General features: G+C 71.8%; 41 protein-coding genes and 2 pseudogenes (1 of these 43 cut by a window edge). 29 read left to right on the top strand and 14 right to left on the bottom strand.

The features are described 5' to 3' along the window. The first annotated feature begins 225 nt into the window (after nt 1-225). Together ACWCQ6_RS10020 and ACWCQ6_RS10015 are read left to right on the top strand one after the other, a co-directional pair. Entirely contained in the window at nt 226-771 is a 546-nt protein-coding gene (locus ACWCQ6_RS10020) for a helix-turn-helix domain-containing protein (RefSeq protein WP_451087326.1), read from the top strand. Between the two features lie 12 nt (nt 772-783). Continuing rightward, a complete protein-coding gene (locus tag ACWCQ6_RS10015) occupies nt 784-1,488 on the top strand; it encodes a helical backbone metal receptor (RefSeq protein ID WP_451087324.1) in 705 nt (234 codons plus the stop codon). On the opposite strand, the gene ACWCQ6_RS10010 is transcribed toward ACWCQ6_RS10015, so the two are convergent. Beyond that, a complete protein-coding gene (locus ACWCQ6_RS10010) occupies nt 1,427-2,578 on the bottom strand; it encodes a TDT family transporter (protein ID WP_451087322.1) in 1,152 nt (383 codons plus the stop codon). The genes ACWCQ6_RS10015 and ACWCQ6_RS10010 overlap by 62 nt on opposite strands. 70 nt (nt 2,579-2,648) lie before the next feature. Between ACWCQ6_RS10010 and ACWCQ6_RS10005 the strand changes: the two genes are divergently transcribed. Together ACWCQ6_RS10005 and ACWCQ6_RS10000 are read left to right on the top strand one after the other, a co-directional pair. Then, nucleotides 2,649-3,584 carry a LysR family transcriptional regulator gene (locus ACWCQ6_RS10005; RefSeq protein WP_451087320.1) on the top strand — a complete coding sequence of 312 codons (936 nt, stop codon included), beginning with the start codon at nt 2,649-2,651 and terminating at the stop codon, nt 3,582-3,584. A 62-nt stretch (nt 3,585-3,646) separates the two neighbouring features. After that, entirely contained in the window at nt 3,647-4,603 is a 957-nt protein-coding gene (locus ACWCQ6_RS10000) for an aminoglycoside phosphotransferase family protein (RefSeq protein WP_451087318.1), read from the top strand. Nucleotides 4,604-4,683: 80 nt separating this feature from the next. Here the strand turns inward: ACWCQ6_RS10000 and ACWCQ6_RS09995 are convergent, their stop codons facing one another. Continuing rightward, nucleotides 4,684-5,379, bottom strand: a complete 696-nt coding sequence (locus ACWCQ6_RS09995) for a FadR/GntR family transcriptional regulator (RefSeq protein ID WP_451087336.1) — start codon at nt 5,377-5,379, stop codon at nt 4,684-4,686. A 222-nt stretch (nt 5,380-5,601) separates the two neighbouring features. On the opposite strand from ACWCQ6_RS09995, the gene ACWCQ6_RS09990 reads away from it, so the two are divergent. After that, nucleotides 5,602-6,537 carry a DUF2510 domain-containing protein gene (locus ACWCQ6_RS09990; protein ID WP_451087316.1) on the top strand — a complete coding sequence of 312 codons (936 nt, stop codon included), beginning with the start codon at nt 5,602-5,604 and terminating at the stop codon, nt 6,535-6,537. Between the two features lie 15 nt (nt 6,538-6,552). On the opposite strand, the gene ACWCQ6_RS09985 is transcribed toward ACWCQ6_RS09990, so the two are convergent. Next, nucleotides 6,553-7,755, bottom strand: coding sequence for an amino acid deaminase/aldolase (locus ACWCQ6_RS09985; protein WP_451087314.1), 1,203 nt, complete (start codon nt 7,753-7,755; stop codon nt 6,553-6,555). Between the two features lie 470 nt (nt 7,756-8,225). Here ACWCQ6_RS09985 and ACWCQ6_RS09980 point away from each other — a divergent pair, with 470 nt between their 5' ends. From ACWCQ6_RS09980 to ACWCQ6_RS09970, 3 genes are all read left to right on the top strand, one after another. Further along, nucleotides 8,226-9,110 (top strand): hypothetical protein, encoded by an 885-nt coding sequence (locus ACWCQ6_RS09980; RefSeq protein WP_451087334.1) that lies wholly within the window; start codon nt 8,226-8,228, stop codon nt 9,108-9,110. Continuing rightward, nucleotides 9,107-10,303, top strand: a complete 1,197-nt coding sequence (gene mycP, locus ACWCQ6_RS09975; RefSeq protein ID WP_451087312.1) for a type VII secretion-associated serine protease mycosin — start codon at nt 9,107-9,109, stop codon at nt 10,301-10,303. Before ACWCQ6_RS09980 ends, mycP begins: the two co-directional genes overlap by 4 nt. A gap of 497 nt (nt 10,304-10,800) precedes the next feature. Continuing rightward, a complete protein-coding gene (locus ACWCQ6_RS09970) occupies nt 10,801-11,529 on the top strand; it encodes an SseB family protein (RefSeq protein WP_451087310.1) in 729 nt (242 codons plus the stop codon). Nucleotides 11,530-11,768: 239 nt separating this feature from the next. Here the strand turns inward: ACWCQ6_RS09970 and ACWCQ6_RS09965 are convergent, their stop codons facing one another. Then, the gene (locus ACWCQ6_RS09965; RefSeq protein WP_451087308.1) at nt 11,769-12,131 is read right to left on the bottom strand and encodes a DUF1844 domain-containing protein; all 363 of its coding nucleotides are present in this window, start codon (nt 12,129-12,131) and stop codon (nt 11,769-11,771) included. Nucleotides 12,132-12,471: 340 nt separating this feature from the next. Between ACWCQ6_RS09965 and infC the strand changes: the two genes are divergently transcribed. The 9 genes and pseudogenes from infC to ACWCQ6_RS09920 all read left to right on the top strand — a co-directional run bounded on the left by infC (nt 12,472) and on the right by ACWCQ6_RS09920 (nt 22,403). After that, a complete protein-coding gene (gene infC, locus ACWCQ6_RS09960) occupies nt 12,472-13,170 on the top strand; it encodes a translation initiation factor IF-3 (RefSeq protein WP_451087306.1) in 699 nt (232 codons plus the stop codon). Between the two features lie 121 nt (nt 13,171-13,291). Beyond that, entirely contained in the window at nt 13,292-13,486 is a 195-nt protein-coding gene (rpmI, locus tag ACWCQ6_RS09955) for a 50S ribosomal protein L35 (RefSeq protein WP_451087304.1), read from the top strand. A gap of 109 nt (nt 13,487-13,595) precedes the next feature. Further along, nucleotides 13,596-13,979: a 50S ribosomal protein L20 gene (gene rplT / locus ACWCQ6_RS09950; protein WP_189543645.1), complete on the top strand. Its 384-nt coding sequence runs from the start codon at nt 13,596-13,598 to the stop codon at nt 13,977-13,979. A 125-nt stretch (nt 13,980-14,104) separates the two neighbouring features. Next, nucleotides 14,105-14,935, top strand: coding sequence for a TrmH family RNA methyltransferase (locus ACWCQ6_RS09945; RefSeq protein ID WP_451087301.1), 831 nt, complete (start codon nt 14,105-14,107; stop codon nt 14,933-14,935). Nucleotides 14,936-15,038: 103 nt separating this feature from the next. After that, nucleotides 15,039-16,202, top strand: a complete 1,164-nt coding sequence (locus ACWCQ6_RS09940) for an ATP-binding protein (protein ID WP_451087299.1) — start codon at nt 15,039-15,041, stop codon at nt 16,200-16,202. Between the two features lie 147 nt (nt 16,203-16,349). Next, entirely contained in the window at nt 16,350-17,477 is a 1,128-nt protein-coding gene (gene pheS / locus ACWCQ6_RS09935; protein ID WP_451087297.1) for a phenylalanine--tRNA ligase subunit alpha, read from the top strand. Then, the gene (gene pheT, locus ACWCQ6_RS09930) at nt 17,477-19,990 is read left to right on the top strand and encodes a phenylalanine--tRNA ligase subunit beta (protein WP_451087295.1); all 2,514 of its coding nucleotides are present in this window, start codon (nt 17,477-17,479) and stop codon (nt 19,988-19,990) included. Before pheS ends, pheT begins: the two co-directional genes overlap by 1 nt. Before the next feature lie 422 nt (nt 19,991-20,412). Then, the gene (locus ACWCQ6_RS09925) at nt 20,413-21,762 is read left to right on the top strand and encodes a transcriptional regulator (RefSeq protein WP_451087293.1); all 1,350 of its coding nucleotides are present in this window, start codon (nt 20,413-20,415) and stop codon (nt 21,760-21,762) included. Nucleotides 21,763-21,901: 139 nt separating this feature from the next. Beyond that, nucleotides 21,902-22,403 (top strand): annotated as a pseudogene (locus ACWCQ6_RS09920) (NUDIX domain-containing protein). Nucleotides 22,404-22,475: 72 nt separating this feature from the next. On the opposite strand, the gene ACWCQ6_RS09915 reads toward ACWCQ6_RS09920, so the two are convergent. Then, nucleotides 22,476-23,336 (bottom strand): 3-hydroxybutyryl-CoA dehydrogenase, encoded by an 861-nt coding sequence (locus ACWCQ6_RS09915; protein ID WP_451087291.1) that lies wholly within the window; start codon nt 23,334-23,336, stop codon nt 22,476-22,478. Between the two features lie 189 nt (nt 23,337-23,525). Between ACWCQ6_RS09915 and ACWCQ6_RS09910 the strand changes: the two genes are divergently transcribed. Then, on the top strand, nt 23,526-24,818 hold the full coding sequence (locus ACWCQ6_RS09910) for a glycoside hydrolase family 10 protein (RefSeq protein ID WP_451087289.1): 1,293 nt from the start codon (nt 23,526-23,528) through the stop codon (nt 24,816-24,818). A 98-nt stretch (nt 24,819-24,916) separates the two neighbouring features. Here the strand turns inward: ACWCQ6_RS09910 and ACWCQ6_RS09905 are convergent, their stop codons facing one another. Then, entirely contained in the window at nt 24,917-25,129 is a 213-nt protein-coding gene (locus tag ACWCQ6_RS09905) for a DUF1918 domain-containing protein (protein WP_451087287.1), read from the bottom strand. Between the two features lie 42 nt (nt 25,130-25,171). Beyond that, nucleotides 25,172-25,400: pseudogene (locus ACWCQ6_RS09900) on the bottom strand (EamA family transporter); the annotation flags it as partial. Between the two features lie 300 nt (nt 25,401-25,700). On the opposite strand from ACWCQ6_RS09900, the gene ACWCQ6_RS09895 reads away from it, so the two are divergent. Further along, nucleotides 25,701-26,276, top strand: a complete 576-nt coding sequence (locus ACWCQ6_RS09895) for a histidine phosphatase family protein (protein ID WP_451087285.1) — start codon at nt 25,701-25,703, stop codon at nt 26,274-26,276. 347 nt (nt 26,277-26,623) lie between these two features. On the opposite strand, the gene ACWCQ6_RS09890 is transcribed toward ACWCQ6_RS09895, so the two are convergent. The 3 genes from ACWCQ6_RS09890 to ACWCQ6_RS09880 form a co-directional block, all read right to left on the bottom strand. Continuing rightward, nucleotides 26,624-27,367 (bottom strand): Clp protease N-terminal domain-containing protein, encoded by a 744-nt coding sequence (locus ACWCQ6_RS09890; RefSeq protein ID WP_451087283.1) that lies wholly within the window; start codon nt 27,365-27,367, stop codon nt 26,624-26,626. Nucleotides 27,368-27,454: 87 nt separating this feature from the next. Then, a complete protein-coding gene (locus ACWCQ6_RS09885) occupies nt 27,455-27,949 on the bottom strand; it encodes a hypothetical protein (protein ID WP_451087281.1) in 495 nt (164 codons plus the stop codon). A gap of 110 nt (nt 27,950-28,059) precedes the next feature. Next, complete coding sequence (locus ACWCQ6_RS09880) at nt 28,060-28,557, bottom strand: peptidylprolyl isomerase (RefSeq protein ID WP_451087279.1); 498 nt, start codon at nt 28,555-28,557, stop codon at nt 28,060-28,062. A gap of 473 nt (nt 28,558-29,030) precedes the next feature. Between ACWCQ6_RS09880 and argC the strand changes: the two genes are divergently transcribed. From argC to ACWCQ6_RS09855, 5 genes are read left to right on the top strand one after another with little or no spacing between them, the layout of a single operon-like run. Next, the gene (gene argC, locus ACWCQ6_RS09875; RefSeq protein ID WP_451087277.1) at nt 29,031-30,059 is read left to right on the top strand and encodes an N-acetyl-gamma-glutamyl-phosphate reductase; all 1,029 of its coding nucleotides are present in this window, start codon (nt 29,031-29,033) and stop codon (nt 30,057-30,059) included. After that, nucleotides 30,056-31,210: a bifunctional glutamate N-acetyltransferase/amino-acid acetyltransferase ArgJ gene (gene argJ / locus ACWCQ6_RS09870; protein ID WP_451087275.1), complete on the top strand. Its 1,155-nt coding sequence runs from the start codon at nt 30,056-30,058 to the stop codon at nt 31,208-31,210. Before argC ends, argJ begins: the two co-directional genes overlap by 4 nt. Further along, nucleotides 31,207-32,109: an acetylglutamate kinase gene (gene argB, locus ACWCQ6_RS09865; protein WP_451087273.1), complete on the top strand. Its 903-nt coding sequence runs from the start codon at nt 31,207-31,209 to the stop codon at nt 32,107-32,109. The genes argJ and argB overlap by 4 nt, the downstream gene beginning before the upstream one ends. Then, nucleotides 32,106-33,302: an acetylornithine transaminase gene (locus ACWCQ6_RS09860; protein ID WP_451087271.1), complete on the top strand. Its 1,197-nt coding sequence runs from the start codon at nt 32,106-32,108 to the stop codon at nt 33,300-33,302. The genes argB and ACWCQ6_RS09860 overlap by 4 nt, the downstream gene beginning before the upstream one ends. A gap of 10 nt (nt 33,303-33,312) precedes the next feature. Beyond that, complete coding sequence (locus ACWCQ6_RS09855; RefSeq protein WP_072484461.1) at nt 33,313-33,849, top strand: arginine repressor; 537 nt, start codon at nt 33,313-33,315, stop codon at nt 33,847-33,849. A gap of 103 nt (nt 33,850-33,952) precedes the next feature. Here ACWCQ6_RS09855 and ACWCQ6_RS09850 read toward each other — a convergent pair whose 3' ends face one another. Beyond that, nucleotides 33,953-34,654, bottom strand: a complete 702-nt coding sequence (locus ACWCQ6_RS09850) for a L,D-transpeptidase family protein (protein ID WP_451087269.1) — start codon at nt 34,652-34,654, stop codon at nt 33,953-33,955. A gap of 55 nt (nt 34,655-34,709) precedes the next feature. Further along, nucleotides 34,710-35,324, bottom strand: coding sequence for a pyridoxamine 5'-phosphate oxidase family protein (locus ACWCQ6_RS09845; protein WP_451087267.1), 615 nt, complete (start codon nt 35,322-35,324; stop codon nt 34,710-34,712). Between the two features lie 283 nt (nt 35,325-35,607). Between ACWCQ6_RS09845 and argH the strand changes: the two genes are divergently transcribed. Next, a complete protein-coding gene (gene argH / locus ACWCQ6_RS09840) occupies nt 35,608-37,041 on the top strand; it encodes an argininosuccinate lyase (protein WP_451087265.1) in 1,434 nt (477 codons plus the stop codon). Nucleotides 37,042-37,155: 114 nt separating this feature from the next. After that, on the top strand, nt 37,156-38,127 hold the full coding sequence (locus ACWCQ6_RS09835) for an aldo/keto reductase (RefSeq protein WP_451087263.1): 972 nt from the start codon (nt 37,156-37,158) through the stop codon (nt 38,125-38,127). Between the two features lie 190 nt (nt 38,128-38,317). Here ACWCQ6_RS09835 and ACWCQ6_RS09830 read toward each other — a convergent pair whose 3' ends face one another. Then, nucleotides 38,318-38,893, bottom strand: a complete 576-nt coding sequence (locus tag ACWCQ6_RS09830) for a hypothetical protein (RefSeq protein WP_451087261.1) — start codon at nt 38,891-38,893, stop codon at nt 38,318-38,320. Nucleotides 38,894-38,974: 81 nt separating this feature from the next. Here ACWCQ6_RS09830 and ACWCQ6_RS09825 point away from each other — a divergent pair, with 81 nt between their 5' ends. Both ACWCQ6_RS09825 and ACWCQ6_RS09820 read left to right on the top strand, forming a co-directional pair. Further along, nucleotides 38,975-39,526: a TetR/AcrR family transcriptional regulator gene (locus ACWCQ6_RS09825; RefSeq protein ID WP_451087259.1), complete on the top strand. Its 552-nt coding sequence runs from the start codon at nt 38,975-38,977 to the stop codon at nt 39,524-39,526. Then, on the top strand, nt 39,523-41,067 hold the full coding sequence (locus tag ACWCQ6_RS09820) for an MFS transporter (protein ID WP_451087257.1): 1,545 nt from the start codon (nt 39,523-39,525) through the stop codon (nt 41,065-41,067). Before ACWCQ6_RS09825 ends, ACWCQ6_RS09820 begins: the two co-directional genes overlap by 4 nt. A gap of 88 nt (nt 41,068-41,155) precedes the next feature. On the opposite strand, the gene ACWCQ6_RS09815 is transcribed toward ACWCQ6_RS09820, so the two are convergent. Next, entirely contained in the window at nt 41,156-41,827 is a 672-nt protein-coding gene (locus ACWCQ6_RS09815; protein ID WP_451087255.1) for a lysophospholipid acyltransferase family protein, read from the bottom strand. Nucleotides 41,828-42,061: 234 nt separating this feature from the next. Between ACWCQ6_RS09815 and ACWCQ6_RS09810 the strand changes: the two genes are divergently transcribed. Beyond that, nucleotides 42,062-42,809, top strand: partial view of a glycerophosphodiester phosphodiesterase gene (locus tag ACWCQ6_RS09810; RefSeq protein ID WP_451087253.1) — the 5' portion only. 425 nt of this gene lie beyond the right edge of the window; the window shows 748 of its 1,173 coding nt (coding positions 1-748); it begins with the start codon at nt 42,062-42,064; the stop codon falls past the right edge of the window.

Genomic DNA, 42,809 nt, shown 5'->3' with positions numbered 1-42,809 from the left:
GCGATGTTGTCGAAGAGCGACATCGACCCGAAGAGGGCGCCGTCCTGGAACATGAGCCCGAAGAGCTTGCGGGTCTCCATGATCTCGCGTTCCGGCTCCCACCGGGATCGCCCTCCTCGCCCACCCCTTCCGGGTTCCGGACGTTCACCATCCGGCCGACCTTGCGCAACCGTATGCGTAATGTGCTGGCAGCCGGAAGGATGACGAGTCGGGAGGGAGCCGGACATGGACGAGAAGGAAGCACTCCGCGTGGGCGCCGCGGTCCGCCGAAGGCGCAGAACCCTGGGACTCACACTGGCCGCGGTCGCCGACCGCAGCGGTCTGTCCGTACCGTTCCTCAGCCAGATCGAGAACGAGCGGGCCAGACCCAGCGCCCGGTCCCTGGACCGGGTCGCCGAAGCCCTGGAGACCACCACGGCACGGCTGCGCGCCGCCGCGGACTCGGCGCGTGCCGTCGACGTGGTGCGCGCGGGCGAGAGCGACGGGGTACGCAGGGTCGTACGCGGACGCCATCAGCTCAGCGCCCTGGAGTTCACCGGGGAACTCGACCTCGGGCGCGAGTTCCAGCACCGCAACGACGAGGTGATGTACGTGGCGCAGGGCGCCGCCGAAGTGGAGGCCGAGGGGCAGGCGTACCGGCTGGAGCAGGGCGACACCCTCTTCCTGTCCGGCGGGGTGCGGCACCGCTGGCGGGCCACGATGCCCGGCACGCGGTTGCTGGTCGTCGCGGTCGCCGAGCACATCGACGCCACCTACGACCCGCGCCGCTGAAAGGGGGCCGCCGTGCGAGTCGTCTCCCTGGTCCCCTCGCTCACCGAGGCCGTCGCGGTGACCGCGCCCGGACTGCTGGCCGGGGTCACCGACTGGTGCACCCACCCGGCCGGCCTGACCGCCGCGCGGATCGGCGGGACCAAGAATCCCGACGTGGCCGCGGTGCTCGCGCTCCGGCCGGATCTCGTCGTGGCCAACGAGGAGGAGAACCGCGAGGCCGACCTCGCGGAGCTCCGGACCGCCGGTGTCGAGGTGCTGGTCACCGAGGTCCGTACCCTCGGCCAGGCCTTCGCGGAGCTCGAACGCGTCCTGGCCGCCTGCGGCCGGTCCCGGCCGGGCTGGCTGGACGAGGCCCAGGCCGCCTGGTCCGCACTCCCGCCGCCCCGTGCCCCGCGCCGCGCGGTGGTGCCCGTCTGGCGCAGGCCCTGGATGGTCCTGGGCCGCAACACCTTCGCCGGGGATCTGCTGGCCAGGCTCGGCGTCGAGAACGTCTACGGGGATCACGCCGAGCGCTATCCCCGTATCCCGCTCGACGCACTCAACGAGGCGGGCGCCGACCTGGTGGTGCTGCCCGACGAGCCGTACCGCTTCACCGCCGACGACGGGCCCGAGGCCTTCCCCGCACTGCCCGCCGTGCTCGTCGACGGGCGGTACCTCACTTGGTACGGGCCGTCACTGGTGCGGGCGCCTGCGGTGCTGCGAGCAGCGCTCCGCTGAACAGCCCGCGCAGCGTCCGCACCCCGGCCACCGCCCAGGCCGCCACCAGCAGCACGTACAGTGCGACGGCCAGCCAGGTGAAGGCCGTGAGACCGGTGTGCCGGGCCAGACCAGTGGCGCCCGTGACACACGTACCGACCGGGAAGGTGAAGCCCCACCACGTCATGGCGAACGTCATGCCGTTCCGCGCGGCCCGCACCACCAGCGCGACGGCCAGCGCCAGCCACATCAGCGCGAAACCCATCACCGGCACCCCGTAGAGCACGGCGAAGGCCCCGAACCCCGAGGCGTACGGTTCCCCGATCGCGCCCGGCGCCACGTCGGCGAGCTGATTGACCGCGGTCGTCGACTGTCCCAGCGGGCCGAGGACCAGGAACAGCGTGGGAGTCAGTGCGAGCGGCAGCGGCCCCTGGTGGACGAGCCGGGCGAAGATCAACGGCAGCATCACCAGTGTGGCCAGCAGACTCAGGCCGAACATCGCGTAGCAGGCCAGCAGCATCGCTTCCTGCCACTGACCGGCAGGCAGCTCCGGCACCAGCAGCGGGCCGAGAGCCGCGGAGACCATCGGGGCCACCACCGGCAGCAGCCACACCGGCGAGGCGGTGCCGGCATCGATCCGGTGGCGTACGACCATCAGGTACGGGATCGCGACGGCGGCGGCCAGCCCGATCAGCGTGCCCGCCGTGTACAGCACCACGTCCACGGCGAGAGCGGCCGTGTGCCCGATGACGTCCTGACCGACCACCATCGTCGCGCCGCCGACGGCCAGCAGGGCCATCGCCAGACAGCCGTAGAACGGGGCCACGGCCGGGTCGAGCAGATGGCTGCGGGCCTGGTCGCGATGGGCGATCCAGTGCCCGGTGCGGGCCACCAGCACCGCTACGAGGGCCACCGCCGCCAGCGCCCACACCACCGTGCAGGCGCCCCGCAGCCCCGGGATGTGCACGGGCAGCGTGGCACCCGCGCTCGCGACGATCGAGGTGCCCATGACGGCGGCGTACCAGTTGGGGCCGAGGTACCGCAGGGAAGGCAGCCGTTCGGCGGCAGGGAGAGGAACCTGGGATTGCTGGGTTTGGGGAAAGATGGCCATGCCACGATTTTCTCGGCGGGGGCCGGGCCCCACCAGGGAGTCCTCATCTATGAGGTCATAAGGTGGCTTTATGGCCGGCGAAGCGCATGTCCCTCTCTCCCACCGGGTCCCCGATCTCGGGGCTCTGGAGCTTCTGCTCGCCGTCGCCCGGCACGGCAGCCTGGGACGCGCGGCCCGGGAGACCGGCGTCACCCAGCCCGCCGCCAGCAGCCGCATCCGCTCGATGGAACGGCAGCTCGGCGTGGCCCTGCTGGACCGCACACCGCGCGGCTCCCGGCTCACCGACGCGGGTGCGCTGGTCACCGACTGGGCGCGCAGGATCGTCGAGGCCGCCGAGGCGTTCGACGCGGGCACGCAGGCGCTGCGCGACCGGCGCGACTCCAGGCTGCGGGTCGCCGCATCCATGACGATTGCCGAGTACCTGCTGCCCGGCTGGCTGATTGCGCTGCGCGCCGAACGGCCGGACACGGCGGTCTCGCTTCTCGCCGGGAACTCGGCGGCGGTCGCGGGACGGCTGCTGGCCGGCGAGGCCGACCTCGGATTCGTGGAGGGCCTGTCCGCGCCGGAGGGGCTCGACGGCACGGTCATCGCACATGACCGCCTCGTCGTCGTGGTCGCCCCGTCCCACGCCTGGGCCCGCCGCCGCACCCCCCTCACCCCGCAGGAACTGGCCGCGGCCCCGCTGATCCTGCGCGAGCGCGGCTCCGGCACCCGCCAGGTCCTGGACGCCGCCCTCGCCGCGCACGGCGGCCTCGCCCAGCCGCTGCTCGAACTCTCCTCCACGACCGCGGTGAAGGGAGCGGCGGAGAGCGGCGCCGGACCGTGCGTCCTGAGCGAATTGGCGCTCGGCGAGGAGCTGTCCTCGCGGCGCCTGGTCAAGGTCCCGGTCGCCGGAGCAAGCCTGCGACGCCAGCTGCGTGCGGTCTGGCCCTCCGGCCACCGCCCGACGGGACCGGCCCGCGACCTGCTGTCACTGACCGCGCGGGACGGCCAGGCGCGTCCCTGAAATTCCGTACGCCCCGGCAAAACCGCTGGCGGGTGCCCGGCTCCGTGGCGAAGGATGCGCGGATGGATGTGATCGCTCCACCCGCCACCGGCGTCCGCCACCACTGGGCCGACCTCCCCGCTTCCGTCCACAGTGCCGTCGAGGACATCCTCGGCGCCCGCGTCGTCGAGGCGCGCAGCCAGAGCGGCGGGTTCTCGCCGGGGGTTGCCGCCCGCGTCCGGCTCACGGACGGGCGACGCGCCTTCGTCAAGGCGGTGAGCGCCGAGACGAACCCCAGCAGCCCGGACCTGCACCGCGCCGAGGCCCGGCACACCGCAGCGCTCCCGCCCGGTGCCCCCGCGCCCAGGCTGCTCGGTTCGTACGACGACGGCACCCTGGTCGCGCTCGTGCTCCAGGACATCGACGGCCGCCAGCCCCGCATCCCCTGGGAATCCGCCGAGCTGGACCGGGTCCTCGCGGCGGTCGCTGAGCTGGGCACCACCCTGACCCCGGCGCCGTTCGACGCGCCCGCCGCAGCTGTCCGCAAGGTCAGGATGTTCACCGGCTGGCGGAGCCTGTCGGCCGAGGGGGACACGAGCCGGCTCGACCCGTGGGCGGCCCGCAACCTCGGCCTGCTCGCGGAGCTGGAGTCGGGCTGGGAGGAGCCCGCCACCGGGGACGGCCTCGCCCACAGCGACCTGCGGGCCGACAACATCCTGCTCACAAAGGAGCGGGTGGTCTTCGTCGACTGGCCCCACGCGCTGCGCGCCGCCCCCTGGTTCGACCTGCTGACGATGCTGCCGTGCGTGGCGGCGCAGGGCGGCCCCGACCCGGAGACCGTCTTCACCACCCATCCGCTGGGCCGGGACGCCGACCCGGCGGGAGTCACGGCCGTACTCACCGCGCTGACCGGCTACTTCGTAGCGAGTTCGCTGAAGCCGGCCCCGCCCGGCCTGCCGACGCTCCGGGCTTTCCAAGGCGCCCAGGGCGCGGCGGCGCTCCGCTGGCTGCGGGGGAGACTCGGCCGCAGCGCTCCCTGAGGCAACCGCCGCGGACACAAGGCGCCAATGGTGGCGGAGCGGACCTTTGTGCTCGCCGGGGCCGGCCGAGCGCTTCCGGCTCAGGTCAGGAAACCGCGCAGCAGCGCGGCCGTACCGGCGCAGTGCTCGCGCATCACCGCGCGCGCGGCCTCCCCGTCACCGTCGAGGACCGCCTCGACGAGGCTGGTGTGCTGGTGCTGCGAATGCTCCAGGTTCCGTACGAGCAGGGGTATGCAGTCCAGCAGGTCGTTCAGGCCGGCTCGGACGGCCGCGTACTGCGTGGTGAGCGAGGCGGACCCGGAGAGTTCGGCCAGGGTCAGATGGAACAGGGTGTCGCGTCTGCGGTAGTCCTGCAGCGGCGCCTCGTGAGTCGCCGTCAGGGCCGCGCGCAGCCGGTCCGCGCCCTCGCCGTCGAGCCCCTGCACGGCGCACAGCTCGGCAGCCCCGGCCTCCAGCACCTCGCGGAAGCGCAGCACGTCCTCGATGTCGACGGATGCCACCCTCCGGCGCAGTTCGTCCTCGCCTGGGCTGTCGGTGCGCAGCAGCACGAACGTGCCGCCGTACCGGCCGCGCCTGCTCTCCACCAGGCCCTGGTCCTGCAGGACTTTCAGTACCTCGCGCAGGGTGACCCGGCTGATCCCCAGCAGTTCGGCAAGGTCGCGCTCGGCCGGCAGCCGCCCGCCGCCCGGCACCAGCCCGAGCCTGATCACCTGAAGGATCTGCTCCAGTGCCTCCTCGAAGCCGTTCCCCGCCCGGACCGGCCGCAGCACGGGCATCAGGCGGTCGATGAACTCGCTCTCCCCGGCCACGCCCCGTTCCCCTTCCCGGTCACTGGTCGGCCAACAACGGTTGACGTCCACACCTGATGGGACGACCTTAAGTCTTGCGGCCGGCCCGGTGCGGAGCCTCCCCCGGCGGACCGGGCACCCTCCGCGGACGATCCGGGCAGACCGTCAATTGCCGGGTCCGGGCCGGTGAACGAACCCTAGAGTGAGGCAATGAGCAACGCGACACCGCCCGGCTGGTACCCGGACGCCGCGGCACCGGGCACGGAGCGCTGGTGGGACGGCACGGCGTGGACCGCGCACACCCGCCCGGCCGCCCCGGCACCCCAGGGCTTCGGCCCGCCCGAGCCGGCCGCCGCCGCAACCGGTGACGGCACCACCGCCGGCGGGGGCGGCACCAGGATCGTCGCGCTCGCCGTGGCCGGCCTGATCGTCGTCGGCGCCGCCGTCACCGGAGCCGTCCTGCTGGGCAGGAACGACGGCGGTACGCGGCCCGAGGCTGTCCCGAGCAGCTCCGCACCCCCGGCCACCGCCACCGCGACGGCCACCCCGTCGCCCGGCGACCCACCGGCCGAGGGCGACCCGAAGGTCCTCGTCGACCAGCTCAACGGCATCACACTGCCGATCCCCGACGGCTGGGAGAAACCCGACAGGACCGTCGACAAGGTCCTCACCATGCGCACCGTCGACTCCTACGACTGCCCCGGCAGCTCCTCCGGCTTCTGCTACCACGCCACGGTCACCAGCCGCATCGCGAGCGCCACGGACGTCACCTCCCCCGAGGAGCTCGCCAAGCGGGACATCACCGCCGCCGCCGACAGCGCCTACGAGAAGAACATCGTCGGCGACCGGATCCACGGCGGCATCACCTCCCACGAGCAGCTCGACTCCGGGTCCGTGAGTGTCGCCGGACGCGTCGGCCACCAGGTGCGCTGGCGCGTCAACACGGCCAAGGGGCCCGGTGGTTACGTGCAGTCCCTCGTCTTCCCGTCCACGATCGGCAGCGAAGCGCTGATCATCGTGCGCTACGCCTTCGACGCGGGCCCCGACGGGCCGCCGCTCTCGCTCATGGACACCATCACCAAGGGCATCCGGCCGATCGGCGACAGCGCGACGAGCGGTGGCGCCGGCAGCTCGATCGCGCCCTGACCCGGGCCGCCCCGCTCAGAGGAACGTACGGCCCTCGCCCCGGTACGTCGGCACGGTCGCTGTCACCCGGTCGCCCTCGATCAGCTGCAACTCGTCGAAGCGCTCGCACAGTTCACCGGCCTTCGCGTGCCGGAACCACACTTTGTCGCCGATCAGCAGATCGTCGGCCGGGGCGCCGAGCAGCGGGGTCTGCACCTCGCCCGGCCCCTCCTGCGGGTCGTAGCGCAGCCCCTGAGGCAGATACGGGACGGGCAGCCGGTCCGCACCCGCGGGGCCCGACGCCGGATAGCCGCCACCGAGGACCGTCACCACTCCCACACCCGGCCGGCGCACCACGGGATGGGCGAACAACGCCGCCGGACGGGCCGTGAACGACGTGTAGTTGTCGAACAGCCTCGGTACGTAGAGCCCCGACCCGGCCGCGACCTCGGTCACCGCGCGCTCTGCGGCCGTGTGCTGCACACTGCCCGTGCCGCCGCCGTTCACGAACTCCAGGTCCGGTGCCACCGCCCGTACCGCGCGCACCACCTCGGCCCGTCGCACGGCCAGTTCCCGACGGGCCGCGGACTGCATCAGCCGGACCGCCCGGGAGCGCAGCGGCCGGCCCGCGACCGCGTCCCCGACTCCGGCGACATGACCCTCGTACGCCATCAGGCCCACCAGCCGGAAACCCGGCCGCCGGGCCACCGAGCGTGCCAGCTCCGCCAGTTGGGCGGGGGAGCGCAGCGGGGAACGCAGGGCGCCGACCCGGACCCGGCCGCCGAGCAGCTGGAACGAGGTGTCCAGCTCCAGGCAGACCCGGATCTCCTCGCGGCCACCCGCCCGCGCCGCGTCGATCAGCTCCAGCTGGGCGTGGTCGTCGACCATCACCGTCACCGCGGCGGCCAGCTCCGGATCGGCTGCCAGCTCCGCGAGGGCGGCCCGGTCGGCCGTCGGATAGGCCAGCAGCACGTCCTCGAACCCGGCCCGCGCCAGCCACAGCGACTCCGCCAGCGTGAACGACATGATCCCGGCGAAGCCGGGCCGCGCGAGCACCCGCTCCAACAGTGCCCGGCAGCGCACCGACTTGCTCGCCACCCGGACCGGCTTCCCGGCCGCGCGGCGGACGAGATCGTCGGCATTGGCGTCGAAGGCGTCGAGATCGACTATGGCGATCGGGGCGTCCAGATGGGCGGTGGCACGGTTGTAACGGGTCCGGTCAGCGGCACGGGCAGTCATGGCCGCAGCTTGCCAGACGTCCGTACCGCTGGGTAGGGGGATGATCTGCGCAGATCGTCCAGGGCGGGACGGCTGGCTCCCGCCGGGGGCGTCCCACCCCGTAGAGTGACGGGACGCGGCAACCAACGGGCCTGCCTGTGAAGTCGATCCGCGCACGGTACGGAATGGGACCAGGGGGGCGGATGAGTACCGAGGCGCAGCGCGCTCCCGTCCCGCCCCGCCCCACGACCCCGCCACCACCGCCCCCGGCGCAGGACCCGGCGGCGGTCTCCGCGGGCGCACCCGCTCCGACACGCCCGGACACACCGCCGCCCCCGGCAGCCGCTCCGCCCGTGGAGACCACGGCCCGGCTCCGCCCCGTGCCCCCGGCCCCCGCGCCCGCCGCCACTGTGCCTCCCACCACTCAGCTTCCCGCCCCGTCGCGCCCCGAGCAGCCACCCGCGGCGACCCGCCGGCGGCCCGTCGGCGCCGTGGACCTCACCCCGCGCCCGGGAGCCGCCCCGCCACCGGCCGGGCAGGCCCAGGTCCCGCACCCGTACCAGGGCCCCCGCCCCGAGACACCCGCCGAGACCACCACCCGGCTGCGCCCGATCCGTACCCGCCACCCCGCCAGAACCGCGACGGCGGCGGTCTGTGTCGTGCTAGGGCTCGGACTGATCGGCGGCGCGGCCACCGGCGCGTGGCTCACCAGCGACTCCTCGGCCGACGCTGCCGCCCGCAGCGCCTACACCGTGGGCCGCTCCGCCTGGCACAGCGTCCCCGTGGACACCCTCTTCCCCCGCACGCTGAAGGGCGACGGAGCGGGGCCCGGCGGCGCCGACCGGATCTGGACCCGGATCGCCGTCGCCCCGGACGGCGGCTGCCGGGCGGCCCTGGACCCGCTGCTGGCCAGGACGCTCGGCCCGGTCGGCTGCGAGCGCCTGCTCCGCGCCACCTACGCGGACGCCACCAGCAGCAGCGTCACCACGGTCGGGGTGATCTTCACCGAGGGCGACGCCGCGGCGATGAAGGCACTGAGCAGTCGCTTCACCGGCCAGCACCTCGGCCGGCGCACCGACCTGATGCCCCGCACCTACCCGGTCAAGGGCACGGCCGCCGCCGGATTCGGCGACCGGCAGCGCGCCAGCTGGACGGTCCATGTACTGACCGAGGTGCCCGTCGTCGTGTTCGCCGTGTCCGGCTTCGCCGACGGGCGCGCCGTCACCGACCCGCAGCCCGCCGACCGGGCCATGGCCGTGAACGCCACGACGGCCGCCGCCCAGGCCGGGCTCGGCCACGAGGCCAAGGGCATCGCCGACCGGATCGAGCGCGGTCTGCGCCGCACCGTCACCGACCTCATGGAGAAGCCGGAATGAGCCGCCGCAGCCGCCGCCACCGCGCCCTGGGCGCGGTCTGCGCCGCCACCGCGTTCGCGCTCCTGCCCGCGCCGTCGGCCACGGCCGACGCCATCCGGGACCAGCAGTGGGGCCTTCAGGCACTCCACACCGCCAAGGCGTGGCAGACCACCAAGGGCCGTGGAATCACCGTCGCGGTCGTCGACACCGGGGTCGACGGCAGCCTTCCCGACCTGGCCGGTCAGGTGCTGCCCGGCAAGGACATGATCGGCTTCGGCGCCCGTCGCGGCGACCGCTCCTGGGCCCGGCACGGCACCGCCATGGCAGGAATCATCGCAGGTCACGGCCACGGAGTGGGGCGCAGCGACGGAGTGCTCGGCATCGCGCCCGAAGCGAAGATCCTCCCGGTCCGAGTCATCCTCGAAGCCTCCGACCCGGCCCGCGCCAAGGCCCGGGAGTCCCGCGGCACGGCCCTCGCCGACGGCATCCGCTGGGCCGCCGACCACGGCGCCGACGTCATCAACCTCTCCCTCGGCGACGACAGCAAGTCCGCGCATCCCGAACCGGGCGAGGACGCCGCCATCCAGTACGCGCTCAAGAAGGGCGCCGTCGTCGTCGCCTCCGCCGGCAACGGGGGCGAGAAGGGTGACCACATCTCGTACCCTGCCGCCTACCCCGGCGTGATCGCGGTCGCCGCCGTCGACCGGTACGGCACCCACGCCGCGTTCTCCACCCGCCGCTGGTACGCCACCGTCAGTGCCCCCGGGGTCGACATCGTCGTCGCCGCGCCCGACCACCAGTACTACGTGGAGTGGGGAACCTCCGCCGCCGCCGCGTTCGTCTCGGGCGCGGTCGCGCTGGTCCGCGCCGCGCACCCGGAACTGACCCCCGCCCAGATCAAGAAGCTCCTCACGGACACCGCCAGCAGCGCCCCGGCGTCCGGCCGCGACGACGCCCGGGGCCACGGCATCGTCGACCCCGCGGCGGCGATCGAGGCCGCAGCCGCGCTCCGCCCCGCCGGCCTGCGCGCCGAATCCGCCGAGACCGGCTACCGGAAGCAGTACTTCGGCACCGGCCCCACCCCCGAGCGCCACGAAAGCAGCCCCGCGGGCTGGCTGGCCGTCGGCGCGGGCGGCCTCGGAGCGGTGCTGCTGGCCCTGGCCGTGGTGCTCTGGCGCGGCAGGGGCCGCGGCCCGGCCGCCGTACGGGGCTGAACGCCGCACCCGCTCGCCGCGGTGCTGTCCCGTCATCCCCGGCGGGCGCACGTCGACGGCCACGGCACCCCGCCGCGTTGTCGGAACGTCCGCACGCATCCGGTCCGCGGACGTCCCTCCGCCGTGCGATGCACCGCATCCGACGCCGCGCGCCGATCCCCCGGGGGTTACGGGGCAGCCCTCAGCACCCCCACCGCGGCCCTCGCCGCCGCCTCGGCCAGCGCGATTCCCGACTCCTTCGTCCGGTGCCCGTCGGATACGAGCCGCCACCGCAGACCGCCCGTGCCCCGTTCCCGGTGTCCAGCACGGCGGCCGACACCCTCGCCCCACCCGCGTCGGCCGGCAGCGGCTCCACCGCCGCGGCCAGTGCCGCGTCGAGATCCACCGGCCGCTCCTCACCCCTCGTCGCGGGGACCGACGCCACGGACCCGGCCCCGGGGACCGGCAGATGCCGACCTGTCGGCAGGGCGGTAAGGGCCAGGCACTACGCTCGCCCTGTGGCGCTGAAGAACATTCCGGACCCCGGATACTCCGACGACGACGGCACGGCCGACCCCGCACTGACCGAGGCCCTGGCCGCCTGGGCAGAGGACCGCAAGGCAGTCGGCCCGGTACTCGAAGCACTCAAGGGCACCCGGCTCCTGGTGCCGGTCGTCGCCGTGCTCGGCGAGGTGGAGGTGGACGAGAAGGGGCTGCGTCGCGAGAAGACCAGCGACATGGCCGTCCCCACCCTCCAGGCGGGGGACCGCCGTGCCCTGCCCGCCTTCACCTCGACCGCCTCACTGGCCCTCTGGGACCCGCAGGCACGCCCCGTCGCCGTACCCCTGCACCAGGCGCTGCAGGCCGCCGCGCACGAGAAGGCGGACACGGTCGTCCTCGATCTCGCCGGCCCGGTCGCCTTCGAGCTGACCGGCCCCGCACTGCTCGCCCTCGCCGAGGGCCGCACCAGCGCCGACCCGCTGGACGACCCGGCCGTCACCTCGGCGGTGCGGAACGCGGTCGCCGCCGAGCCCGCCGTGCTCCGGGCTCACCTCGGCCCCGGCCGGGCCGACGGCACCCTCGCCCTCGTCCTCGCCCCTGGCGCGGACCCCGCCGAAGCGGCCCGCCGGGTCGCGGAGCTGCTGGCGGCCGACGAGGTCCTGCGCGCCCGCCTGGTGCGCGGACTGGACCTGGCTCTGCTGCCGGCCGACGCCGCCGCGCCGGGCGAGCCCCTGTTCACCCGCTGAACGCGAGAGCCCCTGCCCGGAAGGGCGGGGGCTCTCATGCTCACGGAGACGGACGGGAACGGCAGGGCGGGACCCAGAGGCTGTCGGGTGACCTCCGGCCGGGCTGCCACGCCCTGGTGCGCACGCTTCCCGCGTCGTCGTCGGTCGACGACGCTCCTTCCCCGAGCTCTCGGCTCCGCCTTGGAATCGCACGCGCCGGACCGCGTCCGCTCTCCGGTCCGAGGAGACCCGAAAGCCTCTCAGCCGAAGACCGGGCCGGTGTACTTCTCGCCGGGCCCCTGGCCGGGCTCGTCCGGAACCAGCGACGCCTCGCGGAACGCGAGCTGCAGCGACTTCAGGCCGTCCCGCAGCGGGGCCGCGTGGAAGGAGCTGATCTCGGTGGTGCCGGCGTCCAGCAGGCCGGCCAGCGCGTGCACCAGCTTGCGGGCCTCGTCGAGGTCCTTGTGGTCGTCGCCGTCCTCGGTCAGCCCGAGCTTCACGGCGGCGGCGCTCATCAGATTGACCGCGACCGTCACGATCACCTCGACCGCGGGCACCTCCGCGATGTCGCGGGCCATGTCGTCGAAGCCGGGGGATTCAGTGGTGGGGGTCGCGTCACTCATGCGCCATACGATAGGCGCACGCCGCTGCCGTCCTGCTCGCGGGAGCAGGACGGCAGCCGGTTAGCGCACGCCCGGGGGAGCTGCTAGCCTGGTGTAACGACCGGCTGGGCAGCTATGTGCCCGGCCCACAAGTGGAGGCTCCGATCTCCCACCTGGCCGTCCTTCGGGGCGGCGGGTCATCCGGTCAGGTGGTGACCATCGTTCCGTACGGACGATGGGACCGCCCGATGCGCCCCGCGGTTGACCGCGGCGGTTCCGGTTGTTCCAGGAGCCCCGCCTGTGTCCCGTCCGGGGCATTTTTATTGCACTGGTGCGGTTGGTCTCACGAAACAGACGTTACGTGGCTGTCCGCCAGGCGGCCGCGTGGTGCTACCGAGGAGGATCCATCAGCGCCGAGCCCCGCATCAACGACCGGATTCGCGTTCCCGAGGTGCGACTTGTCGGTCCCAGCGGCGAGCAGGTCGGGATTGTTCCGCTTGCCAAGGCCCTGGAACTCGCACAGGAGTACGACCTCGACCTGGTCGAGGTGGCGGCGACCGCCCGTCCGCCCGTGTGCAAGCTCATGGACTACGGGAAGTTCAAGTACGAGTCGGCCATGAAGGCCCGTGAGGCGCGCAAGAACCAGGCGCACACGGTCATCAAGGAGATGAAGCTCCGGCCGAAGATCGACCCGCACGACTATGACACCAAGAAGGGTCACGTCGTCCGGTTCCTCAAGCAGGGCGACAAGGTCAAGATCACGATCATGTTCCGTGGTCGTGAGCAGTCCCGCCCCGAGCTTGGCTTCCGACTGCTCCAGCGTCTGGCTTCGGACGTGGAGGAACTCGGCTTCATCGAGTCCAACCCGAAGCAGGACGGCCGGAACATGATCATGGTTCTGGGCCCGCACAAGAAGAAGACCGAAGCCATGGCCGAGGCCCGCGAGGCCCAGGCCGCCCGCAAGGCGGGGCGTCAGGGTTCCACCCCCGACGCCGAGGCCCCGGGCAAGGCTGCGCAGGCGCAGCCCGAGGCTTCGGCCGAGACACCTTCCGAGGCGTGACCTCAGGGGGCCGCCATCCAGGCGGCCCCGAGTCCCCCCGGAATTCCCACCAAGATCTGACGCCCCTGCTGCCCGGTGCCCGCACCGCGAGGGGCGCCACTGACGAGGAGAGAACGGCGCGATGCCGAAGAACAAGACGCACAGCGGTGCCAGCAAGCGCTTCAAGGTCACCGGCTCCGGCAAGGTGATCCGTGAGCGCGCAGGCAAGCGCCACCTTCTTGAGCACAAGTCGTCCAAGAAGACCCGCTCGCTGACCGGCACGGTCGTAGTGGCTCCGTCCGACGCCAAGAAGATCAAGAAGCTTCTCGGCAAGTGAGTCCGCGGCCCGCGGTGAACCCGTGGGCGGCGCACTCGACTCAGACCGGGACCAATTCGTTTCCGGGCCGTGTGAGTCCAACCACGGCCCCGCTACAAGGAGTTAAAAAGTGGCACGCGTCAAGCGGGCAGTAAACGCTCACAAGAAGCGCCGGGCAATCCTCGAGCAGGCCAGCGGATACCGGGGCCAGCGCTCCCGCCTGTACCGCAAGGCGAAGGAGCAGGTCACCCACTCCCTCGTCTACAACTACAACGACCGCAAGAAGCGCAAGGGCGACTTCCGTCAGCTGTGGATCCAGCGCATCAACGCCGCCGCCCGCCAGAACGGCATGACGTACAACCGCCTCATCCAGGGTCTGAAGGCCGCCAACATCGAGGTGGACCGCAAGATGCTGGCCGAGCTCGCGGTCAACGACAGCAACGCGTTCGCCGCCCTCGTCGAGGTTGCCCAGAAGGCCCTCCCGAGCGACGTCAACGCCCCGAAGGCCGCCTGATCCAGGTCGCACTTCCTGTCTTCTGAGCCGGACCCGCAGGCGCTCGCCGTCTGCGGGTCCGGTGCGTTGCACGACACATTCCGCACGTCCGTCACCTCCGTACGCAGAGAGGCTCGCCGCCGACCATGGGCACCCCCGAACTGATCTCCCCGCGATCGCCGCGCGTCACCGCCGCCCGGCGGCTGGCCAAGCGCAACTTCCGCGGCAAGGAGCGCAGGTTCATCGCCGAGGGGCCGCAGGCCGTGCGCGAGGCCGCCGAGCACCGCGGCAGCGACGGCGGGCCGACACTGATCGAGCTGTTCGCCACCGTCGAGGCGGCCGAGCGGTACGCCGACATCGTCACCGCCGCCCACACGGCCGGCGCCCGGGTGCACCTCGCCGACAGCGATGTGCTCGCCGATGTGTCGCAGACCGTCACCCCGCAGGGCCTGATCGGCGTCTGCCGCTTCCTCGACTCCCCGTTCGACGCGATCCTCGCCGCCAAGCCGAAACTCGTCGCCGTCCTCGCCCATGTACGCGACCCCGGGAACGCCGGTACGGTGCTGCGCTGCGCCGACGCCGCGGGCGCCGACGCCGTCGTGCTCACCGACGCCTCGGTGGACCTCTACAACCCGAAGTCCGTGCGGGCCTCGGTCGGCTCGCTCTTCCACCTGCCGGTCGCCGTCGGCGTCCCGGTCGAGCAGGCCGTGCAGGGGCTCCGGGCGGCGGGCGTACGGATTCTCGCCGCCGACGGCGCGGGCGACGACGACCTCGACGACGAACTCGACGCGGGCACCATGGGCGGTCCGACCGCCTGGGTCTTCGGCAACGAGGCCTGGGGCCTGCCGGAGGAGACCCGGGCGCTGGCCGACGCCGTCGTGCGGGTGCCCATCCACGGCAAGGCGGAGAGCCTCAACCTCGCGACGGCGGCCGCGGTCTGCCTGTACGCCTCCGCCAGGGCCCAGCGCCCGAGGTGACCGCGCCTCCGCGCCACCGCAGGGTGTCGCACCGTCACCGACGACTAGTAGGCTGGCGAACTCGGGGGCCCACTGCACCGGTTCGAGAGGTGGGGTACGGGATATGGCTGTCGGCATCAGCAGGCCGCGCGAGACACATGCGGCCGTCGTGCGCGCCGGTGAGCCCCCTGGCACGGCCGGTGGACCGGACGGGAACAGGGAGCTCAGAGCCTTGGACGTGGGCGTCGATCCGGACGACCTGCCCGACGGTCTGGTCGTCGCCGACGAGACCGGCCGGGTCATCTGCTTCAACTCCGCCGCCGCCCGGATCACCGCGATGCCCAGGGCCGCCGCCCTCGGCCGTTCCCTGGAGCACGCACTGCCGCTGGAGGACCTCAAAGGCCGCCGCTGGTGGACCCTGACCGATCCCTACGGCGGCCTCGCCACCCGCGTCGGCCAGCCCGAACGCAATCTGCTGCTGCCCGGCGGCCGGGAGGTCCTGGTCTCCGCCCGTTACGTGCGCGAGCACCCCACCGGCCCGGTGCGCCGGGTGGTGATCTCACTGCGAGGCACCGAGGCCCGCCGCCGCAACGAGCGCAGCCATGCCGAGCTGATCGCGACGGTCGCCCATGAGCTGCGCTCCCCGCTGACCTCCGTCAAGGGCTTCACCGCGACGCTCCTCGCCAAGTGGGAGCGGTTCACCGACGACCAGAAGCGCCTGATGCTGGAGACGGTCGACGCCGACGCCGCCCGCGTCACCCGGCTCATCGCGGAACTGCTCGACATCTCCCGTATCGACTCCGGACGCCTGGAGCTGCGCCGCCAGCCCGTGGACCTCTCCGCCGCCGTCGAACGTCACATCCAGGCCCTCACCGCGAGCGGCCAGAACCCCGACCGCTTCCTCGTCCGCACCTGCCAGCCGCTGCCCGCGGTCTGGGCCGACCCGGACAAGGTCGACCAGGTGCTCGGCAACCTCCTGGAAAACGCGGTGCGCCACGGCGAGGGAACCGTCACCATTGAAGTCGCACCCGCACCGGCGAAAAGCGACGAGAAGGGAACGGCCGTCACCGTGAGCGACGAAGGTCCCGGCATCCCCGAGGAGTCGATGGGCCGTGTCTTCACCCGCTTCTGGCGGGGAAGCAAGCGCGGTGGCACCGGCCTGGGCCTCTACATCGTCAAGGGCATCGTCGAGGCGCACGGCGGCACGATCACGGTCGGACGCGGCCCCGGCGGCGGCGCGGAATTCCGATTTATTCTGCCCGTGAGCACGCCGGCCTATCTGGTCTGAGCGGGCCCACGGGCCTCCCACACATCCTGTGGCCCTTAGACTCGACCTTTGGCACCTTTGCGTCCTCCAGTCGTCGATCGGGGCCATGGGGGTCCGGGGCTTTCCCCCGGTAAGCGCAGTATCAGCCAATCGGAAGCACGGGAAGAGATGTCGGCACCGAACAAGTCGTACGACCCAGTCGAGGTCGAGGCACTGAAACCGGAAGAGATCGAGCGCATGCGGGACGAGGCCTTCGCCGCCTTCGCCGCCGCCGGTGACCTCGACGCGCTCGCCCAGGCGAAGACCGCGCACACCGGAGGTACCTCGCCGCTGTCGCTCGCCAACCGCGAGATCGGCGCACTGCCGCCGCAGGCCAAGGCCGAGGCCGGCAAGCGCGTGGGCCAGGCCCGTGGCGCCGTCGGCAAGGCCCTCGCCGCCCGCCAGGCGGAGCTGGAGGCCGAGCGTGACGCCCGCGTGCTGGTCGAGGAGGCGGTGGACGTCACGCTGCCCTACGACCGCACCCCGGCCGGTGCCCGCCACCCCCTGACGACCATCATGGAGCGCGTCTCGGACGTCTTCGTGGCCATGGGCTACGAGGTCGCCGAGGGCCCCGAGGTCGAGGCGGAGTGGTTCAACTTCGACGCCCTGAACTTCGTGCCCGACCACCCGGCCCGGCAGATGCAGGACACCTTCTTCGTCCAGGGCGCCGACGGCGCCAGGAACGACGAGTCCGGTGTCGTGCTGCGTACCCACACCTCGCCGGTCCAGGCCCGCACCCTGCTCGACCGGGAGCCGCCCGTCTACGTCGTCTGCCCCGGACGCGTCTACCGCACCGACGAGCTCGACGCGACGCACACCCCGGTCTTCCACCAGATCGAGCTGCTGGCCGTCGACGAGGGCCTCACCATGGCCGACCTCAAGGGCACCCTCGACCACATGGTCCAGGCGCTCTTCGGTCCGGACATGAAGACCCGGCTGCGGCCGAACTTCTTCCCGTTCACCGAGCCGTCCGCCGAGATGGACATGGTCTGCTACGTCTGCCGCGGCGCCTCCGTCGGCAACCCGGACCGCCCCTGCCGCACCTGCGGCAGCGAGGGCTGGATCGAGCTCGGCGGCTGCGGCATGGTCAACCCCAAGGTGCTCATCGCCTGCGGTGTCGACCCCCAGAAGTACAGCGGATTCGCCTTCGGGTTCGGCATCGAACGGATGCTGATGTTCCGCCACAACGTAGAAGACATGCGAGACATGGTCGAGGGTGACGTCCGGTTCACCCGGCCGTTCGGGATGGAGATCTGATGCGCGTCCCGCTTTCCTGGCTGCGGGAGTACGTCGACCTGCCGGCGACGGAGACCGGCCGTGACGTACAGGCCAAGCTCGTCGCCGTGGGGCTGGAGGTCGAGACCGTCGAGCAGATCGGCGCCGGCCTCAAGGGCCCGCTGGTCGTCGGACAGGTACTGACCATCGAGGAACTGGAGGGCTTCAAGAAGCCCATCCGCTTCTGCACGGTCGACGTCGGCGACGCCAACGGCACCGGCGAGCCGCAGGAGATCGTCTGCGGCGCCCGCAATTTCGCCGTCGGCGACAAGGTCGTCGTGGTCCTCCCGGGCGCCGTGCTGCCCGGTGACTTCGCGATCGCCGCACGCAAGACGTACGGCAAGACCTCGCACGGCATGATCTGTTCCACCGACGAGCTCGGCATGGGCGACGACGGCACGCACGGCATCATCGTGCTGCCGCCGGAGCACGAGGCCGGCTCCGACGCGATCGAGCTGCTCCAGCTCGTCGACGAGGTCCTCGACATCGCCGTCACGCCCGACCGCGGCTACTGCCTCTCCATGCGCGGCGTCGCCCGCGAGACCGCCATCGCGTACGGGCTGCCGCTGCGCGACCCGGCGCTCCTGGACGTGCCCGCTCCGAATGCGTACGGCTACCCGGTCGAGGTCGCCGACCCGATGGGCTGCGACCGCTTCACCGCGCGGACCGTGGTCGGACTGGACCCCGAGGCCCGCTCCCCGATCTGGATGCAGCGCCGGCTGCAGAAGGCCGGGATGCGCCCGATCTCGCTCACCGTCGACATCACCAACTACGTGATGCTGGAGCTCGGCCAGCCGCTGCACGCCTACGACCGCACCCGGATCGACGGGCCGATCGGCGTGCGCCGCGCCCAGCAGGGCGAGAAGCTCACCACCCTCGACGGCACGGTCCGCGTCCTGGACGCCGAGGACCTGGTCATCACGGACAACCGCGGGCCGATCGGCCTCGCGGGCGTCATGGGCGGTGCCGACACCGAGATCGCGGACGTCCAGGACGGCGAGCACCGCACCACCGAGGTCGTCGTCGAGGCCGCGCACTTCGACGCGATCTCGATCGCCCGGACCGCACGCCGCCACAAGCTGTCCTCCGAGGCGTCCAAGCGCTTCGAGCGCGGCGCCGACCCGCTGGCCGCGGCGGCCGCCGCGCAGCGCACCGTCGACCTGCTGGTGCTGCTCGCCGGCGGCACCGCCGAGGCCGGGGTCACCGAGATCAGCGCACCGTCCGCGCCCCGCACCATCGCGATGCCCGCCGACCACCCCGACCGGGTGGCCGGTGTCGCGTACGGCCGGGAGACCGTCGTACGCCGCCTCCAGGAGGTCGGCTGCGACGTCTACGGGCAGGACGAGCTGATCGTCACCGTGCCGTCCTGGCGCCCCGACCTCAGCGAACCGAACGACCTTGCCGAAGAGGTCATCCGCCTGGAGGGCTACGAGAACCTCCCCTCCACCCTCCCGACGCCGCCGTCCGGCCGTGGGCTCACCGACCGTCAGCGGCTGTACCGCAGGGTCGGCCGGGCGCTCGCCGGAGCCGGCTACGTCGAGGCGCTGAACTACCCGTTCATCGGCGAGGCCGTCCTCGACCAGCTCGGGCTCGCCGCCGACGACGCCCGCCGCCGCACCGTCAAGCTCGTCAACCCGCTCTCCGACGAGGAGCCGGCGCTGCGCACCACGCTGCTGCCGGGCCTGCTCGGCGCACTGCGGCGCAACGACGGCCGCGGCAGCCACGACCTCGCGCTCTTCGAGACCGGCCTGGTCTTCAGGCCGACCGGCGCCGAGACCAGGACCGTCCGGCTGCCCGTCGACCGTCGTCCCACCGACGAGGAGATCGTCGGGCTCGACGCCTCGCTGCCGCGACAGCCGCGCCGTGCCGCGGTCGTCCTCGCAGGCGCCCGCGAGCAGGCCGGCTGGTGGGGCAAGGGCCGCCCGGCCGACTGGGCGGACGCCATCGAGGCCGCCCGCACGATCGCCCGTGAGGCCGGCGTCGAGGTGACCGTCCGCAGCGACCGGAACGCGCCGTGGCACCCGGGCCGGTGCGCCGCGCTGTACGTCATGGTGAACGGCGAGGAGACCCTCTTCGGGCACGCCGGTGAGCTGCACCCGCGCGTCGTGAAGGACCTTCACCTGCCGGAGCGCACCTGCGCCATGGAGGTCGAGCTCGACGTACTGGAGCAGGCCGTCGACGGCACGCTCCAGGCGCCCCGGATCTCCGCCTTCCCGGTGGCGACCCAGGACGTCGCGCTGATCGTCGCGGAGAATGTCCCGGCCGCCGACGTCGAGCGGGCGCTGCGCGAGGGTGCGGGCGAACTGCTCGAATCGGTGCGGCTGTTCGACGTCTTCACCGGCGAGCAGATCGGCGCGGGCCGCAAGTCCCTGGCGTACGCGCTGCGCTTCCGCGCGGCGGACCGCACGCTGACCGTCGACGAGGCGACGGCCGCACGCGACGCGGCGGTGGCTCTCGCCGCCGAGCGGACGGGCGCGGTGCTGCGGGGCGCGTAGCGTCCGGCGCGGACACGGCGAGGAGGGGCGCATCCGGTGACCGGGTGCGCCCCTCCCGCATGCTCGCCGAGCGGCGAGGACCGCACCCGGGCCCCGGCGCGGCCCGGGGGAACCCGGCTCCGAGCCGACCCCGCAGCCACCCTCCGATCCATGGGCAGTGGGTCGTGCGGTCCGGCACCGTCCGCGCTGCCACGAAGGGTCGGGCAGGTTGGCAGAGCGGACGGTGCGGGTGCGGGTCGTCGTACTGTACGAGGGGGAGCAGACGACCCGTCCGCCTCTCGCGAGACGACTGATTCAACCGACCCACGCGTCGGCGCAACAGGGTGCGCAGCGGGACGGTTCGGGCATTCCGTTCACACCCCGTGTGAATCGTGCTCCACTGGTGCGACACGCCTCGGCGTGCCGAACCACCGGAGGGGCACATGGGGGCAACGGAGCCCAACATTCTGCTGGCTGCCCTGATCGAGGAGGCGGGCGTCTCCCGCGCGGGTCTCGCCGCGCACATCAACCGGGCCGGTCGCTCCCGGGGGCTGCGTCTGCGGTACGAACACACGGCGGTGGCCCGCTGGCTGAAGGGGCAGCGCCCGCGCGGTCAGGTGCCCGACCTGATCTGCGAGGTGCTCGGGACTCGTCTGACCAGGCCCGTTTCACTGGACGACATCGGTATGGCGAGCCCGGGCACCGGCGCGGGGGGGCCCGCCTCCTCGCTCACCGGCTTCGTCGACCGGGCCACCGCGCTGTGGCGTTCCGACGAGGCGCAGCGCCCGCACGGCCTCACCCCGGCCGCCGTCACCGGCACCTCGGCGGTGATGCCCGTCTGGGAGTGGGAGAACCCGCCGGAGGACGCCGACGTCTCGCGCGGCGGGCCGAACCGCGTCTCCGTGGCCGACATAGTGACGCTGCGCGCGGCCCGTGCCCACTACGAACTGATGTACCGCCGGGCAGGCGGAATCGCGACCCGGTCGCGCATCGTCGGCTTCCTCAACGCCGAGACCGCCCCACTGCTGCGCGGCGGTTGCACCGACGCGATGGGCCGCAGGCTGCACCGGGCGGCGGGAGGTCTGGTGGCGGTCGCGGGGATCTGCGCCTACGACTCCGACGCGCACGGGCTCGCCCAGCGCTACTTCCACCAGGCGCTGAGGATGGCCAAGTCCAGCGGGGACAAGGGGTTCGGCGGCTATGTGGTCGCCCTGCTGGTCAACCAGTCGCTCCACCTCGCCGACTACCGGCAGTCCGTGGCCTTCGCCCAGGCGGCGCTCCGGGGCGCCGGAGGCCACATCAGCCCCGCGCTCGCCGCCGACCTGTACGCGATGCAGGCCAAGGCGTATGCCCGCCTCGGCGATGCGAGCGGCGCCCGGGAGTGCATCCGGCGCGCCGAGTCGGAGGCCGAGCGGATCAGACCGGGCCATGAGCCGGACGAGACGGGGTACGTCCAACCGGGCCTCGTCGATGTGCAGGTGGCCGAGGCGCTGCTGGGCATCGGTGATCTGCCGGGGGCCAGGGAACACGCGGCGAAGGCCGTACGGATCCCGGCACACGACCGGGGCCGGGTGCACCGGCTGGCCATGCTGACCCATATCGAGCTGCGCCAGGGCGAAGCGGACCGGGCGGCGGTCACGGCCGCGGAGATGACGGAGCGGGCCAGGGGCATGGAGTCGCGTCGGCTGCGCGACCGGCTGCGTGCCGTGCGCGAGGATCTGGTCGCGAGCGGCTGCGCCGACGCGGGACGGGCGGCCGAACTGATCGACGGGGCGTTGCGCGTACCGCTGTGACCGCGTATCCGCCGCGCGCCCCGCTCGCAGCCATGAGGACCGGTACGTTCCGTTCCGGCGCTGCTCCTGCTGCGATGTTGTCACCCACTTGTCGGAGGGTGGCAGAAACGCGCAATGGGTGAACCTGAACGAACAAACTGTGTATAAGAACCGCTGGTTCCGGGTCAATCTGGCGGATGTGGTCATCCCTGGCGGCGGCCATCTCGACCACTACCCGATCCGGCTCCGCCCCGTCGCGGCGGCCACCGTCGTCAACGAGGCCAACGAGGTGCTCCTGCTCTGGCGGCACCGGTTCATCACGGACAGCTGGGGCTGGGAGCTCGCCGCGGGCGTCGTCGAGGACGGCGAGGACATCGCGGCCGCCGCCCGGGAGATGGAGGAGGAGACCGGCTGGCGCCCCGGGCGGGCCGGTGCACCCGCTGCTGACCGTGGAGCCGTCGAACGGCCTCACCGACGCCCGGCACCACCTCTACTGGTCCGAGGAGGCCTGCTGGACCGGCCGGCCCAGCGACGCCTTCGAGTCCTCGCGCCGCGAGTGGATACCGCTCGAGCTGGTCCCGGACATGATCGCCCGCGGTGAGGTACCGGCCGCGGGCATGGCGGCCGGGCTGATGATGCTCCACCACCTACGGCTGGGCTGAGCCACCGCGAACCGCGTACGGGGCCGGACCGGGGATCGCCCGGTCCGGCCCCGTACGGGCACGAAGGAAGGATCAGGAGTACGGGTAGAAGCCCGAGCCGGTCTTGCGGCCGAGCCTGCCCGCGTCCACCATGCGCTGGAGCAGCGGGGGAGCGGCGTACAGCGGCTCCTTGAACTCCGCGTACATCGAGTCGGCGACCGAGGCCACCGTGTCGAGACCGATCAGGTCGGAGAGCTTGAGCGGGCCCATGGGGTGGGCGCAGCCGAGCTCCATGCCGTTGTCGATGTCCTCACGGCTGGCGATCCCCGACTCGAACATCCGGATCGCGGAGAGCAGATACGGAATCAGCAGCGCGTTGACGACGAAGCCCGAGCGGTCCTGGGCGCGGATCGGGTGCTTGCCGAGCACGTCCTGCACCAGGGCCTCGGAACGCTTGATCGTCTCGTCGGACGTCGTCAGCGCGGGGATCAGCTCGACGAGCTTCTGCACCGGGGCCGGGTTGAAGAAGTGGATGCCGATGACCTGGTCCGGGCGGGAGGTCGCCACAGCCAGCTTCACCAGCGGGATGGAGGAGGTGTTCGAGGCGAGAATCGCGTCCTGCCGGGTCACCACCTGGTCGAGCACCTGGAAGATCTCGGTCTTGACCTGCTCGTTCTCCACGACGGCCTCGATGACGAGATCGCGGTCGGCGAACTCGCCCAGGTCCGTGGTGAAGCTCAGCCGGGCGAGCGTCTCGTCGCGCTCCTCGGCAGTGATCTTGCCTCGCTCGGCGGCCTTCGAGAGGGAGTTGTACAGCCGGGTGCGGCCGATCTCCAACGCCTCGCCGGTGGTCTCGGCCACCATGACCTCAAGACCGCTGCGCGCGCACACCTCCGCGATACCCGCGCCCATCTGGCCACAGCCCACCACTCCGACGCGTGCAATGTCGGCCATAGAGTCCGTCACCTCGTGCCTTTCGCTGTTCTGTGTGTCGCAGGTTCCCGTCTGATTCCGGTGCCCGCCCCGACCCCCCGACGTTACTCCGCGACCCAGGGGTCATCGTGGGCCGGGGCGGGCATGCTCTGCGTTGCGCCCTGATACCCGGGTGACGGATGCAGACAGAGAGACGGCAGGTGCAGCGAAATGCGGCAATTGGGCCGAAGAGGCTTTGTGGCGGGTGCGGCCGGGGTGGTTGCGGGGGTGGTGAGCGGTGTCACCGCGGCCGGTGACGCCGTCGCGGTCCCGCTCCGGCAGGCCGGTGCCGAGGGCACCGGGGCGCCGGCCCGCAAGGGCTCTCACCATGACGCACGGCGCGAGCTGCGCGGCATGTGGGTCGCCACCGTCGCCAATCTCGACTGGCCCTCGAAGCCCGGCCTGACACCGGCCGCGCAGCGCGCCGAGCTGATCGCGTACCTCGACGAGGCCGTGGACCGGCGGCTGAACACCGTCATCCTCCAGGTCCGGCCGACCGCCGACGCGCTGTGGCCCTCGCCCTACGAGCCGTGGGCCCAGTACCTCACCGGTGTCCAGGGCAAGGACCCCGGCTGGGACCCGCTGGGCACTGCCGTCGCCGAGGCCCACCGCTGCGGCCTGGAACTGCACGCCTGGTTCAACCCGTACCGGGTCGCCAACCACACCGACCCGTCCCGGCTGGTCGCCACCCACCCGGCCAGACTGCACCCCGAGTGGGTCCTGCCGTACGGCGGGAAGCTCTACTACAACCCCGGAATCCCCGAGGTCCGCCGTTTCGTCCAGGACGCGATGCTCGACGCGGTCCGCCGTTACGACATCGACGCCGTGCACTGGGACGACTACTTCTACCCGTACCCGGTGGCCGGGCAGGTCTTCGACGACGACGCCACGTACGCCACATACGGCGCGGGCTTCCCGGACAAGGCCTCCTGGCGGCGCGACAACACCGACAAGCTGGTGCGCGAGACCGCCGAGCGGATCAAGGAGATCAAGAAGAACGTCCGGTTCGGGATCAGCCCGTTCGGGGTCTGGCGCAACGCCGCCACCGACCCGCTCGGCTCCGACACCAGGGCGGGGGTGCAGACCTACGACGATCTGTACGCCGACACCCGCGGCTGGGTCAGGAAGGGCTGGATCGACTACATCTGCCCGCAGGTCTACTGGAACATCGGCTTCGCCGCCGCCGACTACGCCAAGCTGCTGCCCTGGTGGAACGAGACCGTACGCGGTACGGGCGTCGACCTGTTCGTGGGTGAGGCGCTCTACAAGGCCGGCGACCCCGCCCAGCCCGCCGCCTGGCAGGACCCGGCCGAACTCTCCCGGCACCTCGACCTCGCCGCCGGGTACGACCAGGTGCGCGGTCATGTCTACTTCTCCGGGAAGGACGTGGTCACGGACCGGATCGGGGCCATGGACCAGGTGGTCGGCGACCACTACCGAAACCGGGTGCGCCCGCCCCGCTGACAGCAGCGGAGCGGACGCGATGTCGGGGCGGGCCGCCGGTATCCGGCCGGCCCGCCCGCAGCCCGGGGGCGAAGAGCAGTGCCGCCCGCCGGAGGCCGCTACGGAGTCTCCGGAGCCTGCTTCCGGCCGTGGGTGTGCTGTACGACGCTGTCGGGACCGGGTGAAATCAGGTGTTCGTGTCCGTCCTCGAAGCGGACGCGGAACGGGGGAGTGCCCCCGGCCCCGAGCACTTCGACGATCTCTGCGACCTTGTCGTGCTGCCCCACGGTCCTGCCGTGTATCAGCAGCCGGTCGCCCGTGTGTGCCTCCATAGGGACTGACCTCCTCACAGGTGGCGGTCCATGTCGACAAGTCTATGACCGGAAGGCGACTTCGCCCGGTGGAGCGGGTCCGGCTCGTCGTGGACGCCGGGCCCGCCCCGCCCGCCGGGCGGCCGTGATGCAGGCGAGCACCGCGAGAGCCGCCACCGGTGCCGCCGCCGAGACCGTCTCGCCGAGAGGAGGAACGACCACACCAGGGTCAGCAGCGGCTGCGCGAGCCGGAGCCGCACAGCCAGCGCACCCCGATCGCCGCCATCCCGCGCCGCCCGTACTTCTGCGCGGAGCCCCCTCCCACCACGGATTCGGCTGAGCCTCGCCGCGGTCGCCGGGGCGGCCGAGATCGCCGAGGGGATCGCCGGCTGCGCACCGCCGGCGACGAAGTCCTGACCGGTTCCGCGGGCGGCTTCCGGCCCTGACCGGGGTGGCCCGCGCGCCCTCTGGGAAGGCCGCTTCAAGCCAATCGAGGGCAGGTGCCGCCCGATCCGCCGCGGTCCGAGCCGGGCCGGAAGGACTCGTGAAGGCCCTCTTGACCGGAAGGTTGTTCGGATCCACGATCGCCGCCATGACTTCCAGAGTCTCGCTGGTCGCCGCGGCAGGCAGCTCCGCCGTGCTCGCCGAGCGCTTCGACGACGACCGGCCGCTCGACCACACCGGTCTGTACGAGATACGGCTCGCCGCGCCCGCTCTCATGCCGCTGGGCGCTGCCGAGTTGCGCTACTGCTCGCCGACTCCGCGCAGCCGCGCGACCGGTGACGCGCTGGGCTTCGCCCCGCTCGTCCAGCCGGCCCTGCGCGACTGCGACATGGGCCGCTGGCGCGGCTGGACCCTCGCCGACGTCACAGCATGCGAACCCGCGGCGGTCGATGTCTGGCTGGCAGATCCTCGCTCGGCCCCGCACGGCGGTGAACCGCTGCTCGCGTTCATCTCGCGGATAGGGGGCTGGCTGGACACCCGCCCCGCATGCGACGGCGCCATCGTCGCCGTGGCCGAACCGGCGGTCGTCCGGGCCGCGCTCGTCTACGCGCTCAAGGCGCCGCCGTCGACGTACTGGAGCGTGGACGTCGGGCCGCTCTCCACGGTCACGCTCACGGGTGTGCCTGGCCGCTGGAGTCTCAGGCTCGAAGCGGGGGTCCGCTGAAATTTCCCGGAGGAATTCCCGAAGAAATTTCCGGTGGATTTCCGGGAGTACGGGGAGCCGGGTGCCGCGATCGCTGTCCGTGCCGACGGGCCCGCGGTCCGTCTCCGGGGCAACCGTGCGGGCGGCGTCCGCGTCCGGCTATGGAACGGGCGGCCCTGGTCAGCGTCCGGTGAGCGGACAGGGGCGACTGCTCGGTGCACCCCGGTCCTCGTCGGCCGGGGGCCTCGCGGGCCTCGGCGCCCCGGTCGCCGCGCACTGGCCGGAATTCGTTGCGGTCGGGCCGTCGCCGGGGTGCGACGAACGGCGCCGGGTCCGCCGGGGCGTCCGGCGGACCCGGCGCCTCACCGTCAGTCCTCCTCCCGCGGGCCGGTGAGGAGGGTGAGGGCCTCGGCGATGCCGGCCTCGGCGGCCGCCTTGTCGATGCCGAGTTCCGTCAGCACACCCGCACCGTCCTCCTGCTCCAGCAGCGCGAGCAGGATGTGCTCGGTTCCGATGTGGTTGTGGCCCATCCGCAGGGCCTCCCGGAACGTCAGCTCGAGCGCCTTGCGGGCCCCGGCGTCGTACGGGACGAGATCCGGCAGCTCGCCGGTCACGGTCGGTGGCAGCGCCTCGGTCGCGGCTCGACGGACGTCCTCCAGCGTGATGCCCTGGGTCGTGACGAACGCGGCGCCCAGCCCTTCCGGCTCGCTGAGCAGCCCCAGCACCAGGTGCGCTGTGCCCACCTCGTCGTTGTGTGCCGCGCGGGCCTCGTTCTGCGCGGCCATCACGACGTTCCTGGCCCGCGGGGTGAAGCGGCTGAACCCCTGGCTGGGGTCGAGATTCGACACCTCACCGGGGTCCTTGGTGACGAACCGCTTCTGGGCCGCCTGCCTGGTCACCCCCATGCTCTTGCCGATCTCGGTCCAGGAGGCGCCCGAGCGCCGGGCCTGGTCCACGAAGTGGCCGATCAGATGGTCGGCGATGTCGCCGAGGTGGTCCGCGGCGATCACCGCGTCGGAGAGCTGGTCGAGGGCGTCGGTGTGCACCTTCTTGATGGCCTCGATCAGGTCGTCGAGGCGTACGGGATGCGTCGGGCGTACGGGATTCACCATGCGTCAACCGTAGGTTGACAGTTCCGAGGTGTCAACCGTCGGTTGACGGTGGGGTCGGTGAGGCGATGCACTGCCGAATCAGTGGGGCTACGCGTTACAGAAGACGCAGGCGTCCCAGTACGTCGGTGCGCACAGCACGCGGTGGCGTACGCACGAGGCCATGGCGGCCTCCTCCGGGCCGGGAAAGGGGAACCTGCCGCTCTGCCGCTCGGCGCAGGCGGGGTCGAACGCCTCGACCATCTCCCGGTACTGCCGCAGATACCCCTCGGCGAAGGGCGGCTCGTAATTCAGCTCGTCCCACCGGTGCCTGCGCAGCGCCAGATCGATCACCCGCAGGACGAAGTTCTTCGCCGAGGACTGCTCGTCGGCCGAGCCGCCCCAGTCGATCTCCTCCAGGTCGAAGCCGACCACCCCGCGCCCGACGGCGCCCTGGTCCTGCAAGGTCAGCAGGGTGGCGAAACGGTACTCCCAGACGCTCTTGGCGAGATCGGACACGGCCAGCATGAGCACGTCGACGAAGACGTCCGTGCCCCCGTTGGACAGGGACAGGCTGCGGCCCCCGCCGTCGAATGTGTTCCCCATCCGGACACCGTAGCGAGCGCGGCGGGAGCCGTTAGGCCGCCGGTACGACGGAGCGCGCCGCCCGGCGGGGATGCCGGGCGGCGCGCTCGTTCAGCGGGTGCGGGTGCGGGTCAGAGCGTGCCGCTGTCCGCGATGGTGATCTTCGCGGCCGGACGGCCGCTCTGCGAGCCGAGGGCCTCGATCTTCTTGACCAGCTTCATGCTGTCCTCGTCGTCCACCTCGCCGAAGACCACGTGCTTGCCGTCCAGCCACGACGTCACGATGGTCGTGATGAAGAACTGCGAGCCATTGGAGTTGGGGCCGCTGTTGGCCATGGAAAGCTGGCCCGGCTTGGTGTGCGACAGCTTGAAGTTCTCGTCCGCGAACTTGGCGCCGTAGATGCTCTGGCCGCCGGTGCCGTCGCCGCGGGTGAAGTCGCCGCCCTGCAGCATGAAGTCGGGGATGATGCGGTGGAACGAGGAGCCCTTGTAGCCGAAGCCCTTCTCACCGGTCGCCAGCTGGCGGAAGTTCTCCGCGGTCTTGGGCACGATGTCGTCGAACAGCTTGAACGTGATCCGCCCGGCGGGCTCGTCGTTGATGGTGATGTCGAAGTAAACCTTGCTCGTCATGGAACCATCCTGACATCGACCCGTTCGGTGCGTACGGGCGGGCAGGGGTGACAGGCCGCCCGGCTCTGGAGTGCCACAAGGGCGGGCGGGCTCGATGGCGCCGCCGGCAACGCCAGGGTGGAGAACACAGCCGCGCACGTGCGGAGCCCGATGCCGTTCGTCGGCGAGAACCGGCCGAAATCGAACTCTCCCCTGTACTGGAGACTGGGCTCCCGTCGCCGATCTCCGGGGACCGCTGGGCCGTTCTGACCTGCAGGTTCTTCTTCGAGTGATCTGCGTGGATCGCCCTCGGGCCAGTAGAGGAATCTCGTCTTGGCTGACGCCTGTCCATGGTCACGTCGAGGCCCTCACGCGTGAGCCGGCCGGGCTGCCGCGGAAGTGCTCGGTCCGGGCTGACCGCCGAATCACCCCTTCGAAGCTTTGCATAAAAGTGCATAGATGCGTATAGTCATGCCATCAAGGAGGAGGTTTCGATGGTGGTACGCGCAGCAGTGGCAGGGGCGAGTGGATATGCCGGAGGGGAGCTGCTCCGCCTCCTGCTGGTTCACCCTCAGGTCGAGATCGGGGCACTCACGGCCAACTCCAACGCCGGGCAGAAGCTCGGCGCGCTGCAACCGCATCTGCGGCCGCTCGCCGACCGGGTGCTCCAGCCGACCACCCCCGAGGTCCTCGCCGGGCACGATGTCGTCTTCCTTGCCCTCCCGCACGGACAGTCCGCCGCCGTGGCCGAGCAGCTCGGTGACGAGGTGCTGGTCGTCGACATGGGCGCCGACTTCCGGCTCGGGGACGCTGCGGACTGGGAGAAGTTCTACGGTTCCCCGCACGCCGGCACCTGGCCCTACGGCCTGCCCGAACTGCCGGGCGGGCGTTCGGCACTTGCCGGTTCGAAGCGTATCGCGGTGCCCGGCTGCTACCCGACCGCTGTCTCGCTTGCGCTCTTCCCGGCGTACGCGGCCCAGCTGGCCGAGCCCGAGGCAGTGATCGTCGCCGCGTCCGGCACCTCCGGCGCGGGCAAGGCGGCCAAGCCGCATCTGCTCGGCTCCGAGGTGATGGGCAACATGTCCCCGTACGGCGTCGGCGGCGCGCACCGGCACACCCCGGAGATGATCCAGAACCTCAGCGCGGCGGCCGGGGAGCCGGTCACGGTCTCCTTCACGCCGACCCTGGCGCCGATGCCCCGCGGCATCCTCGCCACCTGCAGCGCGAAGGCCAGGCCCGGCGTGAGCGCCGAGTCCCTCCGCGACGTGTACGAGAAGGCGTTCGCCGACGAGCCCTTCGTCGAACTGCTCCCCGAGGGACAGTGGCCCGCCACCGCGTCCGTCTACGGTTCCAACGCCGTACAGATCCAGGTCGCCCATGACGAGGCGGCGGGCCGGATCATCGTGATCAGCGCCATCGACAACCTCGCCAAGGGCACCGCCGGCGGTGCCCTGCAGAGCATGAACATCGCCCTCGGACTTCCCGAGGACACAGGTCTTTCCACGATCGGAGTCGCACCGTGAGCGTCACGGCAGCACAGGGGTTCTCCGCGGCGGGCATCGCCGCGGGAATCAAGGAGAGCGGTAACCCGGACCTGGCCCTGGTGGTCAACCACGGTCCGCGTCGCGCCGCCGCGGGCGTCTTCACCTCCAACCGCGTCAAGGCCGCCCCCGTCCTCTGGTCGGAGCAGGTACTGAAGGGCGGCGAGGTCACCGCCGTCGTGCTCAACTCCGGCGGTGCCAACGCCTGCACGGGCCCGAAGGGCTTCCAGGACACCCACGCCACCGCCGAGAAGGCCGCCGAGGTCCTCACCGGCCACAACGCGGGCGAGATCGCGGTCGCGTCGACCGGGCTGATCGGCACCCTGCTCCCGATGGACAAGCTGCTGCCCGGCATCGAGCAGGCCGCCGCCGCCCTCAGCGAGCACGGCGGCGAGAAGGCCGCCATCGCGATCAAGACCACCGACACCGTCCACAAGACCGCCGTCGCGGGCGGCGAGGGCTGGACCGTCGGCGGCATGGCCAAGGGTGCGGGCATGCTCGCCCCGGGGCTCGCCACCATGCTGGTCGTCCTCACCACCGACGCCGATGTGGATGCTGCCGGACTCGACTCCGCGCTGCGCGCCGCCACCCGCACCACCTTCGACCGGGTCGACTCCGACGGCTGCATGTCGACCAACGACACCGTGCTGCTGCTGGCCTCCGGGGCGAGCGGAATCACTCCCGAGCAGGAGGAGTTCGCCGAGGCCGTACGGACCGTCTGCGCCGACCTCGCCCGCCAGCTCATCGGCGACGCCGAGGGCGCCTCCAAGGACATCCGGATCGAGGTCGTGGGCGCCGCGACCGAGGACGACGCCGTCGAGGTGGGCCGCTCCATCGCCCGCAACAATCTCCTCAAGTGCGCCGTCCACGGGGAGGACCCCAACTGGGGCCGGGTCCTCTCCGCGATCGGCACCACGAAGGCCGCCTTCGAACCCGACCGGCTGAACGTCGCCATCAACGGCGTATGGGTCTGCAAGAACGGCAGCGTCGGCGAGGACCGCGACCTGGTCGACATGCGCTACCGGGAGGTCAAGATCACCGCCGACCTCGCGTCCGGCAACGAGTCCGCCGTCATCTGGGCCAACGACCTGACCGCGGACTACGTCCACGAGAACAGCGCGTACAGCTCATGAGCGCGGCGCGGAAACACACCGCACTCCCGAAGGCGCAGATCCTCATCGAGGCACTGCCCTGGCTGACCCGGCACAACGGCAAGACCGTCGTCATCAAGTTCGGCGGCAACGCCATGATCGACGAAGAACTGAAGGCGGCCTTCGCCCAGGACGTGGTCTTCCTGCGCCAGGCAGGCCTCAAGCCCGTCGTCGTGCACGGCGGCGGTCCGCAGATCAGCGCCCAGCTCGACAAGCAGGGTCTGGTCAGCGAGTTCAAGGCGGGCCTGCGCGTCACCACGCCCGAGGCGATGGACGTCGTACGGATGGTGCTCGCCGGACAGGTCCAGCGCGAACTCGTCGGCCTGCTCAACCAGCACGGCCCGCTCGCCGTCGGCATGACCGGCGAGGACGCCTGCACCATCACCGCCACCCAGCACCGGCCGACCATCGACGGCGAGATCGTCGACATCGGCCGGGTCGGCGAGATCACCGCCATCGACACCGGGGCGATCCAGGCGCTGCTGGACGACGGCCGCATCCCGGTCGTCTCCTCCGTCGCCCGCTCCGCCGACGACAACCACGTCTACAACGTCAACGCCGACACCGCGGCCGCCGCGCTCGCCGCCGCGCTGAACGCCGAGACGCTGATGGTCCTCACCGACGTCGAGGGCCTCTACGAGGACTGGCCCAACAGTGACGACGTGATCAGCCGTCTCACCGCCGCCGAGCTGGAGAAGCTGCTGCCCGAGCTGTCCAGCGGCATGGTGCCGAAGATGCAGGGCTGCCTGCACGCCGTGCGCAACGGCGTCGAGACCGCCCGCGTCATCGACGGCCGGGTCCAGCACTCGATCCTGCTGGAGATCTTCACCGACGAAGGAATCGGCACGATGGTCGTGCCCGACGCGCAGGGGGAGTCGTGAGCAACCAGGAGCTCGCACAGCGCTGGAGCCACGCGCTGATGGACAACTACGGGACCCCGAAGCTGTCCCTGGTCCGCGGCGAGGGCGCCCGGGTGTGGGACGCCGACGGTACCGAGTACCTCGACTTCGTCGGCGGGATCGCGGTGAACGCGCTGGGGCACGCACACCCCGCCGTCGTCGAGGCCGTCTCCACCCAGATCGCCTCCCTGGGCCACGTCTCCAACCTCTTCATCGCCGAACCGCCCGTCACCCTGGCCGAACGGCTGCTCCAGCTCTTCGGCCGGAGCGGCCGCGTCTACTTCTCCAACTCGGGCGCCGAGGCCAACGAGGCCGCCTTCAAGATCGGCCGGCTGACCGGGCGGACCCACATGGTCGCCACCGACGGCGGCTTCCACGGCCGGACCATGGGCGCGCTCGCGCTCACCGGCCAGCCCGCGAAGCGCGACCCGTTCCTCCCGCTGCCCGGTGACGTCACGCACGTCCCGTACGGCGACGCGGAGGCCTTGCGGGCCGCCGTCACCACCGACACCGCGCTGGTGATCATCGAGCCCGTCCAGGGGGAGAACGGCGTGGTCGTGCCGCCCGCCGGATATCTGGAGGCTGCCCGGGAGATCACCCGGGCCACCGGCACCCTGCTCGTCCTCGACGAGGTGCAGACCGGTATCGGCCGCTGCGGTCAGTGGTTCGAGCACCAGGCCCACCAGGGCGTCGAGCCCGATGTCGTCACCCTCGCCAAGGGCCTCGGCGGCGGACTGCCGATCGGCGCGACCGTGGCCTTCGGCCCGGCGGCCGAGCTGCTGAAGCCGGGCCAGCACGGCACGACCTTCGGCGGCAACCCGATCGCCTGCGCCGCCGGTCTCGCCGTCCTGGACACCCTGGCCGCCGACGGCGTCCTGGACCGGGTCAAGCGACTCGGCGAGAGGATCAGGGACGGCGTGGAGGGTCTCGGGCATCCGCTGGTATCCCATGTCCGTGGCTCCGGACTGCTGCTGGGTATCGTGCTCACCGAGCCCCTCGCACCTCAGGTGCAACAGGCGGCTCAGAGCGCCGGAATCCTGGTGAACGCACCCGCCCCCGATGTCCTGCGGCTGATGCCGCCGCTGATCATCGGCGACGCGGAAGTGGACGCGTTGCTCCAGGCACTGCCCGGCGCTCTCGACGCGGCACAAGGGGACGGACGATCCGGAGAATGAGGCGACGACGATGACCGAGGCGCAGGAAACCGAGTACGGCGGGCCGTCCGTGCCGCAGACCCGCACCGCACGCCACCGCCGGATCGTGGACATCCTGAACCGGCAGCCGGTGCGCTCGCAGAGCCAGCTGGCCAAGCTCCTCGCCGACGACGGGCTGAGCGTCACCCAGGCGACGCTCTCCCGCGATCTGGACGAGCTGGGCGCGGTGAAGATCCGCAACACCGGCGGCGAGCTGATCTACGCGGTGCCCAGCGAGGGCGGCTTCCGCACCCCGCAGGCACCGCTGGGCGGGTCGGCGAAGGAGGAGCGGATGCGGCGGCTCTCCGCCGAACTGCTCATCTCCGCGGAGGCATCGGCCAACCTCGTGGTGCTGCGCACCCCTCCGGGCGCGGCCCAGTTCCTCGCCTCGGCCATCGACCAGGCCGAACTGCACGACATCCTCGGCACCATCGCCGGCGACGACACCCTGATGCTGATCAGCCGTGACCCGGCGGGCGGTCAGGCGCTCGCCGACCATCTGCTGCGACTGGCGCAGAACGAGCGCTGAGCGGAACGGTGTCGGTCGGCTTCCGTGAACGAGCGCTGGGCGGAACGGTGTCGGTCGGCTTCCGTGAACGAGCGCTGGGCGGAACGGTGTCGGTCGGCTTCCGTCAGTAGCGCGTGATCGCGGTCGGGCCCGAGCGGGTCCCGATCGCGATGTGCGGACGGCGGACCGGGTCCACCCAGTCGAGGATCCGGTCCATCGCGGCCGCCGGCACGGAGACACAACCGGCGGTCGCGCCACGCCCGTTGACGTGGAGGAAGATTCCGGCTCCGCGACCCCGGACCGGCCGTTCGTAGTTGAACCCGATGACGAGCGCGCGGGCGTACTGCGTCGGATACGCGATCAGATGCTCCGCCTCGCCCGCCCGGCAGTCCTTGGGCCGTGGCTCCACCCAGCGGTTGTAGGCCCGCGCAGCGTTGTCCTGGCACCACCACGACCGGTCGTTGACCCGGCGGTAGGGATGGACGGTGCCGGCCGGTGCGGGCTTGATCCCGAAGGCGTACGGCAGGTCGTACAGGCCGGTGGGGGTGGTGCTCGTGCCCTGCTTGCGCGACGCCCCCTCGGTCAGGCCCTTCGCACCGAACCTGGCGGGTGTGGACCCGCCCTTCACCCAGACCCCACGGCGCAGATTCCACCAGGTGACGGTGCCTGTGGTGGAGCCCTTGGCCGGGGCCTCGGCCGTGATCAGCTGAGTGCCGCCGCCGGTGTCGGCCATCCGCTGCGGGAGCGGCGGCGAGGCGGCGGGCCGGGCCGCGACCGAGCCCGCCAGCGCGAGCAGTACCGAGAAGGTCACCAGAGATCTGCGCATGCCCGGACGGTAGACCCTCCGCCCGGCCGCCACCCGCGGTTCTGCTCCGTACGGCTCAAAGACGATCCGCCGCACCCCGGTCCGTCCGGGGCATCGCCGGCAGCGGGAGCGGCAGCCCCGGAAGCCCGTCGATGCTTGTCGCGATGTGCTCCTTCTTCTCGAAGTAGGCACTGAGCGAGGCGTCGTCCTCGCGTGCGAAGCGCCGGGCATGCAGCGGCCGGTCCTCGTCGTACGACATGAACGGCACCCCGTAGCCGCAGCTGTCCCGGATCAGCTCGGCGCGTACCACGATGACGGCGCGCAGCCCGTGGAGGCCCGGGTCCACGTCCGGGAAGTGGGCGAGCAGCGCCCCGAACCGCGGATCGTCACGGAAGACCGGCTCGCCGCGGCCGTGCACCCGCACGATGTTCGGTGGCCCCTGGAAGGCGCACCACATCAGCGTGATCCGGCCGTTCTCGCGGAGGTGGGCGACGGTCTCGGCGTTGCTGCCGGCGAAGTCCAGGTAGGCCACGGTCAGTTCGTCGACGACGGCGAACGAACCACTGACGCCCTTGGGGGAGAGGTTGACCGTGCCCTCGCCGTCCAGAGGCGCCGTCGCGGTGAAGAAGATGTGCTGCTCTTCGATGAAGGTCCTGATCCGTCCGTCGATGCGTTCATGTGTTTTTCCCATGGTGGCCATTGTCGGCGCCAACTCCGGTGGTGGTGAGGTGTTTTCACCTGGCGGGACGCCTTTTCGGGGGAGGGGTGACGATCGCACTTTTGACAGAACATGCAGAGGTCTGCATAGTTATGCCTATCGGTGGCCGCGCCGTGAGGAGAGACCCGCGGCCGGGCGGAAAGCCCGGGAAGCGTGACCTCGCCCGACCCCCGGCAGTTACGTCTCCGCCTCCCCGGCCCTCCGTGCGGGGAGGCGGCCGCACACCCACCACCCTGTTCTTCCCGAGGAGCACGCAGTGAGCAACGGCAACGGCAACAGCGACGTACGCCTCTGGGGCGCCCGTTTCGCCGACGGTCCGGCCGAGGCGCTGGCGAAGCTGTCCGCCTCCGTCCACTTCGACTGGCGGCTCGCGCCCTACGACATCGCCGGTTCCCGCGCCCACGCGCGCGTGCTGAACAAGGCGGGCCTGCTCACCGGGGACGAGCTGAGCCGCATGATCGCCGGTCTGGACCAGCTCGAAGCCGATGTCGCCGACGGCTCCTTCACCGGCACCATCGCCGACGAGGACGTCCACACCGCGCTGGAGCGCGGACTGCTGGAGCGCCTCGGCCCCGACCTCGGCGGCAAGCTGCGGGCCGGCCGGTCCCGCAACGACCAGATCGCCACCCTCTTCCGGATGTACCTGCGCGACCACGCCCGGATCATCGGCGGCCTGATCGCCGAACTGCAGGGCGCGCTGGTCGGCCTCGCCGAAGCGCACCCGGACGTCGCGATGCCCGGCCGTACGCATCTGCAGCACGCCCAGCCGGTGCTCTTCGCCCACCACGTCCTGGCCCATGCGCAGTCCCTGTCCAGGGACGCCGAGCGGCTGCGCCAGTGGGACGAGCGGACCGCCGTCTCGCCGTACGGCTCCGGCGCGCTGGCCGGGTCGTCCCTCGGCCTCGACCCGGAGGCGGTCGCCGCCGACCTCGGCTTCGAGCACGGGTCCGTCGGCAACTCCATCGACGGAACGGCCTCCCGCGACTTCGTCGCCGAGTTCGCCTTCATCACGGCGATGATCGGCGTGAACCTCTCCCGGATCGCGGAGGAGGTCATCATCTGGAACACGAAGGAGTTCTCCTTCGTCACCCTGCACGACGCCTTCTCCACCGGCTCCTCGATCATGCCGCAGAAGAAGAACCCGGACATCGCCGAGCTGGCCCGCGGCAAGTCCGGCCGTCTGATCGGCAACCTGACCGGCCTGATGGCCACGCTGAAGGCGCTCCCGCTCGCGTACAACCGTGACCTCCAGGAGGACAAGGAGCCGGTCTTCGACTCCTGCGACCAGCTGGAGGTCCTGCTGCCCGCCTTCACCGGCATGATGGCCACCCTCACCGTCAACCGCGAACGCATGGAGGAGCTGGCCCCGGCCGGCTTCTCGCTCGCCACCGACATCGCCGAGTGGCTGGTCAAGCAGGGTGTGCCGTTCCGCGTCGCCCACGAGGTCGCCGGTGAGTGCGTCAAGGAGTGCGAGCAGCACGGCATCGAGCTCGACCAGCTGACCGACGAGCAGTTCGCCAAGATCTCCGGGCACCTCACCCCCGAGGTCCGCACGGTCCTCAACGTGGCCGGTGCGCTCGCCTCCCGCAGCGGTCGCGGCGGGACGGCCCCGTCGGCCGTGGCCGTCCAGCTCGCCGAGGTGAAGGCCGACCTCGCCGCCCAGCAGGCCTGGGCCACCGCGAAGAACTGATCACTGCGAGGAAGGCACCGGGGCGGGGAGCGGCCGTACGCTCCCCGCCTTCCGCATTCCGTGAGCTGGGTTACGTTGACGGGGGAGCACACCCGATCGACGAGGAGCCCAACGATGCCTTTCGCCCGGCTGGCCACAGCGACCACACCGACCGCCCACATCGGGCTCGGCCTGGCGGCGGTCGGCAGGCCCGGCTACATCAACCTCCACCGCGACCGCGATCTGCCCGCCGACCGCAGCGTCGGGGCGATGCGCGAACGCACCCACGAGCTGCTCGACGCCGCCTACGCACAGGGCGTCCGCTACTTCGACGCGGCCCGTTCCTACGGCCGCTCGGAGGAGTTCCTGGCCGACTGGCTGACCGCGCGCCCCGAGGCCGACGACGTCGTCATCGGCAGCAAATGGGGCTACACCTACACCGCCGGGTGGAGCATCGAGGCCGAGGCGCACGAGGTCAAGGACCACAGTCTCGCCACGTTCCTGCGCCAGCGGGCCGAGACCGACGCGCTGCTCGGCGACCGTCTCGACCTCTACCAGATCCACTCGGTCACCGCCGACAGCCCCGCCCTCACCGACAAGGAGCTGCACGCCCGGCTGGCCGCACTCGCCGCGGAGGGCGTCAGCGTCGGCCTCTCGACCAGCGGCCCCGCCCAGGCCGACGCGATCCGGGCCGCGCTCGCCGTCACCGTCGACGGCGAGCCGCTGTTCCGTACGGTCCAGGCCACCTACAACGCCCTGGAGACCTCGGCCGGGGCGGCGCTGGCCGAGGCCCATGCCGCCGGCCTCACCGTGATCGTCAAGGAGGCCATGGCCAACGGGCGGCTCGCCGGCACGGAAGCCCCCGCCGTGGTCCGGGAGATCGCCGCCGACGCCGGTCTCGGCAGCGACGCGGTGGCCCTGGCGTTCGTGCTGCACCAGCCCTGGGCCGGGGTGGTGCTCTCCGGCGCGGCGACCGTCGACCAGCTCGCCGGGAACCTGCACGCGCCCCTCATCGACCTCGACGAGGAGCGGCGCGCCCGGCTCGACGCGCTGGTGGAGGAGCCCGATGCGTACTGGCGGCACCGCGCCGGTCTGCGCTGGAGCTGACCGGAGAACGCCGGGGCCCTGGTGCGGGGCGCCGAGGCCGTGGCCCGGCAGGCGATGGTGTTCACGCGGTCGTCGCAGCCGGCCCTGGTCGACGGGGAACCGTCGGCCGTCATCGCGACGCGCGAGGGCCGGCGGTTCGCGGTCATGGTGTTCACGGTCGCCCGGGGGAAGGTCGTCGAGATGTCCGTGATCAACGCCCCGGCCCGCCTCCCCGGCCTCGGTCCGACAGTCGTCGACGACCGACGGGCCCGCCCCGCGGGGAGCCGTCCGCCCACGCCGCGAGCGCCGCGAAGTCGGACGGCAGCAGACCGACTCCGGGGTCGATCCAGTGCAGCAGCGCCTCGGTGGTTCCTCGGCCCAGGACCCATTGCCGGTCCGGCTCGGTGATCTCGTCGTCGACCCAGGCGAACGGCCTGCCGGCCGCGTACTCCACGACGTACTGCGTCTTCCAGTACGTGCCGTCCGGCGCGCTGCCGTGCATCGAAGGCCAGTCGATGTACGGCAGCGGGGGCAGCTCGAGCCGCGGCCCGATCCAGACGTTCGCCTCGTCCTTCCAGGTCGTCGCCCAGACCAGCTCGTACCGGCCGGCCAGCGCCAGCAGCGCCCTGCCGTGCTCCGGGTTCAGGAGGACGGGGAGCGGCGGACCGTAGTCCCATCCCGTCGGCCGCGTCAGATGCTTCGCATAACCATCCGGTGGCCGCGGGTGCGCGAGCGCCTCGTAGGGATTGAGCGGACCGTCGATGTCGATCAGCAGCAGCGGCTTCATGGCGCCATGGTCCTCCCTCCCCGAGGGGGTGGCCACGCCTTTGATGAGACATTGTTGTCTCATATGGTCTACGCTTGTCTCATGAGTCTCGACCGTGAGCAGGTGCTGCGCAGCGCCGCCGCTCTGCTGACCCGCAAATCGACCGCCACCATGGACGAGGTCGCCAGGGCCGCAGGCATCGGGCGCGCCACCCTGCACCGGCACTTCGCCGGACGGGACGCCCTGGTCAGAGCGTTGGAGAACCTGGGCATCCAGGAGGTCGAAGCGGCCCTGGACGCCGCCGCGCTCGACGAGGGCCCCGCGCAGGACGCGCTGCGCCGCCTCGTCGCGGCCGTCGAGCCGAGCGCCGGACTGCTCTCCTTCCTCGTCACAGAGAACCAGCTCTTCGAGGGCGAAGAGGTGAACGAGGGCTGGAGCCGCCTCGACGCCCGGGTCTCCGCCTTCTTCCGGCGCGCCCAGGAGCGCGGCGAATTCCGGATCGACCTCACCCCCGCCTGGCTGACCGAGGCGCTCTACGGGCTCATCTCGTCCGCCGCCTGGGCCGTCCAGGACGGCCGGGTCGCGAGCCAGGACTTCCAGTACATGATCGTCGAGTTGTTGCTCGGCGGTGCACGCCGGAGCGTGGAGCAATGAGCCGTATCGCACAGCAGGTGGAAACCCCGAACGAGCTGCAACGTCCCGGGCGGTGGCTCGCCCTGGCCGTGCTCGTCCTCGCCGTGCTGCTCGTGGCGATCGACGCCACCGTCCTCGGCCTCGCGACCCCCTTCCTCACCGAGGACCTCGAACCGACCGGCACCCAGCTCCTGTGGATCGGCGACGTCTACTCCTTCGTCATCGCCGGTCTCCTGGTCTCGATGGGCAGCCTCGGCGACCGCATCGGCCGCAAGAAGCTGCTGCTGTGCGGTGCGACGGCGTTCGGCGCGGTCTCGGTGCTCAATGCCTACGCGCACACCCCCGAGATGATGATCCTGGCGCGGGCGCTGCTCGGTGTCGCGGGCGCCACGCTCATGCCCTCCACGCTCGCCCTGATCCGCAATCTCTTTCACGACCCGCGCGAGCGCAGCCTGGCCATCGGCATCTGGGGAGCGATGGCCTCGGCGGGCGCGGCCGTCGGCCCCCTGGTCGGCGGACTGCTGCTGGAGCACTTCTGGTGGGGCTCGGTCTTCCTGATCAACCTGCCGGTGATGGCGGTCCTCGTGGTCGTCGGCGCCAAGACGATCCCCGAGTCCAGCAACCCGGCCCCGGGCCCCTGGGACCTGGTCAGCGTGGCGCTCTCCTTCATCGGCATGATCGGCGTCGTGTACGCGATCAAGGAGCTGGCGGCGCACGGCCCGAGCTGGGGGACCGTCGTCGCGGGACTCGGCGGCGTGGCCGCACTCTGCTGGTTCGTACGCAGGCAACTCACGCTGCCCGCACCCCTGCTGGACATGCGGCTCTTCCACCACCGGGGCTTCTCGGGCGCGGTCCTCGCCGACCTGCTGACCATCCTCGGCCTGTCCGGGCTGATTTTCTTCCTCTCCCAGTTCCTCCAACTGGTGCAGGGGCGCGGCCCGCTGGAGGCCGGCCTCGCCGAACTCCCCGCGACCGTCGGTGCGGTCGTCGCAGGTCTGATCGCGGGCCGGGCAGCCCGGCGCTTCTCGGTGCGCTCGGTGGTGACCGGCGGCCTCGGTGCAATCGGTCTGGCGCTCGCCGCGGTCACCCTGATGCACAAGGAGACCGCCTACCCGCTGATCGGCGCGGTGCTGCTCATCGTCGGACTGGGCGCGGGCTTCGCCTTCACCGTCACCTCCGACGTGATCCTCTCCAGCGTCCCGAAGGAGCAGGCGGGTGCCGCCGGCGCGGTCTCGGAGACGGCGTACGAACTCGGCGCGGCCCTCGGCATCGCCCTGCTCGGCTCCATCGTCACCGGCGCCTACCAGACCTTCCAGTCGCCCGAGGGCATCCCGCCGGCCAATGCCGCCGCTGCGCACGAATCGCTGGGCGGCGCGGTCGAGGCGGCCCACGGTCTGCCGGCCGGGCAGGCACAGGCGCTGCTCGCCGCCGCGCAGGATGCGTTCGTCGAAGGGCTGCGGCTCGCCGCGGGGATCGGTGCGGCGGTCCTGCTGGCGACGGCCGTCGCCGCCTGGTTCCTGTTGCGGGGTCAGAAACTGGAGGACGGCATCGTGCACCAGTAGCCGCCCGGACACGCGGAAGGGCCCGTACCCTCAAACCCCGGGTACGGGCCCTTCCGCATGTCCTGCCGTCGGCGCCTCGCGCCTCAGTTCACGCGGCCTTGGCCTTCGTGGCGTACATGTCGACGTACTCCTGACCGGACAACCGCATCACCTCGGCCATCACCGAGTCGGTCACCGCCCGCAGCACATAGCGGTCGCGGTCCATGCCCTCGTAGCGGGAGAACTCCATCGGCGCACCGAAGCGGACCGTCACCTTGCCGGGACGGGGCAGGCCCGCTCCGCCGGGCTGCAGCTTGTCCGTGCCGATCATCGCGAACGGCACCACGGGTGCGCCCGTCATCAGCGTGAGCCGGGCGATGCCCGTACGGCCCCGGTACAGACGGCCGTCGGGGGACCGGGTGCCCTCGGGGTAGATGGCGAACGCCTTGCCCTCCTCCAGTACCCGACGGCCCGTCATCAGCGCCGCGACACCGCCGCGGCCGCCGTCCCGGTCCACCGGGATCATGCCGCAGCCGGTGAAGAACCAGGCCATCGCCCGGCCCTTGAGCCCCTTGCCCGTCACGTACTCGTCCTTGCCGATGTAGAACACCGGCCGGTCGCAGCAGAGCGGCATGATCATCGAGTCGATGAACGTCAGATGGTTGCCCGCGAGAATCACCGGACCGTCCCCGGGAATGTTCTCCACACCCTCCACCTGGGGGCGGAACATCAGGCGCAAGATCGGTCCGAGCACTGCCTTGATGAGTGCGTGTCGGGACAACGGTTCCTCCGGTGTTGTGGCCGGGCCGGCCGAGGAGCGGGGTCGTGACGGTCCATGCAGGTGAGGACGATACTCGCGGGCACTCGCTGATCGCACATCGGGTTCACGGAGCGGATACGCGGCGTTGACATGAGTTTCCGCCATGTTCGTCCAGGAGCTGCCCTCACGACGGTACCGCTGCCTACGCTCGGGCCTCGCCCGACAGGTGCCAGACATCACACGCGAGGAGCATTCATGACTGAGCGCGCGCAGACCGGTCCCGGCCGCAGAACCATGCTGGGAGCGGGAGCCGCCGTACTGGGCACGGCCGCCCTCGGACTGGCCGGCGGCCCGGCCGCCGCCGACACCGCGGTCGACGGCGCGGGGCGCCACGGCGGGCACGGCTTCCGCCTCGACCTGCCGGTGCCCACCGTCATCGGACACCGCGGCACCAGCGGATACCGGCCCGAGCACACCCTCGGCTCCTACCAGCTGGCCCTCGACATGGGCGCGCACATCGTCGAGCAGGACCTGGTGCCGACCAGGGACGGCCACCTCGTATGCCGTCACGAGAACGACATCACCGCCACCACCGATGTCTCCGACCACCCCGAGTTCGCGAGCCGCAGGACCACGAAGAAGGTCGACGGCGCCCTTCTCACCGGCTGGTTCACCGAGGACTTCACCCTCGCCGAGCTGAAGACGCTGCGCGCCAAGGAACGCATCCCCGGCACCCGCCAGAAGAACACGCTCTACGACGGCCGTTGGGAGATCCCCACCTTCGAGGAGGTGCTGCGCTGGGCCGACCGCGAGGGCCGCAGGCGCAAAAAGCCCGTCTGGCTGTACGTCGAGACCAAGCACCCCACCTACTTCCGCGGTCTCGGCCTCGGCCTCGAAGAGCCGCTCGCCAAACTGCTGCGCCGCTACAACCGGCACCGTCAGCAGTCGCCGCTCATCCTCCAGTCCTTCGAGCCCAGCAGCATCCAGCGGCTCGCGCGGCTCG

This window comes from Streptomyces sp. NPDC001880, from assembly GCF_053594575.1.
This window is presented reverse-complemented; position numbering and strand designations above follow the sequence as displayed.

What these genes read in the sequence shown, in the direction of transcription:
- ACWCQ6_RS09845 (WP_451087267.1), bottom strand. Translation starts at nt 35,324, where the DNA reads ATGGGAAAAACACATGAACGCATCGACGGACGGATCAGGACCTTCATC.
- ACWCQ6_RS09885 (WP_451087281.1), bottom strand. Translation starts at nt 27,949, where the DNA reads ATGGGGAACACATTCGACGGCGGGGGCCGCAGCCTGTCCCTGTCCAAC.
- pheS (WP_451087297.1), top strand. Translation starts at nt 16,350, where the DNA reads ATGTCGGCACCGAACAAGTCGTACGACCCAGTCGAGGTCGAGGCACTG.
- ACWCQ6_RS09910 (WP_451087289.1), top strand. Translation starts at nt 23,526, where the DNA reads ATGCGGCAATTGGGCCGAAGAGGCTTTGTGGCGGGTGCGGCCGGGGTG.
- ACWCQ6_RS09835 (WP_451087263.1), top strand. Translation starts at nt 37,156, where the DNA reads ATGCCTTTCGCCCGGCTGGCCACAGCGACCACACCGACCGCCCACATC.
- mycP (WP_451087312.1), top strand. Translation starts at nt 9,107, where the DNA reads ATGAGCCGCCGCAGCCGCCGCCACCGCGCCCTGGGCGCGGTCTGCGCC.
- ACWCQ6_RS09925 (WP_451087293.1), top strand. Translation starts at nt 20,413, where the DNA reads ATGGGGGCAACGGAGCCCAACATTCTGCTGGCTGCCCTGATCGAGGAG.
- ACWCQ6_RS10000 (WP_451087318.1), top strand. Translation starts at nt 3,647, where the DNA reads ATGGATGTGATCGCTCCACCCGCCACCGGCGTCCGCCACCACTGGGCC.
- ACWCQ6_RS09905 (WP_451087287.1), bottom strand. Translation starts at nt 25,129, where the DNA reads ATGGAGGCACACACGGGCGACCGGCTGCTGATACACGGCAGGACCGTG.
- ACWCQ6_RS09890 (WP_451087283.1), bottom strand. Translation starts at nt 27,367, where the DNA reads ATGGTGAATCCCGTACGCCCGACGCATCCCGTACGCCTCGACGACCTG.
- ACWCQ6_RS09965 (WP_451087308.1), bottom strand. Translation starts at nt 12,131, where the DNA reads ATGAGTGACGCGACCCCCACCACTGAATCCCCCGGCTTCGACGACATG.
- ACWCQ6_RS09820 (WP_451087257.1), top strand. Translation starts at nt 39,523, where the DNA reads ATGAGCCGTATCGCACAGCAGGTGGAAACCCCGAACGAGCTGCAACGT.
- ACWCQ6_RS09945 (WP_451087301.1), top strand. Translation starts at nt 14,105, where the DNA reads ATGGGCACCCCCGAACTGATCTCCCCGCGATCGCCGCGCGTCACCGCC.
- ACWCQ6_RS09940 (WP_451087299.1), top strand. Translation starts at nt 15,039, where the DNA reads ATGGCTGTCGGCATCAGCAGGCCGCGCGAGACACATGCGGCCGTCGTG.
- ACWCQ6_RS09985 (WP_451087314.1), bottom strand. Translation starts at nt 7,755, where the DNA reads ATGACTGCCCGTGCCGCTGACCGGACCCGTTACAACCGTGCCACCGCC.
- rpmI (WP_451087304.1), top strand. Translation starts at nt 13,292, where the DNA reads ATGCCGAAGAACAAGACGCACAGCGGTGCCAGCAAGCGCTTCAAGGTC.
- argC (WP_451087277.1), top strand. Translation starts at nt 29,031, where the DNA reads ATGGTGGTACGCGCAGCAGTGGCAGGGGCGAGTGGATATGCCGGAGGG.
- ACWCQ6_RS09830 (WP_451087261.1), bottom strand. Translation starts at nt 38,893, where the DNA reads ATGAAGCCGCTGCTGCTGATCGACATCGACGGTCCGCTCAATCCCTAC.
- ACWCQ6_RS10005 (WP_451087320.1), top strand. Translation starts at nt 2,649, where the DNA reads ATGGCCGGCGAAGCGCATGTCCCTCTCTCCCACCGGGTCCCCGATCTC.
- ACWCQ6_RS09990 (WP_451087316.1), top strand. Translation starts at nt 5,602, where the DNA reads ATGAGCAACGCGACACCGCCCGGCTGGTACCCGGACGCCGCGGCACCG.
- argB (WP_451087273.1), top strand. Translation starts at nt 31,207, where the DNA reads ATGAGCGCGGCGCGGAAACACACCGCACTCCCGAAGGCGCAGATCCTC.
- ACWCQ6_RS09895 (WP_451087285.1), top strand. Translation starts at nt 25,701, where the DNA reads ATGACTTCCAGAGTCTCGCTGGTCGCCGCGGCAGGCAGCTCCGCCGTG.
- ACWCQ6_RS09850 (WP_451087269.1), bottom strand. Translation starts at nt 34,654, where the DNA reads ATGCGCAGATCTCTGGTGACCTTCTCGGTACTGCTCGCGCTGGCGGGC.
- ACWCQ6_RS09855 (WP_072484461.1), top strand. Translation starts at nt 33,313, where the DNA reads ATGACCGAGGCGCAGGAAACCGAGTACGGCGGGCCGTCCGTGCCGCAG.
- pheT (WP_451087295.1), top strand. Translation starts at nt 17,477, where the DNA reads ATGCGCGTCCCGCTTTCCTGGCTGCGGGAGTACGTCGACCTGCCGGCG.
- ACWCQ6_RS09915 (WP_451087291.1), bottom strand. Translation starts at nt 23,336, where the DNA reads ATGGCCGACATTGCACGCGTCGGAGTGGTGGGCTGTGGCCAGATGGGC.
- ACWCQ6_RS09995 (WP_451087336.1), bottom strand. Translation starts at nt 5,379, where the DNA reads ATGCCCGTGCTGCGGCCGGTCCGGGCGGGGAACGGCTTCGAGGAGGCA.
- ACWCQ6_RS09880 (WP_451087279.1), bottom strand. Translation starts at nt 28,557, where the DNA reads ATGACGAGCAAGGTTTACTTCGACATCACCATCAACGACGAGCCCGCC.
- ACWCQ6_RS10010 (WP_451087322.1), bottom strand. Translation starts at nt 2,578, where the DNA reads ATGGCCATCTTTCCCCAAACCCAGCAATCCCAGGTTCCTCTCCCTGCC.
- ACWCQ6_RS10020 (WP_451087326.1), top strand. Translation starts at nt 226, where the DNA reads ATGGACGAGAAGGAAGCACTCCGCGTGGGCGCCGCGGTCCGCCGAAGG.
- ACWCQ6_RS09825 (WP_451087259.1), top strand. Translation starts at nt 38,975, where the DNA reads ATGAGTCTCGACCGTGAGCAGGTGCTGCGCAGCGCCGCCGCTCTGCTG.